Origin of the sequence: Nostocoides jenkinsii Ben 74 (genome assembly GCF_001046875.1) — a bacterium.
Lineage (GTDB): Bacteria > Actinomycetota > Actinomycetes > Actinomycetales > Dermatophilaceae > Nostocoides_A > Nostocoides_A jenkinsii.
This window is the reverse complement of the sequence record NZ_HF571038.1, coordinates 816,214-873,031: the sequence shown is the minus strand read 5'-3', so window position 1 is coordinate 873,031 and position 56,818 is coordinate 816,214. Positions and strand designations below refer to the sequence as shown.

General features: G+C 67.6%; 56 protein-coding genes (1 of these 56 cut by a window edge). 29 read left to right on the top strand and 27 right to left on the bottom strand.

The window, feature by feature from the left end; all coding sequences use genetic code 11:
* Positions 1-502 carry the 3' portion of a hypothetical protein gene (locus BN13_RS04090; protein ID WP_048544653.1) on the top strand. Its footprint begins 53 nt before the window's first position, so 502 of the gene's 555 nt are visible here — the last part of the coding sequence; its start codon lies beyond the left edge, outside the window; its stop codon occupies positions 500-502.
* A gap of 453 nt (positions 503-955) precedes the next feature.
* On the opposite strand, the gene BN13_RS04085 is transcribed toward BN13_RS04090, so the two are convergent.
* Both BN13_RS04085 and BN13_RS04080 read right to left on the bottom strand, forming a co-directional pair.
* Positions 956-2,212 (bottom strand): MFS transporter, encoded by a 1,257-nt coding sequence (locus BN13_RS04085; RefSeq protein ID WP_048544651.1) that lies wholly within the window; start codon positions 2,210-2,212, stop codon positions 956-958.
* Positions 2,209-2,790 (bottom strand): ArsR/SmtB family transcription factor, encoded by a 582-nt coding sequence (locus tag BN13_RS04080; protein ID WP_084733551.1) that lies wholly within the window; start codon positions 2,788-2,790, stop codon positions 2,209-2,211. The genes BN13_RS04085 and BN13_RS04080 overlap by 4 nt, the downstream gene beginning before the upstream one ends.
* A gap of 253 nt (positions 2,791-3,043) precedes the next feature.
* Here BN13_RS04080 and rplM point away from each other — a divergent pair, with 253 nt between their 5' ends.
* From rplM to glmM, 3 genes are all read left to right on the top strand, one after another.
* Positions 3,044-3,487 carry a 50S ribosomal protein L13 gene (rplM, locus tag BN13_RS04075; RefSeq protein WP_048544649.1) on the top strand — a complete coding sequence of 148 codons (444 nt, stop codon included), beginning with the start codon at positions 3,044-3,046 and terminating at the stop codon, positions 3,485-3,487.
* Between the two features lie 38 nt (positions 3,488-3,525).
* Entirely contained in the window at positions 3,526-4,020 is a 495-nt protein-coding gene (gene rpsI, locus BN13_RS04070; protein ID WP_048544647.1) for a 30S ribosomal protein S9, read from the top strand.
* A gap of 280 nt (positions 4,021-4,300) precedes the next feature.
* A complete protein-coding gene (gene glmM / locus BN13_RS04065; RefSeq protein ID WP_048544646.1) occupies positions 4,301-5,647 on the top strand; it encodes a phosphoglucosamine mutase in 1,347 nt (448 codons plus the stop codon).
* 84 nt (positions 5,648-5,731) lie between these two features.
* Here the strand turns inward: glmM and BN13_RS04060 are convergent, their stop codons facing one another.
* The 4 genes from BN13_RS04060 to BN13_RS04045 all read right to left on the bottom strand — a co-directional run bounded on the left by BN13_RS04060 (position 5,732) and on the right by BN13_RS04045 (position 9,922).
* Positions 5,732-6,553: an MOSC domain-containing protein gene (locus tag BN13_RS04060; protein ID WP_048544644.1), complete on the bottom strand. Its 822-nt coding sequence runs from the start codon at positions 6,551-6,553 to the stop codon at positions 5,732-5,734.
* A gap of 15 nt (positions 6,554-6,568) precedes the next feature.
* Positions 6,569-7,255: a carbonic anhydrase gene (locus tag BN13_RS04055; RefSeq protein WP_048544642.1), complete on the bottom strand. Its 687-nt coding sequence runs from the start codon at positions 7,253-7,255 to the stop codon at positions 6,569-6,571.
* Positions 7,252-8,934: a fumarate hydratase gene (locus tag BN13_RS04050; RefSeq protein WP_048544640.1), complete on the bottom strand. Its 1,683-nt coding sequence runs from the start codon at positions 8,932-8,934 to the stop codon at positions 7,252-7,254. The genes BN13_RS04055 and BN13_RS04050 overlap by 4 nt, the downstream gene beginning before the upstream one ends.
* Before the next feature lie 64 nt (positions 8,935-8,998).
* A complete protein-coding gene (locus BN13_RS04045) occupies positions 8,999-9,922 on the bottom strand; it encodes a carbohydrate kinase family protein (protein WP_048544638.1) in 924 nt (307 codons plus the stop codon).
* A 129-nt stretch (positions 9,923-10,051) separates the two neighbouring features.
* On the opposite strand from BN13_RS04045, the gene BN13_RS04040 reads away from it, so the two are divergent.
* Positions 10,052-10,630 carry a DUF4245 domain-containing protein gene (locus BN13_RS04040; RefSeq protein ID WP_162199915.1) on the top strand — a complete coding sequence of 193 codons (579 nt, stop codon included), beginning with the start codon at positions 10,052-10,054 and terminating at the stop codon, positions 10,628-10,630.
* Positions 10,631-10,668: 38 nt separating this feature from the next.
* Here the strand turns inward: BN13_RS04040 and BN13_RS04035 are convergent, their stop codons facing one another.
* Both BN13_RS04035 and xseA read right to left on the bottom strand, forming a co-directional pair.
* Positions 10,669-10,938, bottom strand: a complete 270-nt coding sequence (locus BN13_RS04035) for an exodeoxyribonuclease VII small subunit (RefSeq protein ID WP_048544633.1) — start codon at positions 10,936-10,938, stop codon at positions 10,669-10,671.
* A gap of 51 nt (positions 10,939-10,989) precedes the next feature.
* Positions 10,990-12,231, bottom strand: coding sequence for an exodeoxyribonuclease VII large subunit (gene xseA / locus BN13_RS04030; RefSeq protein WP_048544631.1), 1,242 nt, complete (start codon positions 12,229-12,231; stop codon positions 10,990-10,992).
* Between the two features lie 67 nt (positions 12,232-12,298).
* Between xseA and BN13_RS04025 the strand changes: the two genes are divergently transcribed.
* A complete protein-coding gene (locus tag BN13_RS04025) occupies positions 12,299-13,312 on the top strand; it encodes a 4-hydroxy-3-methylbut-2-enyl diphosphate reductase (protein WP_048544629.1) in 1,014 nt (337 codons plus the stop codon).
* 188 nt (positions 13,313-13,500) lie between these two features.
* Here the strand turns inward: BN13_RS04025 and BN13_RS04020 are convergent, their stop codons facing one another.
* Positions 13,501-14,682, bottom strand: a complete 1,182-nt coding sequence (locus BN13_RS04020) for a DNA recombination protein RmuC (RefSeq protein WP_235433931.1) — start codon at positions 14,680-14,682, stop codon at positions 13,501-13,503.
* A gap of 271 nt (positions 14,683-14,953) precedes the next feature.
* On the opposite strand from BN13_RS04020, the gene BN13_RS04015 reads away from it, so the two are divergent.
* From BN13_RS04015 to BN13_RS03995, 5 genes are read left to right on the top strand one after another with little or no spacing between them, the layout of a single operon-like run.
* Complete coding sequence (locus BN13_RS04015; protein ID WP_048544624.1) at positions 14,954-15,475, top strand: NUDIX domain-containing protein; 522 nt, start codon at positions 14,954-14,956, stop codon at positions 15,473-15,475.
* Between the two features lie 43 nt (positions 15,476-15,518).
* A complete protein-coding gene (locus tag BN13_RS04010; RefSeq protein ID WP_048544623.1) occupies positions 15,519-17,633 on the top strand; it encodes an alpha-galactosidase in 2,115 nt (704 codons plus the stop codon).
* Between the two features lie 34 nt (positions 17,634-17,667).
* A complete protein-coding gene (gene ychF / locus BN13_RS04005) occupies positions 17,668-18,750 on the top strand; it encodes a redox-regulated ATPase YchF (RefSeq protein ID WP_048544622.1) in 1,083 nt (360 codons plus the stop codon).
* An 18-nt stretch (positions 18,751-18,768) separates the two neighbouring features.
* Complete coding sequence (locus tag BN13_RS04000) at positions 18,769-19,686, top strand: DNA-methyltransferase (protein WP_201329041.1); 918 nt, start codon at positions 18,769-18,771, stop codon at positions 19,684-19,686.
* 12 nt (positions 19,687-19,698) lie between these two features.
* The gene (locus BN13_RS03995) at positions 19,699-20,613 is read left to right on the top strand and encodes a HindIII family type II restriction endonuclease (protein ID WP_048544618.1); all 915 of its coding nucleotides are present in this window, start codon (positions 19,699-19,701) and stop codon (positions 20,611-20,613) included.
* A gap of 144 nt (positions 20,614-20,757) precedes the next feature.
* Here the strand turns inward: BN13_RS03995 and BN13_RS19140 are convergent, their stop codons facing one another.
* The 5 genes from BN13_RS19140 to BN13_RS18235 form a co-directional block, all read right to left on the bottom strand.
* Positions 20,758-21,126, bottom strand: coding sequence for a hypothetical protein (locus tag BN13_RS19140; RefSeq protein ID WP_157038419.1), 369 nt, complete (start codon positions 21,124-21,126; stop codon positions 20,758-20,760).
* Positions 21,051-22,247, bottom strand: a complete 1,197-nt coding sequence (locus BN13_RS03990) for a tyrosine-type recombinase/integrase (RefSeq protein WP_084733549.1) — start codon at positions 22,245-22,247, stop codon at positions 21,051-21,053. The genes BN13_RS19140 and BN13_RS03990 overlap by 76 nt, the downstream gene beginning before the upstream one ends.
* Before the next feature lie 58 nt (positions 22,248-22,305).
* The gene (locus BN13_RS03985) at positions 22,306-22,578 is read right to left on the bottom strand and encodes a helix-turn-helix transcriptional regulator (protein ID WP_235433930.1); all 273 of its coding nucleotides are present in this window, start codon (positions 22,576-22,578) and stop codon (positions 22,306-22,308) included.
* A gap of 209 nt (positions 22,579-22,787) precedes the next feature.
* Positions 22,788-23,180, bottom strand: coding sequence for an MFS transporter (locus tag BN13_RS03980; protein WP_235433929.1), 393 nt, complete (start codon positions 23,178-23,180; stop codon positions 22,788-22,790).
* A gap of 47 nt (positions 23,181-23,227) precedes the next feature.
* Positions 23,228-23,803: a TetR/AcrR family transcriptional regulator gene (locus BN13_RS18235; protein ID WP_053079711.1), complete on the bottom strand. Its 576-nt coding sequence runs from the start codon at positions 23,801-23,803 to the stop codon at positions 23,228-23,230.
* Between the two features lie 65 nt (positions 23,804-23,868).
* Between BN13_RS18235 and BN13_RS03970 the strand changes: the two genes are divergently transcribed.
* The gene (locus BN13_RS03970; protein WP_048544612.1) at positions 23,869-24,426 is read left to right on the top strand and encodes a hypothetical protein; all 558 of its coding nucleotides are present in this window, start codon (positions 23,869-23,871) and stop codon (positions 24,424-24,426) included.
* 53 nt (positions 24,427-24,479) lie between these two features.
* Positions 24,480-24,845 carry a hypothetical protein gene (locus BN13_RS03965; protein WP_157038418.1) on the top strand — a complete coding sequence of 122 codons (366 nt, stop codon included), beginning with the start codon at positions 24,480-24,482 and terminating at the stop codon, positions 24,843-24,845.
* 149 nt (positions 24,846-24,994) lie between these two features.
* Here the strand turns inward: BN13_RS03965 and BN13_RS03960 are convergent, their stop codons facing one another.
* The 3 genes from BN13_RS03960 to galK form a co-directional block, all read right to left on the bottom strand.
* Positions 24,995-26,182, bottom strand: a complete 1,188-nt coding sequence (locus BN13_RS03960; RefSeq protein WP_048544609.1) for an aminotransferase-like domain-containing protein — start codon at positions 26,180-26,182, stop codon at positions 24,995-24,997.
* Entirely contained in the window at positions 26,179-26,832 is a 654-nt protein-coding gene (locus tag BN13_RS03955) for an RraA family protein (RefSeq protein ID WP_162199914.1), read from the bottom strand. Before BN13_RS03955 ends, BN13_RS03960 begins: the two co-directional genes overlap by 4 nt.
* 78 nt (positions 26,833-26,910) lie before the next feature.
* Complete coding sequence (galK, locus tag BN13_RS03950) at positions 26,911-28,068, bottom strand: galactokinase (RefSeq protein ID WP_048544605.1); 1,158 nt, start codon at positions 28,066-28,068, stop codon at positions 26,911-26,913.
* Between the two features lie 55 nt (positions 28,069-28,123).
* Between galK and trpS the strand changes: the two genes are divergently transcribed.
* From trpS to BN13_RS03900, 10 genes are all read left to right on the top strand, one after another.
* Positions 28,124-29,149, top strand: a complete 1,026-nt coding sequence (trpS, locus tag BN13_RS03945; RefSeq protein ID WP_048544604.1) for a tryptophan--tRNA ligase — start codon at positions 28,124-28,126, stop codon at positions 29,147-29,149.
* A 24-nt stretch (positions 29,150-29,173) separates the two neighbouring features.
* Positions 29,174-29,689 carry a 2'-5' RNA ligase family protein gene (locus tag BN13_RS03940; RefSeq protein WP_048544602.1) on the top strand — a complete coding sequence of 172 codons (516 nt, stop codon included), beginning with the start codon at positions 29,174-29,176 and terminating at the stop codon, positions 29,687-29,689.
* Positions 29,690-29,692: 3 nt separating this feature from the next.
* Positions 29,693-30,832, top strand: coding sequence for a YihY/virulence factor BrkB family protein (locus tag BN13_RS03935; RefSeq protein ID WP_084733548.1), 1,140 nt, complete (start codon positions 29,693-29,695; stop codon positions 30,830-30,832).
* Between the two features lie 61 nt (positions 30,833-30,893).
* Entirely contained in the window at positions 30,894-31,976 is a 1,083-nt protein-coding gene (locus BN13_RS03930) for a mannose-1-phosphate guanylyltransferase (protein ID WP_048544601.1), read from the top strand.
* A 25-nt stretch (positions 31,977-32,001) separates the two neighbouring features.
* Complete coding sequence (locus BN13_RS03925) at positions 32,002-33,219, top strand: amidohydrolase (RefSeq protein ID WP_048544599.1); 1,218 nt, start codon at positions 32,002-32,004, stop codon at positions 33,217-33,219.
* Between the two features lie 117 nt (positions 33,220-33,336).
* A complete protein-coding gene (locus BN13_RS03920) occupies positions 33,337-34,434 on the top strand; it encodes a BMP family lipoprotein (RefSeq protein WP_053079710.1) in 1,098 nt (365 codons plus the stop codon).
* A gap of 188 nt (positions 34,435-34,622) precedes the next feature.
* Positions 34,623-36,146 carry an ABC transporter ATP-binding protein gene (locus BN13_RS03915; RefSeq protein WP_235433928.1) on the top strand — a complete coding sequence of 508 codons (1,524 nt, stop codon included), beginning with the start codon at positions 34,623-34,625 and terminating at the stop codon, positions 36,144-36,146.
* A complete protein-coding gene (locus BN13_RS03910) occupies positions 36,143-37,255 on the top strand; it encodes an ABC transporter permease (RefSeq protein ID WP_048544596.1) in 1,113 nt (370 codons plus the stop codon). The genes BN13_RS03915 and BN13_RS03910 overlap by 4 nt, the downstream gene beginning before the upstream one ends.
* Complete coding sequence (locus BN13_RS03905) at positions 37,252-38,517, top strand: ABC transporter permease (RefSeq protein WP_048544594.1); 1,266 nt, start codon at positions 37,252-37,254, stop codon at positions 38,515-38,517. Before BN13_RS03910 ends, BN13_RS03905 begins: the two co-directional genes overlap by 4 nt.
* Complete coding sequence (locus BN13_RS03900; RefSeq protein WP_235433927.1) at positions 38,518-38,970, top strand: cytidine deaminase; 453 nt, start codon at positions 38,518-38,520, stop codon at positions 38,968-38,970. It abuts the gene before it with no gap.
* A gap of 27 nt (positions 38,971-38,997) precedes the next feature.
* Here BN13_RS03900 and BN13_RS03895 read toward each other — a convergent pair whose 3' ends face one another.
* Entirely contained in the window at positions 38,998-39,297 is a 300-nt protein-coding gene (locus tag BN13_RS03895; protein WP_048544592.1) for a type II toxin-antitoxin system PemK/MazF family toxin, read from the bottom strand.
* Positions 39,297-39,530, bottom strand: coding sequence for a ribbon-helix-helix domain-containing protein (locus BN13_RS03890; protein WP_048544590.1), 234 nt, complete (start codon positions 39,528-39,530; stop codon positions 39,297-39,299). The genes BN13_RS03895 and BN13_RS03890 overlap by 1 nt, the downstream gene beginning before the upstream one ends.
* A gap of 108 nt (positions 39,531-39,638) precedes the next feature.
* Here BN13_RS03890 and BN13_RS03885 point away from each other — a divergent pair, with 108 nt between their 5' ends.
* Both BN13_RS03885 and BN13_RS03880 read left to right on the top strand, forming a co-directional pair.
* Positions 39,639-40,922: a thymidine phosphorylase gene (locus tag BN13_RS03885; RefSeq protein ID WP_048544588.1), complete on the top strand. Its 1,284-nt coding sequence runs from the start codon at positions 39,639-39,641 to the stop codon at positions 40,920-40,922.
* 113 nt (positions 40,923-41,035) lie between these two features.
* Positions 41,036-42,136 carry an adenosine deaminase gene (locus BN13_RS03880; RefSeq protein WP_048544586.1) on the top strand — a complete coding sequence of 367 codons (1,101 nt, stop codon included), beginning with the start codon at positions 41,036-41,038 and terminating at the stop codon, positions 42,134-42,136.
* Between the two features lie 4 nt (positions 42,137-42,140).
* Here BN13_RS03880 and BN13_RS03875 read toward each other — a convergent pair whose 3' ends face one another.
* Positions 42,141-42,773 (bottom strand): uridine kinase family protein, encoded by a 633-nt coding sequence (locus BN13_RS03875; RefSeq protein ID WP_048544584.1) that lies wholly within the window; start codon positions 42,771-42,773, stop codon positions 42,141-42,143.
* 58 nt (positions 42,774-42,831) lie between these two features.
* On the opposite strand from BN13_RS03875, the gene BN13_RS03870 reads away from it, so the two are divergent.
* Complete coding sequence (locus tag BN13_RS03870) at positions 42,832-43,353, top strand: glycine cleavage system protein R (protein WP_048544583.1); 522 nt, start codon at positions 42,832-42,834, stop codon at positions 43,351-43,353.
* A gap of 241 nt (positions 43,354-43,594) precedes the next feature.
* On the opposite strand, the gene BN13_RS03865 is transcribed toward BN13_RS03870, so the two are convergent.
* From BN13_RS03865 to deoC, 3 genes are read right to left on the bottom strand one after another with little or no spacing between them, the layout of a single operon-like run.
* Entirely contained in the window at positions 43,595-44,479 is an 885-nt protein-coding gene (locus tag BN13_RS03865) for an aldehyde dehydrogenase family protein (protein ID WP_048544581.1), read from the bottom strand.
* The gene (locus BN13_RS03860; protein ID WP_048544580.1) at positions 44,476-45,921 is read right to left on the bottom strand and encodes an aldehyde dehydrogenase family protein; all 1,446 of its coding nucleotides are present in this window, start codon (positions 45,919-45,921) and stop codon (positions 44,476-44,478) included. Before BN13_RS03860 ends, BN13_RS03865 begins: the two co-directional genes overlap by 4 nt.
* Positions 45,922-45,933: 12 nt before the next feature.
* The gene (gene deoC / locus BN13_RS03855) at positions 45,934-46,935 is read right to left on the bottom strand and encodes a deoxyribose-phosphate aldolase (protein WP_084733547.1); all 1,002 of its coding nucleotides are present in this window, start codon (positions 46,933-46,935) and stop codon (positions 45,934-45,936) included.
* Between the two features lie 165 nt (positions 46,936-47,100).
* On the opposite strand from deoC, the gene fucP reads away from it, so the two are divergent.
* Together fucP and BN13_RS03845 are read left to right on the top strand one after the other, a co-directional pair.
* Positions 47,101-48,447, top strand: coding sequence for an L-fucose:H+ symporter permease (gene fucP / locus BN13_RS03850; RefSeq protein WP_235433926.1), 1,347 nt, complete (start codon positions 47,101-47,103; stop codon positions 48,445-48,447).
* A gap of 8 nt (positions 48,448-48,455) precedes the next feature.
* Entirely contained in the window at positions 48,456-49,742 is a 1,287-nt protein-coding gene (locus BN13_RS03845; protein WP_048544576.1) for an ABC transporter substrate-binding protein, read from the top strand.
* A gap of 201 nt (positions 49,743-49,943) precedes the next feature.
* Here the strand turns inward: BN13_RS03845 and BN13_RS03840 are convergent, their stop codons facing one another.
* The 3 genes from BN13_RS03840 to BN13_RS03830 form a co-directional block, all read right to left on the bottom strand.
* Positions 49,944-51,146 (bottom strand): S53 family peptidase, encoded by a 1,203-nt coding sequence (locus BN13_RS03840; RefSeq protein ID WP_053079709.1) that lies wholly within the window; start codon positions 51,144-51,146, stop codon positions 49,944-49,946.
* A gap of 22 nt (positions 51,147-51,168) precedes the next feature.
* A complete protein-coding gene (locus tag BN13_RS03835) occupies positions 51,169-53,325 on the bottom strand; it encodes a hypothetical protein (protein ID WP_157038417.1) in 2,157 nt (718 codons plus the stop codon).
* Positions 53,326-53,420: 95 nt separating this feature from the next.
* Positions 53,421-55,091, bottom strand: coding sequence for a phospho-sugar mutase (locus BN13_RS03830; protein ID WP_048544573.1), 1,671 nt, complete (start codon positions 55,089-55,091; stop codon positions 53,421-53,423).
* A 119-nt stretch (positions 55,092-55,210) separates the two neighbouring features.
* Here BN13_RS03830 and BN13_RS03825 point away from each other — a divergent pair, with 119 nt between their 5' ends.
* Positions 55,211-55,624, top strand: coding sequence for a hypothetical protein (locus tag BN13_RS03825; protein ID WP_048544571.1), 414 nt, complete (start codon positions 55,211-55,213; stop codon positions 55,622-55,624).
* A gap of 211 nt (positions 55,625-55,835) precedes the next feature.
* On the opposite strand, the gene BN13_RS03820 is transcribed toward BN13_RS03825, so the two are convergent.
* Entirely contained in the window at positions 55,836-56,675 is an 840-nt protein-coding gene (locus tag BN13_RS03820) for a purine-nucleoside phosphorylase (protein WP_048544569.1), read from the bottom strand.
* Positions 56,676-56,818: the final 143 nt, after the last annotated feature.

The following is a 56,818-nucleotide window of genomic DNA, read 5'->3' as shown; positions in this document are numbered from 1 at the left end:
CCTCGATGAGGCGTTTGCGATGGCGACGCGCGGCGCCGAGGCGGACATCGACGCGGACGTCTTCGCCGCCTATGCCGACAAGGTCACGGTGGTGGACATCAAGGCAGCGCTGACCAAACGGTTCAAGCCCGAGCAGGTGGCGCGCTCCGGCAACACCCACTTGATCTATACCTCGCTTCGGCATGCCGACTTCGTCGAACTCATCGCCCGCGAGCGAGCGGGTCCGCGAATCGGTGCGCGTGCGGTTCGGGATCGAGGTGGAGGTCGATCCGTCGGTGCACGACCTGATCTATCGCAATGGCGTCTTCCCGGTCCAGGGTGTGCGGCCGGTCTTCTCCAGCGTCGCCGACATCCTGAGAACAATCTCGCCAAACTGCTCTTCACTGCCGTCCTCGCCGAGCAGGACCGCATCGCGATCGCGTATGACGAGCAGACCCGCCAACTGCGCGGCGTGGTCGGCGATGAGCGGGTCGATCTGCCGCGGAAGTGCGATCAGAGCTGACCGGATTCCGCACCGCGCTGCTCGACCTAGCGCGCGAACTCGCCGCGGCGGCGGCTCGACGGTCCTGCGGTGGCCGCGATTCTGGGGCGGCACGGCATACGCGCCGACCTCCAGACCGAAGGTCACCTGATCGTGCCGCACTATTGCTCCCACCTCGGCGACGCCCCCCGCCTGAGCACTTCTCACGGCGCGCGCGGATCCCCCGGGTGTCCGGGCCGTTAGAGGGGCCAGTCTTCGCGTAGTCGCTCAAGATAGTCCGCGCCGTAGGTGCCGCGTTGATTTCCGGCACACGCGCGCAGGCTGCCACGCCGGTCGGCCACCGCAATCGCCCTGGCCGGCGTCATCGCGCGGGTACTTTGGGGCGCAGACTCGGTCATCCGCTTCCAGGGCCGCCCATTTGTCATGACCCAGTGTCGCACTCTGCGTCAACCGCAAAGAGATGGCACTGATTCCTCAGGCACGGGCGAGCTCGGCGCGGCGGGCGGGGAGGTAGCAGGCGACGCCGAGCAGGCTGATCAAGCCAACCGTGATCATCGTCGTCGCGACCGAGGTGCGGTCGGCGAGGAGGCCGGCCAGAGGGGCGCCGACGCCGAAGGCGAGGAAGGCCATCATCGAGTTGATCGACAGCACGGTGGCGCGATTGCTCGCCTCGGCCTCCCGGTGCAGCAGCGCCCCGTGCGGGGGCCCGTTGAGGCCGTGCGCAGTGTAGGTGAACAGGTAGGCGGCGATCAGGCTGGCCGGGCCGATCGACAGGCCCATGATGACGACCCCGGTCCCGTTGAGCAGGCGACCGAGCATCGCGGCGCGGGCGACGCCGAAGCGCTTGGAGGCGATGCCGGCCAGGAAGGTGCCGAGCGAGAAGATCGCCCAGCCCACAGCGGCGATCGGCCCCATGGCGGCGCCCGCCGCCTGCTGCGAGCCGAGGAACTCCTCAAGCCGCAGCGGCAGCAGCGACTCGAAGGCGATCATGCCGATCGACCAGGCCACCTCCGCGGCGACGATCCCCAGCAAAATCGTGTTGCGCCCCAACAGTTTCAGACCGCCAGTGATGACGGAAGGCGCCTGCTTCATCGAGGCCAACACAAGTTCGCGCTGCCGCATGCCCTCCGGATGGCGCGAACTCTCCTTCAGCAGGACGAGTACGGCGACGAGGTGGACGATGTTGAGCAGGACGAAGCACCAGACGGCGAGATCGATCGCCGGGGCCGACCGGAACGGATGCCACCAGATCAGCGCTCCACCGACGAGCGCCCCGAGCGCCATCCCCATCCCGAGCAGCGAACCGGACCGGGACAACTCCTGATCGACATCGGCGCCGGGGTGCGTCGCGTGGACCTCATCGACGAACCAGGCCTCGAGCGGCCCGGAATCCAAGGCCCGGAAGACGCCCATCAGCGCCGCGGCGAGCACGAAAGCCCAAAAGCTTTGCGCCAGGGCATAGGCGAGCGCCGTGATGACATTAAGGACGGCGGCGGCGATGTAGACCGCTCGACGCCCGAAAGCATCGGCGAAACCGCTCGTGGGCAGTTCGAGCGCGAAGCAGACCAGGCCGGAGGTGGCGGCCGCCGTCAGGGCCTGCGCGGTGCTCAAGCCCCGGCCGGTCTGCAGCAGGATGAAGATCCCGACGATCAGTCCGACGGGGAACCAACGGGTGACGGTCAGCGTGTAGTAGATCCGCCGGGCCGCGGCGGGGGACAACGGCGCGCTCACCGGCGGGGAGCCTTGTCCATGTCGACCGGATAGAAGACCAGATAGGTCGCGATCCGCTTGGCGTCCGGATTGCCTTGTCCCACACGGCGATAGCGCGCAATCACGGCGCCGATCTCGTCATGCATCTGGCGTAGTTGGTCGGCGGAGACGAGCACGGTGTCGTCGTTCATGCCGGCGCGATCGCGCCACGGCGCCGGCCAGGAGTGCCGCACGTCGAGCCACTGGCCGAACTTGTCGGTGAAGTGGCGCAGCCAGTCGCGCTCCAGCCACCCGAGGGCCGTCGCAGCATCCTCGTCATCGTCGAAGTCGCTCACCTCGAACTGCGTCAGCTCCGAGGCGGCGGCCCACACTCGTGACTTGGCATCGCCCTGGCCGGTGTCGACCACGAGGCCCACCTCGGCGAGCTTGCGCAGGTGGTATGACGTGGCGCCCGAGTTCGTGCCGAGGTGCTGCGCGAGGGCGGTTGCGGTGGAGGGGCCGTTCAGACGCAGGGCGCCGACCAGCCGGGAGCGCAGCGGGTGCGCCAGCACCTTGACGGTCGCGGCGTCGAGGCGGATGAAGTCGGCCGAGTCGGTCATGGATTGCATAATACCTTTGCATGATCTGTTTGCAAAGATAGTTTGCGATCTGTGTTCACGCGCTTGAATGTGCAGGTCAGGCCCTCGGCGGCACTCGTCGACGGCGATTTGGGAGCGGCCCGGACCCTCCGTAGAATTGAGAATCGTTGTGCCGTGCGCCCCTGGTGGGCGACCACCGGCGAGCCGCGAGCGGGCCGCCCGGCGGGAGCACGCGGCATACCAGCCCTGTCCGAAACTTAAGTAAGGCAAGACTTTGCGTACCTTCACCCCCAAGGCGGCGGAGATCACCCGTCAGTGGCACGTCATCGACGCCACCGACGTCGTGCTCGGCCGGCTCGCCAGCCAGACCGCTGCGCTCCTGCGCGGCAAGCACAAGCCGGTGTTCGCCTCCCACGTCGACACCGGTGACTTCGTCATCATCATCAACGCCGACAAGGTCGCCCTGACCGGCGCCAAGCTTGAGCAGAAGCGCGCCTACCGGCACTCGGGCTACCCCGGTGGCCTCAAGTCCGAGACCTACGCCCAGCTCCTGGACCGCGACCCGGCCAAGGCTGTCGAGAAGGCCGTCCGCGGCATGCTGCCGAAGAACACCCTCGGCCGCCAGCAGCTCAGCAAGCTCAAGGTCTACTCGGGTGCCGAGCACCCGCACGCGGCCCAGAAGCCCGTCCCCTACACGATCTCCCAGGTCGCGCAGTAACGGCGCCGATCGCAGACAAGACGAAGGACACATACGCCGTGACTGACACGACCTACGACTACGACGAGGACACCGAGCTCTCCGAGTACACCTCGGAGTCCGAGGGCCCCGTCTCAGGTGAGGCCCCCCGCAAGCCCTCCGCCTCTGCTCCTGGCGCCGGCACCGGCCGCCGGAAGCAGGCCATCGCCCGCGTCCGCATCGTCCCCGGCACCGGCCAGTGGACGATCAACGGCCGCACGCTGGAGAACTACTTCCCCAACAAGGTGCACCAGCAGATCGTCAACGAGCCCCTGGCCGTTCTCGAGCTCGACGGCGCCTACGACGTGCTGGTGCGCGTCCACGGCGGCGGCCCCTCGGGCCAGGCCGGCGCGGTCCGCCTCGGGGTGGCGCGTTCGCTGAACGGCGTCGACGCCGAACTCAACCGCCCGGCGTTGAAGAAGGCCGGCTTCCTGACCCGGGACGCCCGTGTTCCGGAGCGCAAGAAGGCTGGTCTGAAGAAGGCCCGCAAGGCGCCTCAGTACAGCAAGCGCTGATCGCCGGGCGTCCCCGCCCCGATCCGCGACCGCAGCGCGGCATCCGTCCAGACGGGTGCCGCGCTTCGGCGTCTGCGGGACAGCGTCATCCGGGTCCCCTGACCCTGCGTCGCCGAGAGAGTGTGCTGTCGGCCGCGACGCGTTGGCCCGACGAGTTGGCCCGACGAGTTGGCCCCGACGAGTGGGCCGCAGTGGTCGGGTTAGCCCCTGGGCGGACTACCATGCGTGAGGCCGACCGATCCTTGGCGCGGCCGCAACCCCATTTTCTGGAAGGCCCCGAATGTCTCGACTCTTCGGCACCGACGGCGTGCGCGGACTCGCGAACGAGAAGATCACCGCCGAACTGGCGCTCGGTCTGTCGATCGCGGCGGCGCAGGTTCTCGGCGAATCGGCGCGGGCGCTAGGACGCAAGCCCAAGGCCGTCGTCGGGCGGGACCCCCGGGCCTCGGGCGAGTTCCTGTCCGCCGCGGTCACCGCGGGTCTCGCGAGCGCCGGCGTGGACGTCCACGACGCCGGCGTCTTGCCCACCCCGGCGATCGCCTTCCTGACCGCCGACATGGATGCCCACTTCGGCGTCATGCTGTCGGCCTCGCACAACGCCATGCCCGACAACGGCATCAAGTTCTTTGCCCAGGGTGGGCACAAGCTGCCCGACACCGTGGAGGATCAGATCGCGGCCCGGCTGCATCAGGACTGGGTGCGGCCGGTGGGTGCCGAGGTGGGCCGCGTCCACCGCAACAAGGCCGGCCAGGCGCGGTATGTCGCTCACCTCCTCGCCGCTCTGCCCAACCGTCTCGACGGACTCACCGTGGTGATCGATGGCGCCCACGGCGCGGCCAGCGCGGTCTCACCCGAGGTGTTCCGACTCGCGGGTGCCGAGGTGATCGAGATCGGCACCGCCCCTGACGGACTCAATATCAACGACGGCTACGGCTCGACGCATCTTGGGCACCTTCGGGCGGCAGTGGTCGCCCGCGGTGCGGACTTCGGGATCGCCCACGATGGTGATGCCGACCGCTGCCTCGCCGTCGACCACACCGGCGCGGAGGTCGACGGCGACCAGATCATGGCGATCCTCGCCCTGGCGCTGCAGGAACGCGGCAAGCTGGCCGGCAACACTCTCGTGGCCACGGTCATGTCCAACCTCGGGCTGCTCCAGGCGATGGAGCGTGAAGGCGTCGAGGTCATCAAGACCGGCGTCGGCGACCGCTATGTGTTGGAGAAGATGCGCGAAGGCTCGTACTCGCTCGGCGGCGAGCAGTCCGGACACGTGATCCTGCTGGAGCACGGCACGACCGGCGACGGTGTCCTGACTGGCCTCATGCTGGCCGCTCGCGTGGCCGAGACCGGCAAGTCGCTGGCCGACCTCGCCGCTGTCATGACCCGCCTCCCGCAGATCCTGATCAACGTCAAAGGTGTCGATACCTCCCGCGTCGACACGGACGAGGAACTCCAGTCGGCCGTCACCACCGAGACCGACGCTCTCGGCGATTCCGGTCGCGTTCTCCTGCGCAAGTCCGGCACCGAGCCGCTGGTGCGGGTGATGGTCGAGGCCGCCACCGCCGATCAGGCTCACGACGTCGCGGAGCGCCTGGCCGGCGTGGTTCGCGCGCGGCTCGCCCTCTGACCTACGTCCCCCGGCCCACATCCTCCGGCCACGTCGCCCGGTGAGGTCACGTGCTGACGTCACCCACGGCCATACGTGGGTCGTTCACGACGGTATGACGTGGTCCCCGACGGCAATGGAGCCCGCGTCGTCGGGGATCAACTGAATGCCGAACCACGTTGCGCCGTCCCACTTGCGATGGCGCGAGAGGGTGCGGATGGGTTCCGGGCCGGTGGTCAGGGTCGCGGGATCCAGCATGGTCATCGCGCACCGGTCGATGCCCTTGGCTACCCGGAAGGTCACCGTGCCCACCCGGACGCGACCCCACGCGTCCTCCTCGAACGGGTCCAGCTCCCCGCCGACCACGAGGTTCGGCCGGAAGCGATCCATCGGCAGGTTCCCTGACTCGCCACTCACCTCGGTCATCCAACGCTGAACCTGGGCCAATGAGGCTTCACTCGCGAGCGTGACGGGGTAGCCGTCGGCGAACGCGGTGGCGTCGCCGGCACGGGCATACGTCGGATTGAGCGGTCGCGGTTCCGCCACCCTGACCAGGGTGACATCAGGCCGTCCCACGACCGCGCGAACCCAGTCGCCGGCCGCGTCGTCCGCCGGTATGGCGCGCATCGCACGACCGAAGACAGTGACCCGGATCGCGTCCGACGCGGGTTCGGCGACATCGATCGTCTCGTGGTCGGGCGCGGACAAGCGCAGCGGCACCCTCAACCCCGCCACCGTATGGTGAGTCTCCCCGACGATCGTGAACAGCCGTCGGTCGGTGCGCGCCGTGACACACTCGCCATCGGCATCGACCACCATCCACCGGCGATCTCCCACCAGGCCGAGGGAGTCGACCGCTGCGCCAGGAACCGATCGGATGGCCGTGCTCTTGACCGGATGAATCCGGATGGAGGACAACGAGATCACGGACGGGACCGGCAGTTATTCGGCTGGGTCGTCGCGCAGGAGGAGCTCATGGTCGCCGATATCGCCCACCACGTGCACGAGATGCGCTTGGCCGTCCACGAGGTCGTATTCACACCCGACGATGGCCAACCGGCCGGCGTCAACGGCGTTGCGACAGATCGAGGAGCGCTCGTAGAGAAGCGCGCAGGTCAGCCGCGCGTGCTCGCGCTCCACCGCTCGGTCGGTGATCTCCCCGGACTTGCCGACCGCGAAGACGCTGGGCGTGATCCGCTCGACGATGTCGCGAATGTAGCCCGGCGGCATCTCCCCGCTTTGGGCCGACGCAACCGCGGCCCCGACCGCCCCGCACGAGTCATGGGCTAGCACCACGATCAAGGGAGTGCCGAGTTTGAGCACCCCGAACTCGATCGAGCCGAGCACGCTGAAGTCGACGACATGCCCTGCGGTCCGCACCACGAACAGATCGCCGAGACCTTGATCGAAGATGATCTCCGCGGCGACCCGCGAGTCGCCGCACCCGAACAGCACCGCGAACGGTGCCTGCTGGTCGGCGAGGCGGTGGCGGATGTGGACGTCTTGATGGGGGTGGGCGCGCTCGTCCGCCATGAAGCGCGCATTGCCGGCCAGCAGGGCCTGCCAGGCCTGCTCCGGAGTGACCGGGCGGGTGCCCGGCTGGGCGCGGTGGCGAGGGGAAACGGTCATACGAGTCCCGCCCGCTTCCCGATCGAGAAGGCGACGGGTTTGGTGACGGAGGCGAAGAAGTCGTCGCCCTTGTCATCGACCACGATGAAGGCGGGGAAGTCCTCGACCTCGATCTTCCAGACGGCTTCCATCCCGAGCTCGGGATATTCGAGGACCTCGACCGACTTGATGCAGTCCTGCGCGAGCCGGGCGGCCGGCCCGCCGATGGAACCGAGATAGAACCCCCCATGCGTATGGCACGCGTCGGTCACCTGATTGCTCCGGTTGCCCTTGGCGAGCATCACCATGGATCCGCCGGCGGCCTGGAACTGATCGACATACGAGTCCATCCGGCCGGCTGTGGTGGGGCCGAATGATCCGGACGCCATGCCCTCGGGCGTCTTGGCCGGGCCGGCGTAGTAGACGGGGTGGTCCTTGAGGTACTGCGGCATCTCCTCCCCCGCGTCGAGCCGCTCCTTGATCTTGGCGTGCGCGATATCGCGCGCGACCACGAGCGGCCCGGTGAGGGACAGTCGCGTCTTGACCGGGTGCTTGGTCAGCTCGGCGAGGATCTGCTCCATCGGTCGGTTCAAGTCGATCGCCACCACATCGGTGGTGTCGTCGCCCGCCAGGGACTCCGGCGTCTGCTCCGGGAGGAAGTGCGCCGGCTCGGTCTCCAGTTGCTCGATGAAGACGCCGTCTTCGGTGATCTTGCCCAGGCACTGCCGGTCGGCGGAGCAGGAGACGGCGATCGCGACGGGCAGGGACGCGCCGTGGCGGGGGAGGCGCACGACGCGGACGTCGTGGCAGAAGTACTTGCCGCCGAATTGGGCGCCGATGCCGAACTGTCGGGTGAGTTCGAGAACCTTCTCCTCCAATTCGACGTCCCGGAAGCCGTGGGCGCTCATGGACCCGCTGGTGGGAAGGGTGTCGAGGTACTTCGCGCTCGCATACTTTGCCGTCTTCAGGGCGAACTCCGCGCTGGTGCCGCCGATCACGATGGCCAGGTGGTATGGCGGGCACGCGGCTGTTCCGAGCGAGCGCAGCTTCTCATCGAGGAAGGCGAGCAGCTTGTCGGGCGACAGAATTGCCTTGGTTTCTTGGAAGAGGAACGACTTGTTGGCCGAGCCACCGCCTTTGGCCATGAACAGGAACTTGTAGGTCGTCTCGTGCCCGGGTGCGGTATCGGCATACAGCTCGATCTGGGCGGGGAGGTTGGAGCCGGTGTTCTTTTCCTCCCACATCGTCAGCGGCGCCATCTGGCTGTAGCGCAGGTTGAGGGTCGTGTAGGCGTCGAAGACGCCGCGGGCGATCGTGGCCTCATCGGGTCCCGCGGTGAGCACGCGCTGCCCGCGCTTGCCCATGACGATCGCCGTCCCGGTGTCCTGGCACATCGGCAAGACTCCGCCCGCTGAGATGTTGGCGTTCTTCAGCAGGTCGAGCGCGACGAACTTGTCGTTGTTGGAGGCCTCGGGGTCGTCGAGGATCCGGCGTAGCTGGGCCAGGTGGGCCGGGCGCAGGTAGTGCGCGATGTCATGCATCGCCGTCTCGGTCAGCAGTCGCATCGCCTCGTCGGCGACGCGCAGGAAATGGGTGCCGTCCGGCCCCTCGACGACCTCGACTCCCTCGGTCGTCAGGAGGCGGTATGGCGTGTCGTCCGCTCCCGTGGGCAGCAGGTCCGAGTAGATGAAGTCCGCCATGAGGGTCCGTGCTCCTGTTCGTCGGGTTGAGCCCCAGCCTACGACCGCGGACCTGCGGGCTTGGTCAGAGCTCGTCCAGGCTCGGCGCGTAGGCGCCCGCGCGGCTGACGGTGATGGCACCGCAGCGACTCCCGCGAGCGATCGCCGGGGTGACTTGCGCCATCGTCGCGCGGCCTAGGCGATCGCGTGCCTCCGGTCCGCCGAGCAGGCCCGCGTCGAAGAGCCCGGACAACAGGCCGGCCATAAAGGAGTCGCCGGCGCCGACAGTGTCGACGACGCGGGTCGGCGGCGCGGCCAAGGTGACGAACTCGCCGGTGCCAGTGAGCCGGAAGCTCACGCCGTCAGCGGCGCGCGTCGCCACCGTGAGACCCGGTCCAAGATTGCCCCAGCGCGTGAGCACGGCTTCGAGAGAGAGGTCCGGATAGAGCAACTCGATGTCGTCGCTGCTCGCCTTGACGACATCGGAGTAGCCGATGATCGACTCGATTTGGGCCCGAACCTTGTCGAGGTCACCCATGATCGTGGGGCGGACGTTGGGGTCATAAGAGATCGTGGCCTGGGTGCTGCCTCGCTGGAGCGCGGCGACGACGTCGTCGGTCCCAGGCAGCAGAACGGCGCCGATCGAGCCGGTGTGAATGTGGCCGATGTCGCTGGTCAGCTCGATGGTGCCGGGGTCCCAGTTAAGGTCGAAGATGTATGTCGCAGCGCCGGTTTCATCGATATTGGCTAGAGCCGTCGAGGTACGGGTCTCGGTCGGGTCCGTGACGACTTGGACGCCGCGCCGCGTGAGATGGGCGCGGATCCGGTCGCCCCGGGCGTCGTCGCCCAGGCAGGTGGCGAACTTCACGGTGTTGTCCAACCGGGCGACCCCGACGGCCACATTGGCCGGTGACCCACCCACGTGCTCGACCGGGTTCTCGGCATAGCGCTGAACGATGTCGATCAGTGCCTCACCGATGATCAAGAAGCTTGACGACGCGCGTTCCATACCTGCTCCTTATCGGTGGCGCTGTGGGGTGCCGCTGTGGGGCGCCGGACGCCCGCGCCGGCCGCTTGGAGCCTATCGCCGGAGCAGGGAATTGGGGAGGGTGGCCCCATGTGGTGGACGATAGGGGACATGTCGTCGGATGCGCCCCCAGCCACTGCCCCCGCCCCGCGGACGAGCATGTATGCCCGTGGCTCGGCCGCCAACATGGTTCGGTCCTTGCTGGTCATCATCGGGTTCATGGCGGTCTTGTTCTTCGCCGTGGCCCGGGTCAACACCGCGTCGGTGCCGCAGGTGCATATCGATTCGCTGGCCCGGCAGGTGGTCGCGCAGACCTCGTGGCCGATCGCGGTCGGCAAGGATCTGCCCGAGGGTTGGACGCCGAGCGCGGTCCGTTTCTTGCCATCCACGGACAAACTGCGGGTGTGGCATGTCGGCTATCAGACGCCGGATCGGACATATGCCGCGATCGAGCAGACCATGAACGGCACCGCCGACTGGATTCGGGCGCAAACCAATCGCGCTCCGAAGACCGACATGGTGACGATCAACGGGCAGGCGTGGGATGTGTATGTCCGTGACATCAAGACCCAAAACAGCCTGGTGCACGAGCCGGCCAAGCCGGGCGAATTGACGACCATCGTGACGGGGGATGCCACGGTCGCGGATCTGACGATTCTGGCCGAGCACATGGCCCCGTTCAGCGGCTGAGCCTGGATCTGCTGAGGCGTTGATCTGCTGATCCGGGCTCAGTCGGTAGGGGCGTCGGTGACGGCCTGCAGTCGAGACTGCGCCTCGTCGAGCCACGCTTCGCAGCGATCGGCCAGCGCCTCGCCGCGCTGCCACAACGTCATGCTCTCCTCCAACCCGACCCGGCCGCTCTCGAGGCGCGCGACGATCTCGACGAGCTCGTCTCGGGCCTGCTCGTAGCCGAGGTCGGCGATGCCGGCGTTGATCGACGCGGCCGGGGGAGCAGCGTCGGGGACATCGGGGGTCGGGGTGTCAGCCTTCTTGGGCACGTCATCCTCCAGCGGGAAGTGTCAACGCGGGCAGTGTGGGTAGTCGGGTTGTCACGAGTCGGCCGCCCGCACCGCGAAATCACCCTGGGCGACACGCACTCGAAGCAAGTCACCGACAGCGATCCCTTTTCGAGTCGTCACCGCGGACCCGTCGGGCTTGGTGACGATGGCGTATCCACGGTTGAGCGTCGCCTGGGGGGACAACAGTCGAGCGGTGGTCCGCAGGCGCTCGGTGTTCTCGCGCCCCCGCTCGATGGTCCGGGTGGCCCCGGCCCGACTGCGCGCCCGCAGCGACTCGAGCTGGTCCCGTTGAGTGCGGACGTATGCCGTGCGGTCCGCGAGCACCGGCCGTCGCGTCAGGTCGTCCAGTCGGCGGCGTTCGGTTGCCACCAGGGTGGTCAGGTGCCGGCGGAGGCGTTGGCGTGACCCCGTGACGCCGGCGCGTTCGAGGGCCGCGTCCGGGACGATGAGCGCGGCCGCATCCGTCGGGGTGGAGGCCCGCCGATCCGCCACATGATCGAGCAACGGGGTGTCGACGTCGTGTCCGATCGCGCTGACGATCGGGGTCCGCGCCGCGGCGACGGCCCGCAGGAGAGCCTCATTGCTGAACGGCAACAGGTCCTCGACGGAACCGCCTCCCCGAGCGATGACGATGACCTCCACGTGGGTGAGTCCATCGAGGTCGGCGAGGGCGCGGCATACATCTGCGACGGCGGTAGTGCCCTGGACGGCGACGGCCCGGATCTCGAAACGCGCTCCCGGCCAACGGCGCCGCGCATTCTCGACGACATCCTTCTCCGCGGCGCTGCCCCGGCCGCTGATGAGGCCGATGGTGTGCGGGAGGAAGGGGAGGGCGCGCTTGCGATCGGCGTCAAAGAGGCCCTCTGATCGCAGGGTCGCTTTGAGGTATTCGATGCGGGCGAGGAGTTCGCCGACGCCGACGGGGCGGATCTGGCGGGCATCGAGCATCAGGCTGCCGCGTTGGGGCCAGAATTGCGGCTTCGCCTGTAGGACGACGCGCTCACCCTGGGTCAACGGACGCGGCATCGCGCTCAGGGCATTGACGGAGATCGCGACCGAGAGGGACATATCGATATCGGGATCGCGCAGAGTGAGATAGGCCGTTTTGGCGCCGGGGCGTTGGGTCAGTTGGACGACCTGGCCCTCGACCCACAACACCGACATCTTGTCGATGTAGTCGGCCATCTTCATGCTCAACAGCCGCACCGGCCACGGCGACTCCGCAGACGTGTCGACGGCGCGTTCCGGCAACGGAGGCGGCGAGGTCGACACAAATGGGAAGCGTAGGCGGTCGGTCGGACAACCGGGGCCGTCCAGACAGCGCGCCTAAACTGCAGGTATGTCCGAGATGCCCAAGCGAGTCCTGCTGGCTGCGCCCCGAGGTTATTGCGCGGGGGTCGATCGCGCCGTGGTGACCGTCGAAAAGGCCCTGGAGCTGTATGGCCCGCCCGTTTATGTCCGCAAGCAGATCGTGCACAACAAGCATGTCGTGACTACGTTGGAGAAGCGTGGCGCGATCTTCGTCGACGAGACCGAGCAGGTGCCCGCGGGCGCCACGGTGGTCTTCTCGGCGCACGGCGTGGCGCCAGTGGTGCACGAAGAAGCGCGCTCGCTGAAGCTCAAGACGATCGATGCGACCTGCCCGCTGGTGACGAAGGTGCACCGCGAGGCCGTGCGGTTCGCCAATGACGACTACGACATCCTGCTGATCGGGCACGAGGGCCACGAGGAGGTCGTGGGGACATCCGGCGAGGCGCCGGAGCACATCACGTTGGTCGACGGCCCGGATGACGTGGCCAATGTGACCGTGCGCGACCCCGAGAAGGTGGTCTGGCTCTCCCAAACCACGCTCTCGGTCGACGAGACAATGGAGACGGTCCGCCGGCTGCGCGAGCGCTTCCCGTCGCTGCAGGACCCGCCGAGTGACGACATCTGCTACGCCACCCAGAACCGCCAGCTGGCCGTGAAGCAGATGGCGTCCGAGTGCGACCTGATGATCGTCGTCGGGTCGCGGAACTCCTCCAACTCCGTGCGCCTGGTGGAGGTCGCGTTGGAACACGGTTCGCGCGGCGGCCACCTCGTGGACTACGCGGAGGAGATCGACGAGGCGTGGTTGGACGGCGTGCGCACCGTCGGCGTCACGTCTGGGGCATCCGTGCCGGAGGTGCTGGTCCGCGGTGTCCTGGACTTCCTCGCCGAGCGTGGGTATGCCGATGTCCGACCCGTCGTGGCTGCCGAGGAGTCGTTGACCTTCTCGCTCCCCAACGAGATCCGCCGTGACCTCAAGGCGGCGGGCATGCCGGACAAGATGACCCACGACGGGTCCTTCGCGTCCACGAGTTCGCTGCACTAGCGGCCGCGCCCCGGGGAGGCACCCCGGCGCGGCCGCGTACGAACCCCGGCGCGGCCGGGTACGCCCGTGGGGGCAGGAGTTTCGTCGCTGCGCTCGCTCGTGCCTCGCTCGTCTCCGCTCCTCGACTGCCCCCACCGGGCGCACCCCGCCGCGACGGGGCCACCTCCGCTCCGCTTGCGTGCGCGGGCTTAGCCGGTGTGTGCTTGGGCATCACCTGATTCGGGGTTGCGGATGTCGAAGAGCAGTTGGGCGCGCGCGTCTTGCTGGGTGGCGGCGTCGATCAATTCCTGGGCCGTGAGGGGCCTGGGGCCGGTGTCCACGGGGGCGAGGGAGGGCAGCTCGTCGGTCAACAGGCCGAGGTGCTGCATCCGCCGGGCGGTCACGAGGACGCGAGACTCCAAAGCCCCGACCATGGCGTTGTAAGCCTCGACGGAACTGGTCAGGCTGCGGCCTAGCTTGGCGGTGTGGCCGCCGAGGGTGGCGAGGCGACGGTACAGCTCTGAGCCCACGTCCAGCAGTTCGCTTGCGGAGGTCGCGACGGAATCCTGCTGCCACGTGAAGGCGACGGTCCGAAGCAAGGCGAGCAATGACGCTGGCCCGACCAGGGCCACTCGGCGCCCCAGGGCATGCTCGTGCAGGCCGGGCTGCGCGGCCAGCGCGGCGGCGAGCATGGCGTCGCTCGGGACGAAGCAGACGACGAACTCGGGACTCGCGGTGAACGCGGACCAGTAGTCCTTCGCGGCAAGCGCCTCGATGTGACGGCGCAGGCCGGCGGCATGCTGACCGAGCAGCGCGGCGCGCTCGTCGTCACCGAGGTCCTCGGCTTGGGCGTCGAGGAAGGCGCTCATCGGCGCCTTGGCGTCGATGACCAGTACCTTCTCGCCGGGCAGACGCACGACGACATCAGGCCGGACCCCCTGGCCGTGGCGCGAGGTGGCTGTCACCTGCTCGTCGAGATCGCAGCGCGGCAACATTCCAGACACCTCCAGAACACGCCGCAATTGCACCTCCCCCCAGGCCCCGCGCACCGTGCTGGACCGCAGTGAGCCGGCCAGCGAGGCCGTGGCCCGCCCGAGATCCTGCGTCTCGCCCTCGACGCGCGCGAGCACCGCACGCAGAGACCCGAACTGCTCCACCCGGTCCCGCTCCAGGGTCCCGACCTGGCGCTCAACGCGACCGAGGGTGTCGCGCAGTGGCAACAGCAGGGCCGCGGTTTCGGAATCCTCGCTGAGCGAGGCCTCCAGGTCGCCCACCCGGGCGCGCAGGAGATCACGCTCGGTAACGAGGGAAGCCGAGCGCGCGGCATACCGCCCCCACATCAGCGCGGCGGCGAATGCCGTGCCGATCACGAGTCCCAGCAGACCTGCCATCCATGCGTCCATAGCTCGCACCATTCCATGTGCCACCGACAGTGATGATGGAACAACCCCTCTTGCGCGCTCACCTCACCCCTTGTCGTTCACGTCACCCCTTGGGGCGGGTGACGTGGTCGGAAAGGTATGACGTGGTTGAAAAGGGGTGACGTGGACGGGCGGGCGGGACTGGGGCAAGCAGGTGCGAGGTGGGGCCTGTCGGCACGCGCCGGTAGCCTCGCGCCCATGCCCGAGTCGATCGAGAGTTACCGCGCGCGATGGGTCGCCGATGCCTGAGCCTCCCTCCTTCGCCGACGACGCCGCGCGCCGGAATTTCATCGAGACTCTCAACGCCCGCCTCCCCACCAAGCGTGTCATCGCGCAGGGGATGCTGCGCAACGAGAACGACGAGATCCTGCTTTGCCAACTCACCTACAAGAAGGAGTGGGACCTGCCCGGCGGCGTCGTCGACAAATTCGAGTCGCCGGCGGCGTGTCTGCGCCGGGAGATAGCGGAGGAGCTCGGGACGGACGTCCGTGTCGGAGAGTTGGTCACCTCCACGTGGCTCCCGCCGTACCGCGGCTGGGACGACGCCGTTCTCTTCCTCTTCGACCTTGGGCGGGTTCCCGCGGACTGGGTAGCCGGGCTGACCCTCCAACCGCGCGAGATCGTCGCCGTGCACTGGGTTGGTCTCGCCGAGCTCGACACCCACATCGCGCCGTATGCCGCGCGCCTCCTCCGCGCGGCCCTCACCCCCGTCCCGTGCGCCTATCTGGAGGACGGCCTGCCGCCTGTCTGCCCCGGCGACTAGCGTTGAGTGTGACCGTCCGACAACTCGATGGAGAGTGCACCCCGTGACCCTGATCCACCTGCGTAGCGAAACCACCTCCTTCGTCGCGGTCACGGATGGTGATGCGCTACCGGTTGTCCTCCACTGGGGTCCGCGGCTGCCTGACGGCCTCTCCGAGGCGGAGTTGGTCGCGGCGACGACACCGGTGGTTCCGCACTCCCACCCTGACGTTCCACTCGTGCGTCGCCTGCTGCCGATGCCGGTCGACGGCTGGCGGATGCGCCCGGCCCTGATCGGCTCGGCCCCCGATGGCACGCGCTTTGCCCCGCGCTTCACGGCCGCTTCGGTGACCTCGGACGAGTCCTCGCTGGTCGTCGATGCAATGGATGCGGAGACCGGCCTGCAGATCGAGGCGACCTACCGTCTGCACCCCGACGGCCTCCTCGAGATGGCCGCGGAGATCCGCAATCTCGGCGCGGGTGACTTCCGGATCGATGCGTGCGAGCTCAGCGTGCCGCTACCGATGGACGCCATCGAGGTGCTCGACCTCAGTGGCCGGTGGTGCCGCGAGCGCTCGCCGCAGCGCCTGACCATACCGATGGGTGCGTGGATGCGCGAGGGCCGCACGGGCCGGACGGAGCACAGCGGCCCGCTGGCGCTGTGCGTCGGCGATCCCGGATTCGGGTTCCGTCATGGCCGGGTCTGGGCCGTGCACCACGCCTGGTCCGGCGACTCCCGGGTGTATGCCGAGCGCAACCCCGAGGGCAAGGCACAGCTAGGTGCCGGGGAGTTGATCGGGCCGTCGGAGGTGGTCCTCGGCGAAGGCGAGGTCTACCGCGCACCAACGGTTTTCGCGGCATACAGCGACCGCGGTCTGGACGGGATCAGCGCGGCCTTCCACGGGTATGTCCGCTCGCGCCCCTCCCACCCGTCCACCCCCCGGCCGGTGCTCCTCAACACCTGGGAGGCGGTCTATTTCGACCATCGACTCGATGTGCTCACCGATCTCGCCGACAAGGCAGCGGCCGCCGGGATGGAGCGTTTCGTCCTCGACGACGGCTGGTTCGGCTCCCGTCGCCACGATGGCCAGGGACTCGGCGACTGGGTCGTCTCGGATGAGATGTGGCCGGACGGACTCAACCCGATCATCGACCATGTGCGTTCTCTCGGAATGGAATTCGGCATCTGGGTCGAGCCGGAGATGGCCAACCCCAAGTCCGACTTGCTGCGCGATCACCCCGACTGGATGCTGCGAGTCCCGGGCCGCGACCCCGTGCTCGCCCGCCGTCAACAGGTCATCGACCTGGCCAATCCCGAGTGCTTCGCCCACATCCTCGAGCGGATGGATGCGCTGTTGCGCGACCACGACATCGCCTTCGTCAAGTGGGACCACAACCGCAGCCTCGTCGACGTCTCGCACGATGGCCAGCCGGCCATCCGGGCCGTGACGCTGGCCGTTTATGAACTCATGGACGAGTTGCGTCGCCGCCACCCCGGTGTCGACATCGAGACCTGCGCCTCCGGCGGCGGCCGCGTCGACCTCGGGATTCTCGAGCGCACCGATCGCCTCTGGGCATCCGACACCATCGACGCGATGGAGCGCCAGCACATCAACCTCTGGACTTCGCTTGTCGTCCCGCCGGAGCTGATCGGTTCGCATATCGGGGGCCCGCACTCGCATACGACCGGCCGGCACAATTCGTTCGCGCTCCGCGCCGCGAGCGCGGTCTTCTGGCACATGGGCGTGGAGTGGAATGTCGCCACGCTCAACGACCAGGAACTCACCATGCTGCGCACGGCGATCGATTGGCACAAGGCGCACCGCGAGCTGCTGCACACCGGCGAGGTCGTCCGCGTCGACACACCCACCCGCAATGCCGTGGTGCACGGAGTCGTCGCCAAGGACGGCTCGGAGGCGGTCTTCTCGATGGCCCAGCTCGACACCGAGGTCGTCGAGGTCTCCGGCTGCCTGCGGCTGGCGGGCCTCGACCCGGAGGCGACTTACGCCGTGAGCCCGGTCAACCTCGGCGAGATTCCGAGCTGTCAGCAGATGAACTTCCCCGACTGGTTCGATGCCCCCGGCACCCAGATCAGCGGCGCGGTTCTGATGTCAGTGGGCTTGTCGATGCCGAATCTGCATCCCGAGCAGGCCTTGTTGGTGCATCTGCAGCGCGTATGAGGGGTGCCCGCCAGGCCACTAAACTTCTGTCCTCGTGGCTCTCACCATCGGAATCGTCGGACTGCCCAATGTCGGCAAGTCCACCCTCTTCAACGCCCTAACCAAGAACAATGTGCTCGCCGCGAACTACCCGTTCGCGACCATCGAGCCCAATGTCGGGGTGGTTCCCCTGCCGGACTCGCGGCTGACCCGCCTCGCGGAGATCTTCGGCAGCGAGCGCATCCTGCCGGCGACGGTCTCCTTCGTCGACATTGCGGGCATCGTCAAGGGCGCGTCCGAGGGGGAGGGGCTGGGCAACAAGTTCCTCGCCAATATCCGCGAGGCCGACGCGATCTGCCAGGTCGTGCGGGCCTTTGCCGATGACGATGTCGTGCACGTCGACGGCAAGGTCTCGCCCAAGGACGACATCGAGGTTATCGAGACCGAGCTGATCCTCGCCGACCTGCAGACCCTGGAGAAGGCCGTCCCGCGCCTCGACAAGGAGGTCAAGGGCAAGAAGGCCGACAAGGCGGTCCTCGACACGGCCCTCGCGGCCCAGAAGGTCCTCGAGGAGGGGAGCACGTTGTATGCCGCGGGCGCCGCCGCCGGTGTCGACCCCGACCTCGCCCGCTCGCTCGGGCTGCTGACGACTAAGCCCTTCATCTATGTCTTCAACCTGGATGAAGATCAGCTTGCGGATGCCGGATTGCAGGCGTCCCTGCGGGAACTCGTCGCGCCCGCCGACGCAGTCTTCCTCAACGCGAAGTTGGAGATGGACCTGATGGAGATGTCCGAGGACGAGGCGTTGGAGTTGTTGCAGAGCTTCGGCGCCGAGGAGTCCGGTCTGAATCAGTTGGCCCGCACCGGCTTTCACACGCTTGGCCTGCAGACCTATCTCACCGCCGGCCCCAAGGAATCACGCGCCTGGACCATCCGCCAGGGCTGGACGGCCCCGCAGGCGGCGGGCGTTATCCACACCGACTTCCAAAAGGGCTTCATCAAGGCCGAGGTGGTCTCCTTCGCCGACCTGGACACCTTGGGCTCGATGGCCTCCGTCAAGTCAGCCGGCAAGGCCCGCCTGGAAGGCAAGGACTACGTCATGCAAGACGGCGACGTCGTGGAGTTCCGCCACAGTTAGCGGTGTGGAGAACACCAGATGAGTTCTGAAATGCAGTTTGATCGGCTTTACCACGCCGACTGCTTGGCGCGGCTCGGCGACCTCCCTGCTGAGTCGGTCCATGCCTTGATCACGGACATTCCCTACGGCATTGGTGCCGAGGACTGGGACGTCCTGCACGCCAACACGAACAGTGCATATCTGGGGGCTTCGCCTGCCCAGGCGAAGGCCAACGGGGCGTTCAAGCGTCGCGGCAAGCCGCTGAATGGATGGTCAGCTGCCGACCGCGAGATCGGTAAGGAGTACGAGACCTGGTGCGCCGAGTGGCTGCAACTGGCCTATCCCGCGCTGAAGCCTGGGGCGAGTGTGCTGCTGTTTGCTGGTCGCCGGTTCTCGCACCGGCTGATGGTGGCGCTGGAAGATTCCGGCTACACAATCAAAGACCAGATTGCGTGGATCAAGCCTCAGGCGCTGCATAGGGCGCAGAGGTTGTCCGTCGTGTACGAGAAGCGTGCAGACGAAGCCAGTGCTGAAGAGTGGCAGGGGTGGCGGCTCGGGAATCTTCGGCCACGATTCGAGCCGATTATTTGGGCGACCAAGCCCTATAAGATCGGCACAACCATCGCTGATAACGTTCTCCGGTATGGCGTAGGGGCGTACAACCCTGATGCGCTGGAACGATTCAGCCGTGACTCGGCGAACATCTTCGAGGTCGGTATGCACCGGAATGAGGCCAAGGTCCACCCGACGCAGAAGCCGCTGGCATTGATGTCTGCGCTTGTGGAATTGGTCACGAAGGAAGAGCAGGTTGTTCTTGACCCGTTCGCTGGCAGTGCAACGACGCTGGTAGCTGCGAAGGCCGTAGGGCGACGCTTTATTGGGTTCGAGAGGGAACGGGCCTACTACGAGGCGGCGACCGAGCGGCTGAATGCGACCGACCCGGCGCGGCTCTTCTAGATTGGGTGAAGAATGGCACTTGAGGTATCTCCGAAGCAGATTGACACCAGGGATCGCTGGGTAGCCACCCTGGCTGAATCGGCGTCCTCGTTTGCAGCCACGAGTCGACGCACATTTGAGGTACTTAGGCGTGAAGTCGACGTTGAGGGGTACGAGCAACTCCTGAGTCACCTACGCTTCTGCGGGGTTATACCGGAGCGGTACCGCCACGACTCGACTGAAGAGAAGGCGTATTCCAAGTACACGGATTCTGTGATCGCCGAGGCACTTACGTTCATTGGCCTCAATGCCGTGGTGCTGGATGGCCGTGCTGACATGGCCGATGTTGAGGCTGCTGCTGCGGACTATGACCTTGTTGCCGATGCGAAGGCGTTCAGGCTGACACGTACGGCCAAGAACCAGAAAGACTTCAAGGTGGCCGCGATGGACCGCTGGCGGTACTCGAAAGAGTTTGCCGTCGTGGTCGCGCCGATCGATCAACTGCCCACCCGAAACAGCCAGATCTACCTGGATGCATCGTCCAGGAATGTATGCGTGCTCTCTTATTCGCACCTTGCCGCGGTGGTGCAGTCGAAGGTGACGATTGGCGAAGAGTTCGCCGTGAACCTTTTGCGTGGGCTGCTTGCCGAGCCTGGCTTAATGAACCCGTCAAAGGACGCGCAAGCCTACTGGCGTTCACTCAATCGCGTGTTGCTTGGAAGTGCCAGCGAAATGCGCGACATCTGGAAGGTGGAAAAGGAAGCTAACATCGCGGCTGTTGGCGTGCTAAAGACCGAGGGACTCAATTACTACTCCGAGGAGCGCACCAGCATTTTGCGGCTTTCTCATCAGGAGGCCCTTGATCGACTGCTGGACAGCTATAAGATCGACGACAAGATTGCAGCAATTAGGCGATTCGCTGGTAACGGCTTGCTCGACATCGACTAACCGGGCCTGCGCCGGTGGCACCGTTGCCCTGCCGCCTGGGTGAACCGGCGCGGCAACCGTACCCGGCAAAGCGGGAGCCCCTAGCGCCCAGTAAGAGGGCTGCCGTTTGGGGTTATCCGTTGATGTGACGCTGCTCCGCGATGATTACTCCTTCGGCGGTGGCAACCGTGTTGCCCTTCTTGGACTTGGCAGCCGGGGCAGGCTTGGTGTCGGCCTTGGAGGCGCGCTTGGGCGCGTTGACAGTCCAGCCGGTGGGCAGGTTGCCGACTTGCCGATAGCGCGCTCGGTGAGGGCTTCCAGATCGCCGGCCTCGATGGACTCAACGAGCGCCTGGTAGGCCAGCGCGCGGATGCCCTTGAGTCGGGCACGCTGCACGGTGACGCCGAACGTGTCAACGACCTGCTGGATGGCGGCTTCGATGGCGGGCAGCGCCTCGTCTAACGCGGCAGCTTCCACGGTCTCAACGGGCTTCGGGGTCTTGACGATGCGCTTGGCGGGGGTCTTGGTGGCCATGATGTGGAATCTTTCAGGTGTGGAACTGATTCGAACGTTTGCTCGGTACTTGAACCATGCATCACCGTCCCGAGGGCATCCAAGAACATCCGGTCCTCGGCGGTCGCCCAGAGATGGGCGTACGTGTTGAGAGTCGTGGTCGCCTTCGAGTGACCGAGCGAGCGCTGGACGGTCACGACGTCGCACCCGGCGGCGATGAGGCCGGAGGCGTAGAAGTGCCGCAGGTCGTGGAGCTTGATGCCGGACAGTTCGGCGTCGTGCAGTGTCTTGCGCCACCAGTAGCCGACGGTGTTCTGGTGCGGCGGGCCGTCGCCGTCCCCGGCGAAGAGCCAACGATCATTACCGGTGGTTCCGTGGGAGGCGACGTGCTTGGCGAGGACGGTGACGAGGCTGTCGGCGAGGTAGACGACGCGCTCTGACCCGTACTTCGGCGCCCGCACGTCGATCGCCCCGCCGTTCACCCGCTGCACCTGGCGGGAGACCTTGAGTGACTTGCGGAGGAAGTCGACGTCGCCGAGTTGGACGCCGGCGGCCTCGCCCAGCCGGAGGCCGGCGAACGCGCAGAGGGCGACGAACGGCTGGAACCGTTCGTCGGCGACGGCCATGAGCTGCCCCACGTCGTCAGGCGTGGGGATCGACATGGCCACGTCCGCGCGGCGACCGCGGGGAAGGCGTACTCCGTCGGTCGGGTCGGCGCCGATCACCCGGTCCTTGACCGCGGCGCGGAACACCGACCTGACGTTGACGTACCGGGTCTTGATGGTGCCGGGAGCGAGCCCGGCGGCGTCCATCTGCTTGATCCAGGTCTCGACGTCCGAGCGCCGGACCTGTTTCATGGGCTTCCCGGCGAACGGCACGGATCTGGCCGCGAGTGACATCGCGAGCACGGTGCCGGGTGCCCAGACCTGACGGGCCGCCCACTCGCCGAAGAACGCCGCGAACGTGATCCGGCCGGCCTGCGGATCCGCGTATGTTCCGGTGACGACGGCCGAGGTGACCGAGTCGAGCCACTGGTGGGCGTCGATCTTGCGGTCGAAGTGTCGCGAGTGCTCCTTCCCTGACTCGTCGCGATACGGCGCCAGCCACTTGCCGTTGGCTCGCTTGGCGATGTTCCCCGCCATGGTGCTGCTCCTTCCGCGATCGCTCCATCGTCTCTCCGAGATCTGACGGCGGGCAGTCTCAGCGGTGGTTCTGTGGACTGTTGGTCTGCTCGCTGAGCCAGAGGATGAGGTCGGCGCGCCAGTAACGGACGTGGCGGCCGAGCTTGAAGCTGCGCGGCCCGGACCCGAGGTGGCGCGAGTAGCGCAGAGTGCCCTCAGGCACCCGGAGAAAGGCACAGGGCTCCTGGAGGGTGAGCATCTCGTCGCCGGCGTTCTGTGGGCGACGAGTGGGGTGGTGTTGTGCGGTCAACGTGGCGCTCCTGGTGATGGGTGACAGTGAGCGTCGGCTCACGCCGGTCATCGTGGAAGGACGTTGTCCCCGACTTCGTACCCGCCCGGAGCTCGGTGGGGAGTCGGCGGCGGCCTGGCCGGCCTTCTGCTCGACCGTTCGCTCCCGACGCTAGTCGGGGTGGTCGCGGTCAGCCAGGTCGCCGCCGCGTGGCTCCTGCATACTGCCATCCGCTTGGCACGCGTCGCTGACCACGAGGGGTGCGGTGCTCGTCAGCGCGCCGTAGGCGTCGTGCGCCGGTTCCCCGCGCGCTCGGCGAGGATCATCAGCGCCGCGAACGCAAGACCGGCCGCCCCGAGGTGCGGTGCGACGGCAAGCAAGGGAACGCAGATCGCGGTGAGGCCGTAGCCGACGATCGTGAAAGACCAGTGCCCGCCGCGACGATCCGCCATCGGCCCCGTAGCCAGCCGGAGCACGAGAGCCATGGCCTCACCCGCTCCGGTGACCAGCCCAACGACGAATGCGCTCGCCCCGAGCGAGGCGAGCAACGGCCCATACATCGAGCGGGCGCCCTCATAGGCCATGTCCGCGAGCAGGCTGACGATGCCGAACGACAGCACCACGCGCCACGGCGTCCAGCGCGCGCTTGACGACTCACGGACCACGGCCCTGAGAGTAGTTCTGCCGAGTGTGCCGGCTCGAGCGGGCGACCCTACGCTTTGGAAAGGCTGAGCACGTACTGGCGAAGCGTGTTGGTTGCCGCTCTCGGCGACATTCCGTGCAGTAGGTGAAGTGCCAGCCCATCGAGGAGGGCGTGCAGGTGACGGGTTGCCCGCGCTCGTTCGCTCCGCGGCGCGCTGGGGCTCAACGACGCGACCACGCTGGCGCAGAGGCGTTCAATCCCGGCGTCGATCCGCTGATGCGCCGCGCGCAACGCAGGATCACTTAGCGCGGCGATGCCGAGCACGACATACACCTTCATCTCGACCCGTCGCTGATCGTCTAGCGGCATCGTCTCGCCTAGCTGGGCCATCGCCATGGCTACGGCATCTGGTCGGGGTCGGAGGGCTCGGATCCGCGCTTCTGCCCGAGTGCCCATGAGTGTGAGGCAGGCGACGAGCAAGTCACTCTGGCTGGGGAAAGCCCGCCGGAGCGAAGCGGTGGCCAGATCGGCCTCGGCCGCGACATTGCGCACCGACACCGCCGCTGCGCCATCTCGGACCATGACGCGCCAGGCCGCTTCAACAATGGCTTCTTCGCGGGCTTGGTGATCGATCAACTTGGGCACGCACTCATTCTAGTACGACTGTGTTAAATTGTTGTGAATACGGTCGTACTCACAAGGAGAAGATCATGATCATCACCGTCATCGTCTTCTGCGAGATCGCGTTCTGGGTCGCCATCGTCTCGGGGCTCGTCCTTCGCTACCTCGCTCGTATGCCGCGCGCCGGCCTCCTCGTCTTGGCTCTCGTCCCGCTGATCGACTTGGTTCTGCTGATCGCCACCGCGGTCAACCTCCGATCAGGAGAGAGCGCAACCGTCGCCCACAGCCTGGCGGCGTTCTATCTCGGTTTCTCGATCGCCTACGGGCACAGGCTGATCCGATGGGCAGATATCCGCTTTGCGCACCGGTATGCCGACGGTCCCCGCCCCGAGAAGCCACACGGCGCGGCATACGCGCGCCTGTGCTGGGCCGACGTGGGTCGGACCGCGGTCGCGGTGGCCATCGCGTCGGGGATCACGTGGCTCCTGGTGGCGTGGATCGCCGACCCTGCCCGGACCGCTGCCCTGGAAACGACCTACCGCTGGTCAGGACTGGTCCTGGCCATCGAGATTGCGTGGGCCGTTAGCTACACGCTGTCCCCGCGCAAGCCACAAGTGGCGTATGACGGCTCGCCATCGGCGCGATAGCTTGGGCGGGCCTGGCCCTGGAGCGCGGCCTCGCGGAGCGGGTGGTCTTCCAGGTGGGTGACGCGCGTGCTATCTCCGCGGGGGAGGTCGATGCGCTCATCGTCGTCGGGGCGAGCCAGATCTGGGGCCAACCGGTCGAGGACGCGCAACCCCTCGACTACACCGCGGCACTAACGGCGATGCGGGCGATGCTGAAACCGGGCGACCGCGTTGTCTATGGGGAGGCGATCTGGTCCGCCCCGCCAACGCCTGAGGCGATCGCCCCGTTGGCCGGCCGTGTCGACGAATACCTATCTCTCGCAGCGCTAGTCGAGCTGGTCGAAGGCCACGGCTTCCTCCTCGCCGACTTCGGGGAAGCCAGCCTGGGGAGTGGGACGAGTTCGAGTCGGGCTTCGCTGCGCGCCTGGTCGACGAACTGACGACGCTGCCACTCGATGACCCGCGCCGCCCGGAGGTCGCCGAGGCCTTGCGGGGGCAGCGCGCGGCATACCTGCGTGGTTATCGAGGCATTCTCGGCTTCGCCTGGCTCTGCCTCATCGCCTGCTGACCGCTTGGCTGGCGGCGAGGCTCAGCCCAGCGCCTCGCGGAGCAGGTCACCCATGGCGCGCACGCCGGTGACCAAGCGGTCGTCGGGCACCCCCGAGTAGCTCAGCCGGGCGTGATTCGGCCGCTGCCCCACGGCAAAAAATGCGGCGCCCGGCACTAGGAGGACGCCGGCGCGGGGGATGAGGTGGTCGCGCTGGAAGGCGGCGGAATCAAAACCGTCCGGGAATGTCACCCAGGTGAAGAGGCCGCCATCCGGTCGTGTCCACGTCACCCCGTCGGGCATGGCTTCCGACAGCATCGCGAGCATCAGGTCACGCTTGCGGCGGTATGCCGGCAGCATCCCCGCGATGTGGGCATCGATGTCGTGGGCGTCGAGATAGGCCGAGGCGGCGCGCATGTTGAGAGTGCCGTTCTGGGTGTCGGCGGCGAGCTTGAGCAGGGCCAACTTTTCCCGGATTTCGGGCGTCGCGAGCACCCAGCCGAGCCGCAGACCGGGGGCGAGGATCTTCGAGAAGCTGCCGAGGTGGATCACGCGACCGGTGGTGTCGAAGTTCTTGATCGTCGGCAATCGCGTTCCCTCATAACGCAATTCGCGGTATGGCGTGTCCTCCAGAATTGTGACGTCGAACGCCTCCGCGAGTTCGACGAGCCGTCGCCGGCGCTCGAGGCTGAGGGTGCGACCGGTGGGGTTCTGGAAGTCCGGGACCGTGTAGATCAGCTTGACCTGCGGCGTCGTCCGCAGAATCTCCGCAAGCGCATCCACGTCCAGGCCGTCCTCGTCCATCGGGACGCTGGCGTAGGCCGGCTCGCAGGGGTTGAACGCGATCAAGGCCCCAATGAACGTCGGGTCCTCCGTGACGATGACTTCGCCTCGATCGACGAAGAGCTTCGCCACCAAATCAAGACCCTGCTGCCCGCCCTGGGTGATGAGGATGTCGTCGGGACCACACGGCATACCGTCGCGCGTGAGGCGCTCGGCGACCTGCGCGCGCAGCCGGGGCAGCCCGTCGGAGGCGGTGTATTGCAGCGTCTGCGCATTCGCCGGTGTCAGCAGGTCGGCATAGATCGCGCGCAACTCAGCCATCGGGAACAGGCTCGCGTCCGGATAGCCGCCGCCGAACGAGATGATCTCGGGATTGGTTGCGAGAGAGAGGAACTCCCGGATCGGCGACGGCTGGACCAGCGCGGCCCGGGCGGCGAACGCGGTCATGCCAGACTCAACGAGCTGGGGCGGCCGGCCGTCCGCGATGCCAGGTGCTCGTCCCAGTTCATGTGCTCGAAGATCGACTGCCCACCAGCGATGGCGCGCTGCAAGCCCTCCTCGCGGGACTGGATTTCCTCAGCCTTGTCGATCGCGGCCGCCATCGCCTCGGCGGACCCGCAGACGATGCCGTCGTCGTCACCCATCAGTAGATCCCCGGGTTCCACGCGCGCTCCAGCAAGGTCGAGCGGGACAGCGATCTGCGGAACGGCCTGTGCGGCATACGCATTCGGGGCGAAGCCGGTGCAATAGATCGGCAGATCCAGCGTCGCAAGGATGGCGCTGTCGCGGCACCGGCCGAAGACGACGAAGGCCGCGAGCCCGCGCCGCTGCGCCTCGGTGCTGAACAGTTCGCCCGCCACCGCCCGGTCGTCGCCCCCGGCATCAATCACCAGAACATCGCCTGGCTCGGCGGCCGCCAATCCCGCAATCGCGCCCATGAGGTCGCGCTCGGCCCGCACAGTGACCGCGCGTCCCGCAAACTTCCGCCCCGGCACGACCGGACGCAGGCTTGTCGGGAGGACGACAAGCGAGGGCCCTGCGTCGGCGATGCTTGTCGAGGATACGGCAGACAGGCGGTCGATCAGGGTGCGCTCCATGACGACACGATAGGAGTCGCGGTCGCCCATCGTCGCCTGATTCCGCTTGATGGCGCCCGGCCACGCCCGAGCCCGGGGCTATACCACTTCGCTGCGGGCCCCGGCCGCCGCCGACGTCGAGAAGATATCTGGCGCGCCGAATCCGTTGTGCGCGAAGCGAGCCCGGACAGCGTCAGCCACCGCGTCCAACCGGTCACCAGGCACCAGTGCGATCGCCGAGCCGCCGAAGCCGCCACCCGTCATCCGGGCACCCAGCGCGCCCGCCGCCAGCGCCGACTCGACGGCCGCATCGAGTTCGGCACACGACACTTCGAAGTCGTCGCGCAGTGACTCGTGGCTCGCCACGAAGAGCCGCCCCACCTCGGCCAGCGCGCCCGCGCGCAACGCATCCGCCGTCAACGTGACCCGGTCGATCTCGGTCACCACGTGCCGCACACGCCGGCGCATGACCTCATCCGGCAACTGCGCCAGCGCGTCGTCCAACCCGGCAATGCCGACCTCGCGCAGCGTCTCGACCCCCAACAACGCCGCGGCCTCCTCGCAGGCGGCGCGGCGTGCGCCATATTGCCCGTCGACCAGCGCGTGGTGAGCCTTCGTGTCGATCACGAGCACCCGCACATCCGCCTCGGTCAGAGCCAAGGGAACGTGCGTCGTCGCCCCGGAGCGGCAGTCCAGCAGTAGGGCGTGCCCCTGGGCGCAGAGTAAGGACGCGGACTGATCCATCCCCCCGGTAGGCGCGCCGGCGATCTCGTTCTCGGCGCGCCGACACGCGGCCACCAGCTGCGCCCGTCCCTCGGGAGACTCCATCAGCCCAAGATCAAACAACGCGCTGTATGCCGCGGCGACCGCACATTCCAGCGCCGCCGACGACGACAACCCGGCTCCCAAGGGCACCTGGCCATCGATAACCAGGTCAAGCCCGCCCACCGCGAATCCCGCCTGCTCCAGCGCCCACGGAACCCCCATGACATAGGCCGCCCAGCCGGAGACCCGCCCCGGGCCGACATCATCCAGCGAGATCTCAACACCCTCGCTCGCCTGCAAACTCCGCACGCGCACAACGCGATCCGCCCGGGGGGAGGCCGCGGCATACGTCCGGTAATCGAGGGCGATGGGCAGGGCCAAGCCACCGTTGTAGTCGGTGTGTTCACCAATGAGGTTGACGCGCCCCGGCGCGGACCACACCCCGCCCGGCTCGTAGCCGAAGGCCTGGCGGAAAGCAGTGCGCGCATTCATACGCGGCAGCCTAATCGGGTGGGGTTCGCCTCGATCCGGCTGGCAGAATGAGGCCATGCCCACCGAGCCCACTGACACTTCCGCGCGCCCGAAGCGCATCTTCTCGGGGATGCAGCCGACGTCGAGTTCGCTGCACCTCGGCAACTACCTCGGCGCGCTCGTCAACTGGGTCAAACTGCAAGACGACTACGACGCCTACTACGGCGTCGTCGATTTGCACGCCCTCACCGTGACCACCGACCCGAGCGTGCTGCGTGACCGCACCCGCATCACCGCAGCCCAGTTCCTCGCCGGCGGCGTCGACCCCACGCGCTCGACCCTGGTGCTGCAGAGCTACGTCCCCGAGCACACCGAACTCGCCTGGATCCTCGCCTGCCAGACGGCGATGGGGGAGGCGAGCCGGATGACGCAATTCAAGGACAAGACGGCCAAGGGTCAAACGGCGAACGTCGGCCTCTTCACCTATCCCATCCTGATGGCCGCCGACATCCTGCTGTATGACGCGGACCTCGTCCCCGTCGGCGAGGACCAGCGCCAGCACCTGGAACTCACCCGCGACCTCGCCGAGCGGATGAACTCCCGTTTTGGGCGGCTGTTGACCGTCCCCGAGCCCTACATCGTCCAGGGCAGCGCCAAGGTCATGGATCTGCAGGACCCGACGTCCAAGATGTCGAAGTCGCTCTCCTCGGACAATGGTCTGATCGACCTGCTCGATGACCCCAGGCGGATCGTCAAGAAGATCAAGTCCGCGGTCACCGACACCGAGCGCGAGATTCGCTATGACGTGGAGGCAAAGCCGGGCGTCTCCAACCTCCTCGTCATTCATTCGACCCTCTCCGGCACCCCGGTCGCCGACCTGGAGCGGCAGTTCGAGGGCAAGGGGTATGGCGATCTGAAGGGCGAAGTGGCCGAGGTTGTGGTCGCCGCGATCGAGCCCTTCCAAGCCCGCTTCAATGAGCTTCTAGCCGACCCGGCCGAACTCGACCGCATCCTCGTGGAGGGCTCGGCCAAGGCCGGCGAGGTGGCTGCCGCGACGCTGGCCCGCGTCCGCGAGGGCATCGGCCTATTGCCACGCGCCTGACCTGGGCGGGTAACCTCCTTCCCCATGCCCACCATCGGTGTCGCCGTCGCGATCCCCGAGCCCTATGCGAGCTTCCTGCAGGAGCGTCGCGAGGCCTTCGGTGATCCACTCGCGTACGCGATTCCGCCGCACGTGACCCTGCTTCCGCCGACGGCGGTCGCGGGGGACGACTTGGCCGAGGTGGAGGCGCACCTCGCGGCGGTGGCGGCGCGGCATACGCCATTTGAGATCGTGTTGGAGTCGACCGGGACGTTCCGCCCGGTCTCCCCGGTGGTCTTCGTCCAACTGACCGAGGGCGTCGCCGAGTGCGAGGCGCTGGAGTCGGAGATTCGCACCGGTCCGGTGGCGCGGGAACTCGACTTCGACTACCACCCGCACGTGACGATCGCCCACAACATCTCCGAGGAGGAGTTGGACGCCGCCTTCGTCGATCTCGACGATTTCTCGGTCTCTTTCGCGGTACCCGCGATCCATCTGTACCACCATGGTGAGGACGACGTCTGGCGGCCGGTGAAGGCCTTCGACCTGCGAGGGAGCTAACTCTTGGACCGGCTGAAAGTGTTGTGGGCGCGCTTCCAACGCAGCGACATCTGGCGAGCGTGGAAGCGGTATGGCGATGCCCGCGGCGGCCTGCTCGCCGGCGGCGTCACTTACTTTGCGTTCTTCTCCCTGTTCCCGGCGATCGCGCTCGGGTTCACGATCTTCGGTCTCGTGCTGCGGGACCAGCCCGACCTCCTCGCCGAGGTGCAGTCGGCCATCGAGAAGCAGTTGCCCGGTTTCGTCAAGACGGACGCCAACCCCGACGGACTCATCCCTCTCACCATCCCGACCGGCACGACCTTGAGCCTGACGGCCGCCGTCGGTGTGGCGGGTCTGCTCTGGGCCGGCCTGGGGTGGCTGAGCGCTCTGCGTGACGGGATCCGCGCGATCTTCGGCGTGCAGGGTGCCCCGGGCAACTTTGTGATGAGCAAGCTGCGCGACCTCGCTGTCCTGGCCACCCTTGGCCTCGGCGTCGTGCTAGCGGCGATGACCAATGCAGTCACCAGCGCCGTCGCGGGCGCCGTGGCGGATTGGATCGGCCTGGGCGATCAGCCGTGGGTCATCACGATCGCCGGGCTGCTCGTGTCCTTCGTGGCCAACGGCCTCCTGGTGGCGCTGATGCTGCGCATCCTCTCGGGCGTGGAACTGCCCTGGATCGCGACTCGCAATGGCGCGCTCTTCGGCGGTGTCGCGCTGACCTTTTTGCAGACGTTTGGCTCCCGGCTGATCGCGGGCACGATGGACAACAAGTTGTTCGCCTCCATCGCGCTAGTCGTCGGGCTCCTCGCCTTCTTGAACTTCATCGCTCGCGCCATGTTGCTCTCGGCCGCCTGGGCGGCCAACGACATCGACGCCATCAACGACGCGCTCGTCTCGACCAGCGCCGGCGAGGAGGCGAAGCTCCAGGAGGGACCCGCGACCCGCGAAGCTGCGGCCGCCGAATGGACAGATCGGGCTCCCTCGCGACTCCCGCAGGATGCGGCCGCTCGCGCCGCGCTCGGCTTGCCGACCTTGGATCAGCGGGCCGCCGATCGGGCCAGCATCGCCTCGGGCGCGGTGCTGGGGGCGGCAGCCACCGCCCTCGCCGGGCTCGCCGCCGCAGCCGTCCGCCCCCGCCGTCGCCGTCGTATGCCGCGCGGCTGACCCGGGCTCGCGCCCCGGACCGGGTGGCTCCTCCCGTGTCCGGCGGGATACGGTGCCGGGCATGGCCGCGCCATACACATCCTTCTGTGCCGTCATCCCCGCCGGTGGGGCCGGGACCCGTCTGTGGCCGGTGAGCCGAGCGGGCAGCCCGAAGTTCCTGCACGACCTCACCGGATCTGGGCGAACCCTGTTGCAGGACACCGTCGATCGCCTGGCGCCGCTCGCCGGTGACCGCGTCCTAGTGGTGACTGGCGCGGCGCATGCCGACGCCGTGCGCGCGCAATTGCCCGGCCTCCGGCCGGACAACGTCCTGATCGAGCCATCGGCTCGGGACTCCATGGCCGCTATCGGCCTCGCCGCCGCGGTTCTTGAGGCCCGCGACCCCGACGCGATCATCGGCTCATTCGCCGCCGACCACGTCATCTCCGGCGAAGCCGCTTTCGGCGAGTGCATCGGGGAAGCGATCGGCGCCGCGGCCGATGGGTATCTCGTCACCATCGGCATCACGCCGACCCACCCGGCCACCGGATTCGGCTACATCCAGTCCGGTCGTCCGCTGGCCGGCTACCCCACCGCGCTGCACGTGCGTCAGTTCGTCGAGAAGCCCGATGCGGAGCGGGCGGCGGCCTACGTCCAGACCGGCGAGTTCCGGTGGAACGCAGGCATGTTCGTCGTCCGGGCGAGTCGTCTATTGGAGTTGCTCTCGGCGTACCAGCCCCGCTTCACCGAGTCGTTGCGGGCCATCGCCGCCGAACCGCAGCGGCTGGACGAACTCTGGCCCACCCTTCCGAAGATCGCGATCGACCACGCCATCGCCGAGCCGGCGGCCGATGCTGGTCAGGTCGTCGTGGTGCCCGGGTCCTTCGGCTGGGACGACATCGGCGACTTCTCCTCGCTCGGCGCGATGATCGCTCCGGGGGCGGACGGCGTCAGCGTCGTGGGCGACGCCAACCTGGTCGAGGCGTTGGACGCGACCGGCATCGTGGTGCCGGAAGCCGGTCGCCTGGTGGCGCTGCTCGGCATCGATGACATCGTCGTCGTGGACACCCCGGACGCCATCCTGGTCACCACGCGCGAGCGTGCCCAAGAGGTCAAGACGATCGTCGAGCGGCTCAAGGCGTCGGGCCGAGGGCAGCTCACCTGACGATGCGCCGTAAAATCGACAAGCGATGATCCCTGCTACTCCCTTCACCGGGCTCTGCGATGCCATCGAGTCCCGGCGCTCCGAACTCGTCGACATCCGGCGCGACCTCCACCAGCATCCCGAATTGAGCCACCAGGAAAAGCGGACCACGGCGGTCTTGGCGGACCGACTGGGGCAGGCGGCCATACCCGTGCGGCGGTTGCCGGGCACCGGTCTGATCGCCGACCTTGGCCCGGCCGATGCGCGCTTCCGCGTGGCCCTGCGGGCCGACATCGACGCGCTGCCGGTCCGGGAGCGAACCGGCCTCGACTTCGCCTCGATCAGCCCGGACGTATGCCACGCGTGCGGCCACGACGTCCACACCACCGCGCTTCTCGGGGCGGCGCTGGCCCTGGGCGATCTGCGCGACTACCTCGATGCCACCGGCACCGCGGTGAGGTTCTTCTTCCAGGCGGCCGAGGAGTCCATCCCGGGCGGCGCCGACGACATCATCGCCGAGGGAGGAATGCTCGGGGTCGACGCGGCATACGCCTTGCATTGCGACCCCGGTCTCGACGTAGGTCAGGTGGGGCTGCGGGAGGGGGCGCTCACGGCGGCCTGCGACCGGCTCACGGTCAATCTCAAGGGGCACGGCGGTCATACGTCCCGTCCGCACCTGACCGAGGACCTCACGTTCGCGCTCGCCAAGGTTGTCACCGACCTGCCCACGGTGCTCGCGCGCCGCGTCGATCCGCGGGCGTCCGCGTTGATCGTGTGGGGACAGGTCCACGCCGGCCGAGCGGGCAACGTCATCCCGTCGACCGGGTTCGCGGAGGGCACGCTGCGCGTCCTCGATTCGGATGTATGGCGCGGCCTCGCCCCGCTGCTCGAACGGATCGTCGATGAGGTGACGGCTCCCTTCGGGGTCCAAGCCGAACTCACCCACGTCCAGGGGGTCCCCCCGGTCGTGAACACCGCCGCCGCCATCGGCGACCTGCGGTCGGCCGTGGCAACCGTTGGTCTCAAGGCTGTGCCCACCGCCCAATCGATGGGTGGCGAGGATTTCGCCTGGTATCTGCATCACGCCTCCGGCGCGATGGCGCGGCTGGGCACGCGCACCGCGGGCGGACGCACCTACGACCTTCACCAAGGGGATTACATCGTCGACGAGCGGGCCATCGAGGCCGGCGCCAAGCTCCTGGGCGCGGTTGGCCTGACCGCGCTGGAGCGCTTTCTGGCCGACGCTGACGTCCCGACTTCGTAACGGTTTCGACCTGAGCGCGCCAAGGGTGTGGGAGGTTCGCCGTCGGGGAACCTATCCTTCCGCTTGGTTGGCGCGCGCGTTGGGCGTCACGAAACACCCTGAGTAAGGAGTACCACCTTGCGTCCATTGCTGAAGGTCGCTGCCGCCCTTTCCGTCGGCACCATGGCCCTCGCCGGTTGTGGCAGCAGCACGTCCACGGAGTCCTCGTCCTCGGCAGCGGGCTCCGGCTCCGCGTCCGCGTCGAGCTCTGAGTCCACCTCCGCCGCCCCCGCTGGCGACTCCAAGCTCATGGTCGGCATAGCCTATGACGTGGGTGGCCGCGGTGACCAGTCGTTCAACGACGCCGCCGCAGCCGGCCTCGACAAGGCCGCCGGCGAGTTCGGCTTCAAGCCCCAAGAGGCCACCGCGGTCAACGACGAGAACGACGCCGCCCGTGAGGAGCGCCTCAACCAGCTCGTCGACGCGGGCTTCACGCACATCATCGCCGTGGGCTACGCCTACGCCGGCTCCGTCGGCAAGGTCGCCAAGGAGAACCCGGACGTCCACTTCGCGATCATCGACGACGACTCGGACGACTCCAAGGGTGACAACGTCGCGCAGCTGACCTTCGCCGAGAACGAGGGTTCCTTCCTCGTCGGTGCGGCCGCCGCCCTCAAGAGCAAAGCCGGCCACATCGGTTTCGTCGGTGGCGTCAACGTGCAGCTGATCAACAAGTTCGAAGCGGGCTACGTCGCGGGCGCCAAGGCGGTCAACCCCGACATCAAGATCGAGTCGACCTACCTCACCCAGCCGCCGGACATGAGCGGCTTCGGTGACCCGGCCAAGGGTGAGACCGCGGCCGACGGCATGTTCCAGAAGGGCGCCGACATCGTCTACCACGCCGCCGGTGGCTCCGGTGGTGGCGTCTTTGCCGCCGCCAAGAAGGCCAAGGGCTGGGCGATCGGTGTCGACAAGGACCAGGCGCTGATCGCCGAGCCCGACGTTCGCGACGTCATCTTGACCTCGATGCTGAAGAAGCTCGATGTCGCCGTGTACGAATACCTCAAGGCTGCCCAGGGCGGCGAGGAGAAGTCCGGCAAGATCGTCTATGACCTGAAGGCGGGCGGCGTCGACTACGCCACCACCGGCGGCCACATCGACGACATCAAGCCCAAGCTCGATGAGTACAAGGCCAAGATCGTCTCGGGCGAGATCAAGGTTCCCGACGAGATGTGATTTCCCTGAGGTTTCGGTCGCTCCGACTCGGAAACAACTGAACCTCACGATTACCGAGCGGGGCCCGGGGGACGCGGTAGCGTTCCCCCGGGCCCCGTCGCCGTTGCCGGGTTCCCGCGACCCGATCCACCCCAGGAGCGTGTGCCATCACCGCCGATGCAGCCCAGGCCGCACCCCTCGCCGTCGAGTTGGCGGGCATCACCAAGCGCTTCCCTGGTGTTGTCGCCAACAAGGACATCGCGTTCAAAGTCCGTCGAGGGACCGTGCATGCGTTGTGCGGTGAGAACGGCGCCGGCAAGTCCACCTTGATGAAGATCCTGTATGGCGTGCAGCGCCCCGACGAGGGCACCATCACCATCGAGGGCAACCGGGTCGACCTCCACTCCCCGGCCGACGCGATCAAGGTCGGCATCGGAATGGTGTTCCAGCACTTCATGCTCGCCGACAACCTCACCGTCTTGGAGAATGTCGTGCTCGGGGCCGAGAAGCTCCACGGCATCGGCGGCGCCGCCCGCACCGAGATCAAGCGCATCTCGAAGGAATATGGCCTTCGCGTCAATCCGGACGACCTGGTCGCGGACCTCGGCGTTGGTGACCGCCAGCGCGTCGAGATCCTCAAGGTGCTCTATCGCGGTGCCCGGATCCTCATCCTCGACGAGCCGACGGCCGTGCTGGTCCCGCAGGAAGTCGAGGAGTTGTTCGGCAACCTGCGCGAGCTCAAGGCCGAGGGCCTCACGGTGCTCTTCATCTCGCACAAGCTGGATGAGGTTCTCTCCGTCGCCGACGACATCACGGTGATCCGCCGCGGCACGACGGTGGCGACGGTCGACCCCAAGACGGTCAACGCACGGCAGTTGGCCGAGCTCATGGTGGGCTCGGAGTTGCCGACGCCGGAGACGGCCGAGTCCACCGTCACCGACCGCATCGTCATGCGCCTGACCGACATCACCTTGGCCGGGGGCGAGGGACGCAATCTGCTGACCGACGTCGACCTCGACATCCACGCCGGCGAAGTGGTCGGCATCGCTGGCGTCGAAGGCAATGGTCAGGCCGAATTGGTCGAGGTCATCATGGGGATGCGCGAGCCGACCGCCGGCAGGGTCTTCCTTGGCGACACCGACATCTCCGACTGGGGCGTGCGCGAGATCCGCGAGGCCGGTGTCGGCTATATCCCCGAGGACCGCCATCGCCACGGGTTGCTGCTCGAAGCCCCGCTGTGGGAGAACCGGATCCTCGGACACCAAACTGAGGCCCCCAATGTCAAGGGTCAGTTGATCGACGCGAAGGCGGCCAAGGCCGACACCGAGCGCATCGTCAAGGAGTATGACGTGCGCACCCCCTCGATCTTCGTCACGGCCGGCTCACTGTCCGGCGGGAACCAGCAAAAACTCATCGTCGGGCGCGAGATGAGCCACAACCCAAAGGTGCTCGTCGCCTCACACCCCACCCGAGGCGTGGATGTCGGCGCCCAGTCGTCCATCTGGGACCTCATCCGCAAGGCGCGCCACGAGGGCCTGGGGGTCCTGCTCATCAGCGCCGACCTTGAGGAGTTGATCGGCTTGTCCGACACCATCAAGGTCATTCTCCGCGGACGACTCACCGGTGAGTTCGACCCAGACCATGTGACCAGCCAAGACCTCGGCGCGGCGATGACCGGTGCCGACGGATCGCACGACGAGCACCCCTCGGACACGACCGGAGCAGCCCGATGAAACTCGATCCCAAGCGGGCCCTGATGACGCTGGCGGCGCCGGTTCTGGCGCTGCTGATCGCGGTGGTCCTCACCTCGCTCGTTCTGTTCGCGCTGGGCGACCCCGTGCGCGACGTGTGGATCACGATGTTGTCCGCCCCCAAGCCGCGCCAGATCACCAATATCGTCAACGGCGCGATCGTCCTTTATCTCTCGGCCATCGCGGTCGCAGTCGGCTTCCGGATGAACCTCTTCAATATCGGGGTCGACGGGCAGTACCGGGTCGCGGCCTTCGCCGCGGCGATCTTCGCGGGTCAGGGTTGGCTCCCGGGCTTCCTCAACATCATCGTCGCCATCCTGATCGCGATGCTGGCGGGCGGTCTCTGGGCGAGCATCGCGGCATACCTGAAGGTGAAGCGTGGTGTCTCCGAGGTCATCTCGACCATCATGCTCAACGCCATCGCCACCGGCGTCGTCGCCTGGCTGCTGAACAAGGTCGCAGTGAAGGTTAAGGGTTCCAACGCGACCAACACCCAGGAGATCCCCGAGTCCTCGCAACTCGAGGGCTTCAAGCTGATTCCGGGGGCGAACAACCGGATTTACACGCTGCTGATTCTGGCGATCATCGTCGGCTTCCTCTATTGGTTCATTCTTGGCAAGACGCGATTCGGCTTCGACCTGCGCGCGACGGGGCGCTCCGAGACCGCTGCGGTCGCCAGCGGCGTCAAGGTGCCGCGGATGGTGATGACCTCGATGATCGCCTCCGGGGCGCTCGCCGGGCTCGTCGGTATGCCGCTGCTGTTCGGCCTGGACCATTCCTACGGAACGACCTTCCAGGCCGGGCTCGGGTTCGCCGGCATCGGCATCGCCCTTCTCGGGCGCAACCACCCCGTCGGCATCGCTCTGGCGGCGCTGCTGTGGTCCTACCTCGACACGCAGAGCAATGCCCTCCAGATCCGGGCCGGAGTCGCACCCGAACTCGTCAACATCATTCAGGGCATCATCCTGTTTGCCATCGTCATCGCCTATGAACTGGTGCGCCGGGCCGACATCCGGCTCGAACAGTCCAAGGTCGCCAAGGAGTTGGCCGCCCAGCGAGCCGTCCGGACTCCGGAAGGAGCGCAGGCATGAGCACGGGTTTGACGACGGGGACCGAGCAGGTCCTCGACAGCGCCGAGTCCAAGCGGCGCGGCTTCACCCCGGCGACGTGGGCGCTGCTGGTCTTCGGCGCGGTCTTCATCTTCGCAGTGCTGCGGGTGGTCACCGGGGCCAACGACATCGCGTCGTCCGGCGCCCTAGCGGCGACCTTCGGTCTTGCCGTGCCGATTGCCCTGGCCGGTCTCGGCGGTTTGTGGTCGGAGCGGGCCGGCGTGGTCAACATCGGTCTCGAAGGCATGATGATCCTCGGCACCTGGTTCGCCGCCTTCTTCGCCTATCACTGGGGCCCGTGGGCGGGCCTGATCGGCGGCATCATCGGCGGTTTGCTCGGTGGCTTCATTCACGCACTCGCCACCGTGGTCTTCGGCGTCGACCACATCGTCTCCGGTGTGGCGCTGAACATCATCGGCGTCGGCATCGCGAAATACCTCGCGTCCCGCTTCTTCAACGGGCTGCCCGGCGGTGGGCCCACCCAGTCCCCGCCGCTGAAGAAGATCCCGTCGATCACCGTCCCGGGACTCTCGGACGGCTTGGGCACGATCGAGCGCAAACATTGGTTCTTCGTTTCCGACTTCGCGGCGGTCCTGCGCGCGCTCGTCACGGATGTCTCGGCGCTGACGCTGATCGCGATCGCGTTGTTCGTGGCAACCTGGTGGATTCTGTGGCGCACCGCCTTCGGCCTGCGCCTCCGGTCGGTGGGCGAGTCCCCGTCGGCGGCCGAGAGCCTTGGCGTCAACGTCTATCGCTACAAGTTCCTCGCGGTTCTGGCCTCGGGCGCCCTGGCCGGCCTCGGTGGCGCGTTCCTGACGCTGGTCGCCTCCAACGTCTATCGCGACGGTCAAACGGGTGGACGAGGCTATATCGGTCTCGCGGCGATGATCTTCGGCAACTGGCGCCCCGGCGGGCTCCTGGCGGGCTCGGCCTTGTTCGGCTACACCGACGCCATTCGGCTGCGCGGTGGTGACAGCGTGCACGCCCTGCTGTTGGCGATCGCCGTGGCCCTGGTTCTCGTGGGCATCTGGCAGATCGTGCGCAAGCAGCGGGCCATTCAAGGCGGGGTCGCCATCGTCGTCGGCCTGCTGGTCGCGTGGTGGTTCTTCGCCGTGGATCAGGTGCCGGGCGAGCTGGCGGGCACGACTCCTTACGTGGCAACGCTGTTGGTACTCGCCTTCGCATCGCAACGTCTGCGAATGCCCGCTGCCGACGGACAGATCTATCGCAAGGGCGGCCACTAGGTGACGTCCCGCGGGGGTAGCGGCAGTGGTGACGGCGACGACGTCGTGGGCACCCCGATTGACTGGGAGGGGTTGCGCGTCGCCGCCGTCGACGCGGCGGCGCGGGCCTACTGCCCATACTCCAAGTTCCCGGTAGGCGTTGCCGGCATCACGACCGACGGGCGGGTGTTCTCGAGATGCAACGTCGAGAACGCGGCCTACGGCGTGGCGCTGTGCGCGGAGTGCGGCCTGGTCTCGGCGTTGCACATGGGTGGCGGCGGGCAGTTTGCGGCGGTCTATTGCGTCGGCCGCGACGGTCAGGCGCTGATGCCGTGTGGCCGGTGCCGCCAACTCCTGTGGGAGAACGGCGGCCCCGATTGTCTCCTGATGACTCCCGAGGGCGTGCGCAGCATGCGCGAGATGCTGCCGCAGGCCTTCGGCCCGGCCGAGCTGGAGCGCCTGGCCGAGCGCTGACCCCTCGGGCCAGTGCAGGTCGACGCTTCAGTGCAAGTCGAAGCTGCGCTCGATCACGGCGGTCAGCGTCTTCTCGTCCTCGGGTTCGAGGAAGCCGATTAACCGACCTATCGCCGAGACGGGCACCGTCGTGACGTTGTCGAGGCTTGCCACAGAGTCATGATCGAGTCCGTTGCGCTCACTGAGTGGCACCTCACTGACGATGCCGCGAATTGTGCTGGTGATGGGCGCGACTGTCACGTGGGTGAGGTAGGGGATTGCGCTGGAGCGCGTCAAAATCAGCGCTGGGCGGGCTTTGTCAAGCCGAACCACATGGATCGGACGCATCACTCGATGCCTGGATATCTGCCGACCATCCACGCAGCGAGTGCGTCCATGTCGGGGTCGCTGGGCTGGGCGCGCAGTATGTCGATTTCACGCTGATAGAGGCGACGGCGGAACTCCGCCTCTAGGGCCGACTCGATAAGGGCCGCCCGCGACTTCGCGCCTCCGGAGGCAATGACCGCATCGAGATTGGCAACCAGCCCCTCATCAAGTCGAACGGTGATCTGAATTGACATGTAACTAGCATACCAAACAGGGATTCAAATTGTCTGCCGTAACGCAATGCCCTCTGCCTGACGGTCGCTTGGTATGGACTTCGAGCCGGGTGCTGGCAGGATGCGGCCATGAGCGAAGCCTTCGATGCCGTCGACGTCATCATTGCCAAGCGTGACAAGCGCGAGTTGTCGGACGAGCAGATCCGGTGGGTGATCGACGCCTACACGCGAGGTGTGGTCGCGGAGGAGCAGATGTCGGCGCTCAACATGGCTGTCCTGCTCAATGGGATGACCCGTCGCGAGATCGCAACGTGGACCGACGCGATGATCAAGTCGGGCGAGCGCATGGACTTTTCCTCGCTCAAGAACCCCACTGCCGACAAACACTCGACCGGCGGTGTCGGCGACAAGATCACGCTGCCTCTCGCCCCGCTCGTCGCGGTGTTCGGGGTGGCCGTGCCGCAGCTGTCCGGTCGCGGGCTCGGCCACACCGGCGGCACCCTCGACAAGCTGGAGTCGATCCGCGGTTGGCAGGCCGGGATGTCCAATGAGGCGATGCTCGCCCAGCTCGACGACGTGGGCGCGGTGATCTGCGCGGCCGGCTCCGGCCTGGCCCCTGCGGATAAGAAGCTGTATGCGCTGCGCGATGTCACGGGGACCGTCGAGGCCATCCCGCTGATCGCCTCCTCGATCATGTCCAAGAAGATCGCCGAGGGCACCGGGGCGCTCGTTCTCGACGTCAAGGTCGGCTCGGGGGCGTTCATGAAGAACATCGACGACGCCCGCGAGCTCGCTCGCACGATGGTCGACCTCGGCACCGACGCCGGCGTCAAAACCGTTGCGCTGCTGACGGATATGTCGACACCACTGGGGCTGACCGCCGGCAACGCCATCGAGGTACGCGAGTCCGTCGAGGTGCTTTCGGGCGGCGGTCCGGCCGATGTCGTGGAATTGACCGTGCGTCTGGCGGAGGAGATGCTCGAGGCCGCGGGCAAGGGCGGTCAGGACGTGCGGGCCGCGCTCCAGGACGGCCGCGCGCTCGATGCCTGGAACCGGATGATCCGGGCCCAGGGCGGAGACCCCGAAGCGCCGATGGCCGTCGCCAAGCACAACGAGCAGATCCTCGCCGAGCGCGACGGTTTCGTCACCGCCATGGATGCGTATGCCGTGGGCGTCGCCGCCTGGCGCCTCGGCGCCGGCCGGGCCCGCAAGGAGGACCCGGTGCAAGCCGGGGCTGGCGTGGAAATCCACCGCAAGCCCGGTGACCCGGTCCGCAAGGGCGAGCCCATCCTCACCCTGCTCACCGACACCCCCGACCGCTTCGAGCGGGCCAAGGAGGCGCTCGCGGGCGGCATACAGATCGGCGACGCCGCCCCCAACCCCACCCCCGTGGTCCTCGACCGCATCTCCTGACCCAGAGCCCCAACCCAGCGCCAAAAACCCCAGGCCCCAAACCCAGGCCCACACCCGGCGTCCCGGAGGTGGCCTAGGGACCCGGGAGGGGGCCACGCCATACGCTGTCCATCGTGAGTGACATCGCCGTCAGCCCGGAAATCGCCGCGGCACCCAAGGCCCTCTTGCACGACCACCTAGACGGGGGAGTGCGGCCGCAAACGATCATCGAGATCAGCGACGAGATCGGCTACACCAACCTGCCGCGCACGGATGCGGCGGCGCTCGACCAATGGTTCCGCGAGAGCGCGGACTCGGGATCGCTGGTGCGCTACCTGGAGACGTTCGAGCACACCGTCGCCGTCATGCAGACCCCTGCCGGCCTGCACCGGGTGGCCAAGGAGTGCGCGCTCGACCTCGCCGCCGACGGCGTGGTGTATGCCGAGTCCCGTTACGCCCCGGAGCAACACGTCGCGGGTGGGCTGGCCATGGAGGAGGTCGTCGAGGCGGTTAACGCCGGCTTCCGGGAGGGGGAGACCGAGGCGGCGGCGGCCGGCCGCCCGATCCAGGTCCGCGCGCTTCTGACGGCCATGCGCCACGCCGCCCGATCCCGTGAGATCGCCGAACTCGCCGCGCGCTATCGCGATGACGGGGTCGTCGGCTTCGACATCGCCGGTGCGGAGGCCGGCTACCCGCCCACCCGCCACCTCGACGCCTTCGAGTACCTCCAGCGCGAGAATGCCCACTTCACCATCCACGCCGGCGAGGCGTTCGGTCTCCCGAGCATCTGGGAGGCGATCCAATGGTGCGGCGCGGATCGACTCGGCCACGGCGTACGCATCGTCGACGACGTCGACACCTCCGGTGACGCGCCGGTGTTGGGCAGGCTCGCGGCATACGTCCGAGACGCCCGGATCCCGTTGGAGATGTGCCCGAGCAGCAACCTGCAGACCGGGGCGGCTGCCTCATACGCCGAGCACCCGATCACGCTGCTGAAGGATCTGCGGTTCCGGGTCACCGTGAACACCGACAATCGCCTGATGAGCGGTACCACGCTCGGTCGCGAGATGCAGCACTTGGTCGATGACGCCGGCTGGACTCTCTCCGATATCCGGTGGGCGACGATCAACGCGCTGAAGTCCGCCTTCATCCCCTATGACGTGCGCCTCGCCCTTATCGAGAAGGTCGTCAAGCCGGGCTATGTCGCCCTTGGGGTGCCCGCCTACACCGTCTGACCGCTCACCGGGTGCCGGCGGGGTCGGCTTCCAAGAGCCGTTGAAGGGACCCGGGATCGATGACGGTCGCGCCCTTCCTGGTCGCGCTCGCGAGCACGTCCGGCTCGGCGCGCATCAGGGCCCACCCCCGCCGCACGAGAACGGCTGGCGGTTTGCGGTGCTCCCGCACGTCGCGCACGAGGCGGCGCACCATCGTCACCCACCGGTGATTGGCCACGCACCACGCGCTATGGAGTATGCCGCGCTGCCGCAGCCGCTCGACCAGCTCGGCCGCGAATATTCCCTCGGCGATCAGCAGGTCCCCGGGGGCGGCGCTGACCTCACCTTCGCCGACGCGGCTGCTGGTGCTGATGTCGTACTCCGGGATGACGGCCCTGCCCGTGGTCACGAGGGAGACGAGCGCCGCCTCGGCGGCATCGGCATTCCAGGAATCGGGATGATCCCAGTCGACGATGCCGAGGGAGGGGTGGCGCGGCATACCGGGATCGTCGTGGTCACGATAGAAGTGGTCGAGTTGGATGACCGGCCATCCCCGATGGACGTGGAGGACCTGGGCCAGCCGGGACTTGCCAGCGCCGCTTGGACCGCACAGGAGGACGACGGCGGGGCGGGCTGGCGGGGTCGTCGGGGTGGTCACGAGGGGTAGGTTACGGCGCAGCCGCGCCGCCGGGTGGCTGGCTCGCTACGATCGAGGCGTGCAGACACTCGTGATCTCGATCCTCGGCGAGGACCGCGCCGGACTGGTCAGTTCGCTGGCGGACGTGGTCTCGGCCAATGGGGGCAACTGGGAACGCAGCCAGCTGGCCGAGTTGGCGGGCAAGTTCGCCGGCATCGTCGTGGTCACGGTCCCGGAGGGCAATGTCGAGGCCTTTCGTCAGGCCTTGGAGCCGGTCGCGGCCGGTCTGATCGACTTGCAGGTCGACGACGGTGGGACGGCGGACACCGAGGATGAGGGCGGACACTTCCGGCTGAGCCTGCTCGGCACCGACCGGCCCGGGATCGTCGCGGCGGTCTCGGGGGTGCTGGCTCGACAGGGCATCAACCTCGATGAATTGGCGACCGAGACCCGGGACGCGCCGATGGCTGGGGGCCGGCTCTTCGAGGCCCAGGTCTCGGCCCGGGTGCCGATCGGTGCCGACCTCGGTGCCCTGCGCGAGGAGCTTGAGCGTCTCGCCGACGAGATCCAGGTGGATCTCTTCCTGGAGGACCTGGCCTGACCCCTCGGCGTCAGGGTCGGTCGATCGGGCCGGGATAGGGCTGGATTCCCGGCCCGCCGGGCCACCCGGCGCCACGACCCCTGCACGGTCGACGACCGTGAGAAACCCGTTAGGGATCAGTGGGGCGAGACGCGACGTCGCCGGGTCAGTCGGCGACGTCTCGACCCCGGCCTCCGATTGCTCGGTGGGTCGCTCCATCCTGGCCTCCTCCCGTCCAGTGCCGGCGGCACTGGTGGGCAGGCTACTTTCCCTTGGGGTGCCAGACCGTCTTTGTCTCCAGGTAACTCTCGATCCGATTCAGGCCCGGGCTCAGCGTCCAGTCCGGCTCGACGGCCGATCCGTCGACAATGAGCGGGCGTCGAACACGCTTGAGGTTGTTGGCCGCCGCGCGCTCCAGCTCGGCCCACGCGATGTCGGTGTCCGCGACGCCGGTGAGGTCGATCGCGTTGACGTCACGGTGGGAAGCCAGCCAGGGCGCCATCTCGGCGGGATTGCCCGTGACCAGGTTGACGACGCCGCCTGGGACATCCGAGGTCGCCAGCGCCTCGGCCAGGGTGATCGCCGGGATCGGCCGGTTAAAGCTGGTCACGACCACGGCGGTGTTGCCGGACACGATGACCGGCGCCACGACGCTGACCAGCCCCAGCAGTGAACTGCTTTGGGGCGCAAGGACGGCCACGACGCCCGTGGGCTCGGGTGCCGAGATGTTGAAGTAGGGCCCGGCCACCGGGTTCAGGCCGCCGAGAACCTGCGTGAACTTGTCGGACCACCCGGCGTACCAGACCCAGCGGTCGATGGCGGCGTCGACGGCTGCGGCGGCTCGGGTCGGGTTCAGGCCCTCCGCGGCGCGCACCTCCTCCACGAATTGGGCCTTACGAGACTCCATGACCTCGGCGACGCGATAGAGGACCTGACCGCGGTTGTATGCCGTGGCCCCCGCCCAGCCCGCCTGGGCCTTGCGGGCAGCGACAACGGCGTCACGGGCGTCCTTGCGGGACCCCAGCGCGGCATTGGCGAGGAAGCGGCCTTTGCTGTCGGTGACTTCGTAGGAGCGGCCGGACTCACTGCGGGGGAAGGCCCCGCCGACATACAGCTTGTAGGTCTTCTTGACCTCGACCCGGCTCACGCGCCTTCTCCCGTCGTGACATAGGCGGCCAAACCGTGCCGGCCACCCTCGCGGCCGTAGCCGGATTCCTTGTAGCCGCCAAACGGGCTGGTCGGGTCGAACTTGTTGAAGGTGTTGGCCCAGACCACCCCCGCCCGCATCTGGTCGGCCATCCAGAGGATGCGCGACCCCTTCTCCGTCCAGATCCCCGCCGAGAGCCCGTATGGCGTGTTGTTGGCCTTCGCCACCGCCTCCGAGGGCGTGCGGAAGGTCAGCACCGAGACCACCGGGCCAAAGATCTCCTCCTGAGCGATCCGGTGCGTCTGGCTGACCCCGGTGAAGACCGTCGGTCGGAACCAGAAACCCTTCTCGGGCAACGGACAACCGGTGTCCCAGCGCTCGGCGCCCTCGGCCTCACCGGCGGCGACCAGCGAGGTGATCCGATCGAGTTGCGCGCGCGAGTTGATGGCGCCGACGTCGGTGTTCTTGTCGAGCGGGTCGCCGACGCGCAGCGTCTGCAACCGGCGCTTCAGTCGCCGGTCGACCTCGTCCGCGATCGACTCCTGGACAAGCAATCGGGAGCCGGCGCAGCATACGTGGCCCTGGTTGAAGAAGATGCCGTTGATGATCCCCTCGACCGCCTGGTCGATCGGGGCGTCGTCGAAGATGATGTTGGCGGCCTTGCCGCCCAGCTCCAGCGTCGCCTTCTTGGGGGTGCCGGCGATGGCGCGGGCGATGGCCTTGCCGACGCCGGTCGAGCCCGTGAACGCGATCTTGTCGATGCTGTGATGGTCCACGATCGCCTGACCCGTCACGCCCGCGCCGGTGACGATATTGACGACGCCCGGCGGCAGGTCGGCCTGCTGGCACACCTCGGCAAACAGCAGCGCCGTCAGCGGCGTGGTCTCGGCGGGCTTCAGCACGACGGTGTTGCCGGTGGCCAGCGCCGGGGCGATCTTCCAGGCGAGCATCAGCATCGGGAAGTTCCACGGAATGATCTGTCCCACAACGCCATGCGGGCGCGGGTTCGGCCCCAGCGAGGCGTAGTCGAGCTTGTCGGCCCAGCCTGCGTGATAGAAGAAGTGCGCCGCCGCGATGGGCACATCGACGTCGCGGCTCTCCTTGATCGGCTTGCCATTGTCGAGCGTCTCCAGGACCGCGAACTCGCGCGCCCGCTCCTGCAGGATGCGGGCGATCCGGAAGAGATACTTCCCCCGATCGGCGCCACTCAGCTTGCTCCATACCCGGGTGTATGCCGCGCGCGCGGCCTTGACCGCCGCGTCCACATCCGCGGCGCTCGCCTCGGCAACCTCGGCGAGCACCTCCTCGGTGGCGGGGGAGATCGTCTTGAAGCTCGTGCCGGTGCCATCGACGAACTGGCCGTTGATGAACAAGCCATAGGACGGCTTGAGGTCGACGACGGCCCCGGACTCGGGCGCAGGGGCGTATTCGAACTTCGTCATTGCGGGCCTTCGTCAGTAGAGGCTGGGAGCGTCGTCGGTGATGTAGTCGGCGCCGGAGTAATAGCCGAGCGTCATCCGTTGTCGTTGCAGGAGAAGGTCATTCAGCAGGCTGGAGGCGCCGAAGCGGAACCAGTGATTGTCGAGCCAGGCCTCCCCGGCGACCTCGTTGACGGCGACCAAGAACTTGATGGCGTCCTTGCTCGTCTTGATGCCACCGGCGGGCTTGACCCCGACCATCTCGCCAGTGAGGTCGAGCCAGTCGCGCACGGCTTCCAGCATGATCACGGTGACGGGCAGCGTCGCCGCGGGGGACACCTTGCCGGTGCTCGTCTTGATGAAGTCACCGCCAGCGAGCATCGAGAGCCACGACGCGCGGCGGACGTTGTCATAAGTGACCAGCTCGCCGGTCTCCATGATGACCTTCAAGCGCGCACTGCCGCAGGCTTTTTTCACTTCGGCAATCTCGTCGAAGACGCGCAGGTAGTCGCCGGCGATGAAGGCGCCGCGATCGATGACCATGTCGATCTCGTCCGCGCCGGCGGCGACGGCCTCGCGGGTGTCGGCGAGCTTTACGGCCATACTGGCGCGTCCGCTCGGGAAAGCCGTTGCGACAGCAGCGATATTGACGCCGCTGTCGGTGCCGAGGGTGGCGCGCGCGGTGGCGACCATATCGCCATACACACAAACGGCCGCAGGCCGAGGAGCGGTGAGATCACTCGCGTCGGGGGTGAGGGCCTTGGCGCACAACCCGCGGACCTTGCCGGGGGTGTCGGCGCCCTCTAGGGTCGTCAGGTCGATCATCGAGATGGCCAGGTCGATGGCCCACTTCTTGGAGTCGGTCTTGATCGAGCGCGTGCCCAGTGCGGCCGCGCGGGCCTCGCAGCCGACTTGGTCCACGCCCGGCAGGCCGTGGAGCCAGGCCGTCAGGGCGGAATTGGTCAGTCGGGAGACCCCGAGCAGATCGCGGGCACGGGCGGTGGCGTCGACGGCGGTGTCGACCGGGGTGGAACTCACCGGTTGAGTCTAGGCCCAGGGTGGGTTCTTTCTCGGTCGATCCGCGGTCTCCCGTTGCCGGGGAGACGGGGGAACGCTACGTTCGGACCTAGCGGTTTTCTCCCCCCATCCAGGTCTGGACGACGGCGTCACATTGGGAACCTGTGCGCCGGTTGAGGAGCGGCAGTGAGCACTACGAGGCAAGACCGCCCGGCAACGCCAAGCTCGGTCGGGCCGGTCAAGGAGCCCCTTGTCGGGCCCGGAATGATGGTGCTGTTCGCGGTTCTGGTCGGCTGTTTCACGGCCTGGGGCATCGCGGCGGACCTCACCACCCCGATGGTCGCCGGCTTCAAGCGCATCTTCGAGATGAGCACCTTCCAGGCGTCGCTGGTGCAGTTGGCCTACTTCGGGGCCTACTTCCTGCTGGCGTTGCCGGCGGCCTTTATCAACCAGCGTTTCGGCTACAAGGTCGGGTTGCTGACCGGGCTCGGACTGGCCGCGATCGGGGCGTTCGCCTTCTATCCGGCGAGCAAGATCATGACGTATGAGGCGTTCCTGGTCGCGCTGTTCGCGATGGCCGCGGGGTGCTCGATTCTGGAGACCTCGGCGAATCCGTATGTGATCGCGCTCGGGCCGGAGTCGACGGCGACGCGGCGGTTGAACTTTGCGCAAGCGTTCAACCCGCTGGGCACCAATATCGGTGTCCTGCTTGCCTCGACGTTGATTCTGCCCAAGCTAGAGGACAACCCCGTTGACCTGACCTCGCTCAGTCCCGGGGAGTTGCACACCATCCGGGCCGGGCAACTAGGGGCGGTCATGGGTCCCTATCTCGGGTTGGCCTTCCTCCTGCTGGTGATTTGGCTGGTCATTGCCCTTCAGAAGTCCCCGCCGATCCGGGAAGAGTTCCACTCGGAGGCGTCCGACGGGGATGCCACCGGGGAGAGCATTGCGAAGGTCTTGTGGAGCCGGAAGCGGTATCGCTATGGCGTCATCGCCCAGTTCTTCAACGTCGCCGCCCAGGTGTGCTGCTGGACCTACATCATTCAGTACGTCCAGCAGGCGCTGGATGGCAGTTTGAAGTTGGGTGGCTACCTGTTGCAGGTCAGCCTGATCGTCTTCTTGTTCTCTCGGTTCTTCATGACGTGGCTCATCGGCCGCGTGCGTGCGACGAAGGTCCTCGCGGCGCTGGGGATCCTGGCGGTGGGTCTGTGCCTGATCGCCGTGGTTTCACCCAATGTGGTGGGCGTCGCGGCCATCGTGGCGATCTCGTTCTGCCTGTCGCTGATGTTCCCGACGATCTATGGCGTCGCGCTGCAGGGGCTCGGCCCAGCCACGAAGTTCGGTGCTGCCGGCCTGGTCATGGCCATCGTCGGCGGCGCGATCATGCCACTCGTCCAGGGGCTCGTGATCGACAAGACGACGCCGGCGGTCTCATTCATCGTGCCAGCGGCCTGCTTCGCCGTGGTCGCGGCATACGCCATCTATGACCTGAGGGCGCCCGGCGGCAGCGCCGTCCTCGCCACGGAAGCGTGAGGATCGCCATGTCCCGCAAGCGAATTCAATTTGCAGTCGCCGCCGCGGTCAGCGGCGCCGTCATCCTCGCTGGGTGCGGTGGGCCGACCGAGACCAGCGCCGATAAGGCCACGAGCAACCTCGAAGTGATGTCGTGGTGGACTTCGGCGTCCGAGGCGCCCGCCTTCAAGGTGTTCACCGACGCCTATGTCGCGGCCAACTCCGGGGTGAGCATCTCCAATGCCGCCGTCGCGGGTGGCGCCGGGAGCCAGGCGCGGGTCGACTTGGCCAAGCGGCTCCTCGCGGGGAATCCGCCCGACGTGTGGCAGACGTTCGACGGGGCGGCCACCGCGGCATACGTCCGATCGAAGCAAGTGCGCGACGCGAGTTCGGCGTTCGGGAACGGTGTCAAGGAGGCGATGAACCCCGCGATTCTGGACGCGGTGACCGTCGATGGGAAGCAATACGCGATGCCGACGGGCGCGCACCGCTCAAATGTTCTCTTCTTCAACGCGGCCGCGCTGGACGAGGCGGGGGTGGCTGCGCCGACGGGGGATTACACGCCGGCGGAGTTCGTGGCTGATCTGGAGAAGGTCAAGGTGTCCGGGGGCACGGCGTTGTGCTTGGGCGGCAGGGACGCGTTCACAACGGTCGAGTTGTTTGAGAACGTGCTACTGGCACAGGTCGGCGCTGACGGCTGGCAGAAGCTCACCGACGACAAGTTCGACTGGGGGAGCAAGGCGGTGACCGATGCGCTCGGCACGCTCGACACCCTGTTGGCGTATGCCGATGCCGATGCCGACGAGCAGTCGTGGGACCAGGCGGTTGCCAAGCTCGCCTCCGGGGGATGCGCGTTCCTGACGATGAACGACTCGGCGTATGGCGAACTCGTCAAGGACGGTGCTACCGAATCGAGCGTCGGGGAGGTGGCGTTCCCGGGGACGAGCGATGGCTATCTCGCCGTCGTCGACGTCTTCGTCGCGGCGACGAGTGCGCCTAATGCGAAGAATGCGCTCGGGTTCCTGGCGACCTTGGCCGACCCGGCAGCGAACCTGGAATTCAACAAGATCAAGGGCTCGGTGCCGGTATTGAAGAATGTCGACGTCGCGAGCTTGTCGCCCTATCAGCAGTCGGCGTCCGAGGCGCTGTGGAAGGGCCCGGTGCTGCGCTCGATCACGCACGGTGAGGCGATGGATCCGGCGTTCACGCAAGGCTTCTTCGATGGCGTGAGCGCGTTCGTGCGCACCCGAGATACGAGTGTCTTCGCCAAGAAGCTGAGCGAGGCCGTCAACTCCTATCGCCCCGCCGGGCACTGACTAACCCCAACGGAAAGCCACCCAAGAGGTTTGGGTGGCTTTCCGGCGCTTCGGGAGGGAAACCAGCTGTGGGAAACCCTCCCAAAGCGCCGGGTACTGGGATTGGGCGGGAAAACCGCAGCTAACAACAGGGCCGCGCCCGCTCCCCATACGAGGGAACGGGCGCGGCGTGTTCAGGTGAGTGCGAGTGGGTTGGTCGGCTCAGAGGCCGGCGAGGCCCCGGGGGGAGCCGACGCCGGTGGGGGCGTCGTAGCCCTTGACTCCCGTGCAGAGGTAGTCCTCGCCGCAGGAGCCGTTGCTGCCACCGACGACGTCATAGAACGCGCCGGGCTTGCGATAGGGAACGGAGTTGCTATAGGTCGCGCCATTGCCGGCGTTGCCGATCATGCCCGCGACCAGCGGGGCCGATGCGCTCGTGCCGCCACCGATGATCCAGCCCGGCGGGATGCCGAACGGGTTCTCGTAGGTGTCGTAGATCGCGACGCCCGTGTCGGGGTCGGCCACGGCAGACACGTCCGCGACCGTGCGCATCGCGCAGTGCTTGTCCTTCTGCACCCAACTCTTCGGGACGTATGCCGAGCAGCCGCTCCCCGCGCCAAACCAGACGTCTTCATCGAAGCCGCGGGCGTTGCTGGCTCGGTTGAGCGTTGTCCCTCCGACCGCGAGGACCGTGCGGAAGACCGACGGTGCCTGCGGGGCGGTGAATCCCCAGTCACCGCTGGACGCCACGGCGATGGCGCCGGGTGCCTCGTAGGCATCCTGGTTGGCCCACATACCGCCATACTCCGTCCCGCCGTAGCTGTGCGAGGTGACGGTCGCGCCGAGTTTGCGCGCGGTCCGGGTGGCGGCGGCGAGGTTGTTGTCGTGGTTGTCGTCGGCCTCGACCAGCAAGATCTTGCAGGTGGGACAGCCGGCGGAGACCATGTCGAGGTCCATCGACCCCTCCAAGGCCCAGCCGCCGTCGGCCGCCGGATAGTTGCCCTTCTGACCGCGCTGATTCACCTTCGTGAAGCAGCCGTTGGCGGTGGTGCACGGCGGCAGGCCGTTGACCTTGCGATAGACCGCGAGGTCCTTTTCGGCATTGGGCACATCAAAGGCGATGATGACCGCCACGGTTCCGGTCGAGCCGGCCTTGGGGATGTTGTAGGCCTTGGCCAGGTCCTTTCTCAGGTAGCCGGCCGGTGCCCGGCCACCCGTGCCCGGGTTGACGAACCGGCTCATGCAGTGGGCGTAACCCTGTCGCCGGTCGGCGGCACAGGACTGCAGAGGGCGGGCCGTGGTGGCGGAGTGTCGACCGGCGTCGGCGGAGGCGGAGGCCGAGGCCATGGCGGGCAAGAGACCCCCGCCGACGACCGCGGCAGCAGCGGCGGCCACGACGGCCGCCCGGACGGTGAATGAACGCATGATTGTTGGCTCCTTCTTGTCGTCAGCGGGGCAGCAGGAAGGCGCCGCGAATGGTTTCGGTCAGGGTGGATCCCGCCTGGTCGGTGACGGCGATCTTCAGCGACGCGGACCGTCCGGCGGAGGAGGGGACGGTGACGGACGCGGCATACGTCCCGGCACTGCCGGTGACCGGGGCCGCGACCCAGGTGGTGCCGTTGTAGCTGATCCAGGCCTTGACGCTGGTGACGCCCTTGGGGGTGGCCCGGCCGACCTGCTGGACCGTGATGCCGATGCTCTGCTTGCCCTTGCTGAGGCGGTTGGTCGGGTCGACCTTGGCCGAATAGGTGGCCGAGAGGAAGGGCACGACCTTGCAGGCATCGCCCAAGTCGCAATTCTCGCTCGCCGGGGCCGGGAAGGCCGCCGCGAGCGGTGTCGCGAACTGGGTGGTGAGCGAGGTGGCCAGGGCGAAGATGCCGCCATCGCGCACGCCCGTCTGGGTGCCGCTGACGACCTTGGTGCCGAGGGGCAACTCGGCCGGGTTGTAGCTATAGCCATTGCCGCTGGCGATGACCTTGGTGTCGGCCTTGAGGACGTAGGAGCCGCGCATCTCCATCCCGACCGGGTCGAGATTGCCGATGTGCATCGGGTCGTTGTCGGACATGGGCACGGTGATGACGTTGAGGATGGCGCCCGCGACGCAGGCGCCGCACGGGAGATCCTGCGAGGAGAGGTCGGGACGCAGGAAGCGCAGGTGCAGCGGCGCCTTGCCCCAGCTCTCATTGAGCGTTCCGCCGGCCTTGGCGGGCTTCGGGAAACTGCGGAACCAGCCGGCGGGAGCGAAGGTCTCCAGGTCCAGCGACTGGATGAACTCCCCCTCCTGGTAAGTGCCCGGGACGGCGCTCACCCGGCGTTCGAGCAGCGGGCCAGGCGCCGGCATACTCGCGCCGACGCCGCCGGACGCATCTGTCAGCGTCACCCTGAAGAGCGACGTGGAGAGGTCGCTCGGGCCATAGAACGAGGAGTTGATCGCCATGGTGTTGGCATTGGTGAAGGAGAACTTCACGCGAGAGCCGATGCGACCGCTGGCCTTGCCGTAGAGGTCGTAGCGCTTGGCCACCCCTTCGCTGGTCTGCCAGTTGTCGTAGCGGATGATGCTCTGCTCCCCATGCAGCGGGCCCACGGTCGGCGCGGCCAAGATCGGGGTGTCGCCCGCGGCGAAGAGGAGCGATCTGACGTTGTTGGTGATCGAGTCGGACGAGATCGTCCGGTCCAGCGCGGTCATGGCAAAGGCCGCCTCACCCCAGGGGTTCGAGCTAACGACCGGGGAGGTGGCGGTGCGCAGGTCGACGGTGGCGCTGCGCGGGCCGGAGACGATGAACTCCGGGCCGGGAACCAGATAGCCGGTTTCGACGCCCTTGCGGGTCGCGAAGCCGGAGTCGATCAGTTGATAAGTCCCCTCCGCGACACTGACCTTCCCTACGCCCTTGTAGTTGGTGAAGACGGCGCTCAGCCCCTTGCCGGGGTCGGTCGTGTTGACCACGAAGATCAGGTGCCGCCCCGCTGGCTTGCCGTCGAAGCCCACCGCGCGGACCTCGAGGGTGTGCATCGGCCAGCGGGAGTCGGTGCGCGGTGCGGCCTTGCCCGTCGGGACGATGGACCGCACGCCGGCGAAGAGCGACTCGGCGTCCGTGGTCGCCAGTGCCGCCCCGAGGGCGCGGCTGCTCGCGGTGGTGACATAGCCGTATGCCGTGCGCCCGCTCCGGCTCGCCACCTCCACCCCGGGGACGGCCGTGGGAGCCGAGTCCGCGGCATACGTGATGGTGACGGCGGTGCGCCCGCCCGGGCGGGCGGCGGTGACGTCGAAGAGCGCGAGATCCCAGGTCGAGCCGACCACGGCGGTGAGGCTCTTGGGGATGACATACATCGCGGAGCCGGCACGCACTGCCTGAATCTTCTCGCGAGGGGCGCCGAGGAAGGTCAACGTCGGTGCCCCCGTGGCCGTCGAGCCGACCTGAACGCGGTCGCCGTTGAGCAGCACCGCGATCCGGCTGGCCGGCGTCAGCGACGTCTTGAGCGCGCGGCTGGCCGCGGACGGGCGGCCCTGGTCGGTGCCCGGCGGGGTGGCGCCGGCGGCCGCGGCCAGCAGCCCCGCGGCGGTCACGACCCCCATCCCTGAAACAAGCCCTGTGCGGATCCTCATTCCAACTCCTTTGTCGAGCCGCGCTGTCGGTCCGGCAGCGCAGGGGAGTGGCCCCCGCGGTGATCCAAGCACAGCTATACCGAGTATGTCGAGCCTTAGTTGTCGAGTTTTGTGGCTGCTTCCATGGCCGTCCGAATGGTGGTCAGGCGGTCGGCGGCGCGGCGTCGCGTGGGGCCGAGGTCGACGGCATCGGCGACCGGCTCGATGACCTCCAAATAGATCTTGAGCTTGGGCTCGGTGCCGGATGGGCGAACGATGATGCGCGAGGCATCGTCGAGGTAATAGCGCAGGCCCTCGGTCGGCGGCAGGCCCCCGTCGCCGCGGGCGAGGTCGTCGGTGCGGGCGACGCTGCTGCCCCCGACTTGGGTCAATGGGGTGCCGCGCAGCTTGGCCATGATCTCGCCGATGAGGGAGAGGTCGCTGACGCGGATGGAGAAGGAGTCCGTGGCGTAGACCCCGTGCTGAATAGCGAGTTCGTCCAGGACAGCCTGCAGATCGGAGCCGGCGGCTTTGCGGGTCGCGGCGAGTTCGGTCAACATCAGGGCGGCGGAAACGCCGTCCTTGTCGCGGACGTGATCGGAGTCGACGCAGTAGCCGAGGGCCTCCTCGTAGCCGAACGCGAGGTTCGGGACGCGGCCGATCCACTTGAAGCCGGTGAGCGTCTCCTCGTGGGGGACGCCGGCGGCCGTCGCCATGGCCCCGAGCAGGCGCGAGCTGACGATCGAGTTGGCAAACGGACGTCCGGGGGCGACGCCCTTGGTCAGGACGTGAGCCCCGAGGAGGGCGCCCACCTCGTCCCCGCGCAGCATCCGCCAGCCGCCGGGGCCGGCGATGGCGGCGGCGCAGCGGTCGGTGTCGGGGTCGTTGGCGATGACGAGGTCGGGGCCGGTCTGCTCGGCGAGGTCGAGGGCCAAGTCCATCGCCCCCGGTTCCTCGGGATTGGGGAAGCTCACGGTGGGGAAGAGCGGATCCGGTTCGGCTTGTGCCGCAACAGAAATTGGCTCGGCGAAGCCAGCGGCTGCGAAAGCCTTGCGGATCGTCTCGGTGCCGACGCCGTGCATGGCGGTGTGCACGATGACGACATCGCGAGGGGCGTCCGCAGAGACGACGGTGGCGGCGTCGGCGACGTAGGCGTCGAGGACGTCGTCGTTGAGGGTCTCCCAGCCGTCGTTGACTCGGGGCACGTCGGCGACCGCCGTGACCTTGGCGATCTCGGCGGCGATCAGGCCGTCGATTGGCGGGACGATCTGGGAGCCGTCGCCGACATAGACCTTGTAGCCGTTGTCTTGCGGCGGGTTGTGGCTGGCGGTGACCATGACACCGGCGTCCGCGCCGAGGAATCGGATCGCATAGGCGAGGACGGGCGTCGGCAGCGGTCGGGGGAGGATCGCGGCCGTGCCGCCGGCGCCGACGACGACGGCCGCGGTGTCGCGGGCGAAGACATCGGAGTTGAAGCGAGCGTCGAACCCGATCACGACGAAGGGGTCCGGTTTCTGGGTTTTTAGGTATGCCGTGAGGCCCGCCGCCGCCCGGATCACGACCGCGCGGTTCATCCGATTGGGCCCGGCGCCGAGCGCACCCCGCAGCCCCGCCGTCCCGAACTCCAGCATCCCCGCGAACCGGTCGGCCAGGTCGGCGAGGGCATCCTGGTCGCCGGCCTCCGCGGCGCTGATGACCTCGGGCAACTCGGCCGCGGTTGTCGGGTCCGGGTCATCGCTGGACCACAGGCGAGCGGCGGCGATGAGATCGTCGGGAGCGAGCGGCATACGGACTCCTTGGGGTGGTTGCGGCAGTTCGGGTGGGGCGTGGGCGGTGCGACGGGAGGCTGATCTTTGGGCGACGATAGCCACTGGCGCCGACGCCCGGGGTTCGCCACGATCGTGGGGTGCACCCGTTCGTCCTGGCCGATCGCACCCGGCGCCTGCCGCCGCCGCTGACTGTTGTGTGGGCGGACCTGGTGGCACCGCGCTCGACCGGGGTGCGGTCGTGGCTGCACTTGTTGCCGGATGAGATTGCGCCGCAGGTGATTTCGATGCGCGAGCCGGGGCTTGGTGAAGCGGGGCTTGGTGAGGCGGCGCTCGGGGATGCGGGAGTGGGGGAGATCGTCTGGACATCGCTGTGGCCGGCCCGGCCGGACTTGGTCGTGCTGATCGAGGTGGCGGCGCGGGGCGCCGAGACGGCGCTCCGGTTCCGGCTCGAATCTCCGGTTGCCGTGGACGACCCGTCAGCCGTGGGCCACTATCGACGCCGCCTCAACGAGGTGTTCTTTCGAGACCTCCGTGCCACGTATGGACAGTGACCCCCACTCCCAGCGGTGCTCCGCCCCGGGCCGTGAGGCTTTCGTGCGCGGGTGAGGCCTTTCCGCCCGCGTGAGGCTTTGTTGGCCCTTGGTGAGGCTTTCTTGACGCGGTGAGGCGCTATAACACCTCACCGCGTCAGGAAAGCCTCACCAACCGACGGGAAAGCCTCACCGGAGCACGAAAGCCTCACGTGTATGCCAGCTTCGCTGGCTAGATCCGGCCGACGATCTCGGCGAGGAGTCGGCCGCAGCGGGCGGCGGCGGCTTGGCCGGCCTCGACAACCTCGGCGTGGGAGAGCGGGGTCGCGGAGATGCCGGCGGCGGGGTTGGTGACCAGGGAGATGCCGAGGATTTCGAGGCCGGCCTGCCGCGCGGCGATGGCTTCGAGGGTGGTGGACATGCCGACCAAGTCGCCGCCGAGGATGCCAGCCATGCGGACTTCGGCCGGGGTCTCGTACTGGGGGCCGCGGAACTGCACATACACCCCTTCGTCCAGCGTTGGGTCAACCTCCTTTGCCAGCGCGCGCAGGCGGGGGGAGTAGAGGTCGGTCAGATCAACAAAGGTGGCGCCCTCAAGCGGTGACGCCGCGGTGAGGTTGAGGTGGTCGCTGATCAGGACTGGCGTGCCCGGCGTCCACTCCGGACGCACGCCGCCACAGCCATTGGTCAACACGATCGTGCGGCAGCCGGCGGCGGCGGCGGTGCGGACCGCGTGGACGACGGCGCGGACCCCACGGCCCTCGTAGAAGTGGGTACGCGTACCGAAGACGAGGGCTCGCCGGCCGGTGTCGCCAATCGCGATGGACCGCATCGTGCCGGAGTGGCCGACGACGGCGGCCTTGGCGAAGCCCGGCACGTCCGTGTTGTCGATCGTCGCCAAGGTCTCGCCGATGAGGTTGGCGGTCTCACCCCAACCCGAGCCCAGGACGAGTGCGACGTGATGACTGGCAGCCCCCGTCCGCTCGGCGATCACCGCCGCGGCATCGGCGGCTACATCGAAGGGATTGGCGCCTTCGGCATCTAGCGGGTTCACGGCAACGGTGTCGGTCACCCGCGTAGGGTAGCCGGGCTCAGCGCACCTTTGGGAGAGGACCTAGACATACACAACGGAAGTGGCCCCGCCTCCCGAACTTGAGCACGCCTCCCGAACTTGAGCACGTCTTACGAACTTGAGCACGTCTTGCAAGACGTGCT

Coding starts and splice junctions, on each gene's coding strand:
- BN13_RS04080 (WP_084733551.1), bottom strand. CDS start 2,790: ATGACCGACTCGGCCGACTTCATCCGCCTCGACGCCGCGACCGTCAAG.
- glmM (WP_048544646.1), top strand. CDS start 4,301: ATGTCTCGACTCTTCGGCACCGACGGCGTGCGCGGACTCGCGAACGAG.
- BN13_RS04055 (WP_048544642.1), bottom strand. CDS start 7,255: ATGACCGTTTCCCCTCGCCACCGCGCCCAGCCGGGCACCCGCCCGGTC.
- BN13_RS04050 (WP_048544640.1), bottom strand. CDS start 8,934: ATGGCGGACTTCATCTACTCGGACCTGCTGCCCACGGGAGCGGACGAC.
- BN13_RS04045 (WP_048544638.1), bottom strand. CDS start 9,922: ATGGAACGCGCGTCGTCAAGCTTCTTGATCATCGGTGAGGCACTGATC.
- BN13_RS04040 (WP_162199915.1), top strand. CDS start 10,052: ATGTCGTCGGATGCGCCCCCAGCCACTGCCCCCGCCCCGCGGACGAGC.
- BN13_RS04025 (WP_048544629.1), top strand. CDS start 12,299: ATGTCCGAGATGCCCAAGCGAGTCCTGCTGGCTGCGCCCCGAGGTTAT.
- BN13_RS04020 (WP_235433931.1), bottom strand. CDS start 14,682: ATGGCAGGTCTGCTGGGACTCGTGATCGGCACGGCATTCGCCGCCGCG.
- BN13_RS04015 (WP_048544624.1), top strand. CDS start 14,954: ATGCCTGAGCCTCCCTCCTTCGCCGACGACGCCGCGCGCCGGAATTTC.
- BN13_RS04000 (WP_201329041.1), top strand. CDS start 18,769: ATGAGTTCTGAAATGCAGTTTGATCGGCTTTACCACGCCGACTGCTTG.
- BN13_RS03995 (WP_048544618.1), top strand. CDS start 19,699: ATGGCACTTGAGGTATCTCCGAAGCAGATTGACACCAGGGATCGCTGG.
- BN13_RS19140 (WP_157038419.1), bottom strand. CDS start 21,126: ATGGCCACCAAGACCCCCGCCAAGCGCATCGTCAAGACCCCGAAGCCC.
- BN13_RS03990 (WP_084733549.1), bottom strand. CDS start 22,247: ATGGCGGGGAACATCGCCAAGCGAGCCAACGGCAAGTGGCTGGCGCCG.
- BN13_RS03970 (WP_048544612.1), top strand. CDS start 23,869: ATGATCATCACCGTCATCGTCTTCTGCGAGATCGCGTTCTGGGTCGCC.
- BN13_RS03960 (WP_048544609.1), bottom strand. CDS start 26,182: ATGACCGCGTTCGCCGCCCGGGCCGCGCTGGTCCAGCCGTCGCCGATC.
- BN13_RS03955 (WP_162199914.1), bottom strand. CDS start 26,832: ATGGAGCGCACCCTGATCGACCGCCTGTCTGCCGTATCCTCGACAAGC.
- galK (WP_048544605.1), bottom strand. CDS start 28,068: ATGAATGCGCGCACTGCTTTCCGCCAGGCCTTCGGCTACGAGCCGGGC.
- trpS (WP_048544604.1), top strand. CDS start 28,124: ATGCCCACCGAGCCCACTGACACTTCCGCGCGCCCGAAGCGCATCTTC.
- BN13_RS03940 (WP_048544602.1), top strand. CDS start 29,174: ATGCCCACCATCGGTGTCGCCGTCGCGATCCCCGAGCCCTATGCGAGC.
- BN13_RS03930 (WP_048544601.1), top strand. CDS start 30,894: ATGGCCGCGCCATACACATCCTTCTGTGCCGTCATCCCCGCCGGTGGG.
- BN13_RS03925 (WP_048544599.1), top strand. CDS start 32,002: ATGATCCCTGCTACTCCCTTCACCGGGCTCTGCGATGCCATCGAGTCC.
- BN13_RS03910 (WP_048544596.1), top strand. CDS start 36,143: ATGAAACTCGATCCCAAGCGGGCCCTGATGACGCTGGCGGCGCCGGTT.
- BN13_RS03905 (WP_048544594.1), top strand. CDS start 37,252: ATGAGCACGGGTTTGACGACGGGGACCGAGCAGGTCCTCGACAGCGCC.
- BN13_RS03895 (WP_048544592.1), bottom strand. CDS start 39,297: ATGCGTCCGATCCATGTGGTTCGGCTTGACAAAGCCCGCCCAGCGCTG.
- BN13_RS03890 (WP_048544590.1), bottom strand. CDS start 39,530: ATGTCAATTCAGATCACCGTTCGACTTGATGAGGGGCTGGTTGCCAAT.
- BN13_RS03885 (WP_048544588.1), top strand. CDS start 39,639: ATGAGCGAAGCCTTCGATGCCGTCGACGTCATCATTGCCAAGCGTGAC.
- BN13_RS03860 (WP_048544580.1), bottom strand. CDS start 45,921: ATGACGAAGTTCGAATACGCCCCTGCGCCCGAGTCCGGGGCCGTCGTC.
- BN13_RS03845 (WP_048544576.1), top strand. CDS start 48,456: ATGTCCCGCAAGCGAATTCAATTTGCAGTCGCCGCCGCGGTCAGCGGC.
- BN13_RS03840 (WP_053079709.1), bottom strand. CDS start 51,146: ATGCGTTCATTCACCGTCCGGGCGGCCGTCGTGGCCGCCGCTGCTGCC.
- BN13_RS03835 (WP_157038417.1), bottom strand. CDS start 53,325: ATGAGGATCCGCACAGGGCTTGTTTCAGGGATGGGGGTCGTGACCGCC.
- BN13_RS03830 (WP_048544573.1), bottom strand. CDS start 55,091: ATGCCGCTCGCTCCCGACGATCTCATCGCCGCCGCTCGCCTGTGGTCC.